The 57,671-nt window shown below is 48.1% G+C and carries 47 protein-coding genes (2 of these 47 running past the window's edge); 16 read left to right on the plus strand and 31 right to left on the minus strand.

Annotation, left to right across the window (positions count from 1 at the left end):
- Positions 1-467, minus strand: partial view of a hypothetical protein gene (locus BTJ40_RS11835; RefSeq protein ID WP_108733283.1) — the beginning only. The gene continues 727 nt to the left of window position 1, outside the view; 467 of the gene's 1,194 nt are visible here — the first part of the coding sequence; it begins with the start codon at positions 465-467; the stop codon falls past the left edge of the window.
- 365 nt (positions 468-832) lie between these two features.
- On the opposite strand from BTJ40_RS11835, the gene BTJ40_RS22315 reads away from it, so the two are divergent.
- Entirely contained in the window at positions 833-994 is a 162-nt protein-coding gene (locus BTJ40_RS22315; RefSeq protein WP_157954041.1) for a hypothetical protein, read from the plus strand.
- An 88-nt stretch (positions 995-1,082) separates the two neighbouring features.
- A protein-coding gene (locus BTJ40_RS11840; protein WP_108733284.1) for an IS3 family transposase occupies positions 1,083-2,221 on the plus strand; the annotation gives its coding sequence in 2 pieces (ribosomal slippage) (positions 1,083-1,332 and positions 1,332-2,221; 1,140 coding nt in all).
- Positions 2,222-2,344: 123 nt separating this feature from the next.
- On the opposite strand, the gene BTJ40_RS11845 is transcribed toward BTJ40_RS11840, so the two are convergent.
- The 3 genes from BTJ40_RS11845 to BTJ40_RS11855 all read right to left on the minus strand — a co-directional run bounded on the left by BTJ40_RS11845 (position 2,345) and on the right by BTJ40_RS11855 (position 8,323).
- Positions 2,345-3,097, minus strand: a complete 753-nt coding sequence (locus tag BTJ40_RS11845) for a class I SAM-dependent methyltransferase (RefSeq protein WP_108733285.1) — start codon at positions 3,095-3,097, stop codon at positions 2,345-2,347.
- An 847-nt stretch (positions 3,098-3,944) separates the two neighbouring features.
- The gene (locus tag BTJ40_RS11850; protein ID WP_108733286.1) at positions 3,945-7,127 is read right to left on the minus strand and encodes an efflux RND transporter permease subunit; all 3,183 of its coding nucleotides are present in this window, start codon (positions 7,125-7,127) and stop codon (positions 3,945-3,947) included.
- A gap of 11 nt (positions 7,128-7,138) precedes the next feature.
- Positions 7,139-8,323, minus strand: coding sequence for an efflux RND transporter periplasmic adaptor subunit (locus BTJ40_RS11855; protein ID WP_108733287.1), 1,185 nt, complete (start codon positions 8,321-8,323; stop codon positions 7,139-7,141).
- Between the two features lie 271 nt (positions 8,324-8,594).
- On the opposite strand from BTJ40_RS11855, the gene BTJ40_RS11860 reads away from it, so the two are divergent.
- Complete coding sequence (locus tag BTJ40_RS11860) at positions 8,595-9,257, plus strand: TetR family transcriptional regulator (protein WP_108733288.1); 663 nt, start codon at positions 8,595-8,597, stop codon at positions 9,255-9,257.
- Positions 9,258-9,459: 202 nt separating this feature from the next.
- Here the strand turns inward: BTJ40_RS11860 and BTJ40_RS11865 are convergent, their stop codons facing one another.
- The 12 genes from BTJ40_RS11865 to BTJ40_RS11920 form a co-directional block, all read right to left on the minus strand.
- Positions 9,460-10,551: a SagB/ThcOx family dehydrogenase gene (locus BTJ40_RS11865; protein ID WP_108733289.1), complete on the minus strand. Its 1,092-nt coding sequence runs from the start codon at positions 10,549-10,551 to the stop codon at positions 9,460-9,462.
- Between the two features lie 447 nt (positions 10,552-10,998).
- Positions 10,999-13,668 carry a TonB-dependent receptor gene (locus tag BTJ40_RS11870; RefSeq protein ID WP_157954042.1) on the minus strand — a complete coding sequence of 890 codons (2,670 nt, stop codon included), beginning with the start codon at positions 13,666-13,668 and terminating at the stop codon, positions 10,999-11,001.
- Positions 13,669-13,914: 246 nt separating this feature from the next.
- On the minus strand, positions 13,915-14,610 hold the full coding sequence (locus tag BTJ40_RS11875; RefSeq protein ID WP_108733291.1) for a gluconate 2-dehydrogenase subunit 3 family protein: 696 nt from the start codon (positions 14,608-14,610) through the stop codon (positions 13,915-13,917).
- 1 nt (position 14,611) lies between these two features.
- On the minus strand, positions 14,612-16,408 hold the full coding sequence (locus tag BTJ40_RS11880; protein WP_108733292.1) for a GMC family oxidoreductase: 1,797 nt from the start codon (positions 16,406-16,408) through the stop codon (positions 14,612-14,614).
- A 252-nt stretch (positions 16,409-16,660) separates the two neighbouring features.
- The gene (locus BTJ40_RS11885; protein ID WP_108733293.1) at positions 16,661-17,572 is read right to left on the minus strand and encodes a sugar phosphate isomerase/epimerase; all 912 of its coding nucleotides are present in this window, start codon (positions 17,570-17,572) and stop codon (positions 16,661-16,663) included.
- Positions 17,569-17,787 (minus strand): twin-arginine translocase TatA/TatE family subunit, encoded by a 219-nt coding sequence (locus BTJ40_RS11890; RefSeq protein ID WP_108733294.1) that lies wholly within the window; start codon positions 17,785-17,787, stop codon positions 17,569-17,571. Before BTJ40_RS11890 ends, BTJ40_RS11885 begins: the two co-directional genes overlap by 4 nt.
- A 3-nt stretch (positions 17,788-17,790) precedes the next feature.
- The gene (locus tag BTJ40_RS11895; protein WP_108733295.1) at positions 17,791-18,501 is read right to left on the minus strand and encodes a DUF1080 domain-containing protein; all 711 of its coding nucleotides are present in this window, start codon (positions 18,499-18,501) and stop codon (positions 17,791-17,793) included.
- 70 nt (positions 18,502-18,571) lie between these two features.
- Positions 18,572-19,579, minus strand: coding sequence for a LacI family DNA-binding transcriptional regulator (locus BTJ40_RS11900; protein ID WP_108733296.1), 1,008 nt, complete (start codon positions 19,577-19,579; stop codon positions 18,572-18,574).
- 56 nt (positions 19,580-19,635) lie between these two features.
- Entirely contained in the window at positions 19,636-20,958 is a 1,323-nt protein-coding gene (locus tag BTJ40_RS11905; protein ID WP_238151989.1) for a sugar MFS transporter, read from the minus strand.
- Positions 20,959-21,014: 56 nt separating this feature from the next.
- Complete coding sequence (locus BTJ40_RS11910) at positions 21,015-22,076, minus strand: sugar phosphate isomerase/epimerase (protein ID WP_108733297.1); 1,062 nt, start codon at positions 22,074-22,076, stop codon at positions 21,015-21,017.
- Positions 22,077-22,274: 198 nt separating this feature from the next.
- Positions 22,275-23,444, minus strand: coding sequence for a Gfo/Idh/MocA family protein (locus BTJ40_RS11915; RefSeq protein ID WP_238151990.1), 1,170 nt, complete (start codon positions 23,442-23,444; stop codon positions 22,275-22,277).
- 253 nt (positions 23,445-23,697) lie between these two features.
- Entirely contained in the window at positions 23,698-24,957 is a 1,260-nt protein-coding gene (locus BTJ40_RS11920) for an FAD-dependent oxidoreductase (protein ID WP_108733299.1), read from the minus strand.
- A 251-nt stretch (positions 24,958-25,208) separates the two neighbouring features.
- Here BTJ40_RS11920 and BTJ40_RS11925 point away from each other — a divergent pair, with 251 nt between their 5' ends.
- The 7 genes from BTJ40_RS11925 (at position 25,209) to arsJ (ending at position 33,384) form a co-directional block, all read left to right on the plus strand.
- Entirely contained in the window at positions 25,209-25,745 is a 537-nt protein-coding gene (locus BTJ40_RS11925) for a lipocalin family protein (RefSeq protein WP_157954043.1), read from the plus strand.
- A gap of 1,299 nt (positions 25,746-27,044) precedes the next feature.
- A complete protein-coding gene (locus BTJ40_RS11930) occupies positions 27,045-29,144 on the plus strand; it encodes a carboxy terminal-processing peptidase (RefSeq protein ID WP_108733301.1) in 2,100 nt (699 codons plus the stop codon).
- A 91-nt stretch (positions 29,145-29,235) separates the two neighbouring features.
- A complete protein-coding gene (xthA, locus tag BTJ40_RS11935; protein WP_108733302.1) occupies positions 29,236-30,051 on the plus strand; it encodes an exodeoxyribonuclease III in 816 nt (271 codons plus the stop codon).
- A 98-nt stretch (positions 30,052-30,149) separates the two neighbouring features.
- Positions 30,150-30,578, plus strand: coding sequence for an arsenate reductase ArsC (locus BTJ40_RS11940; protein ID WP_108733303.1), 429 nt, complete (start codon positions 30,150-30,152; stop codon positions 30,576-30,578).
- The gene (locus BTJ40_RS11945) at positions 30,575-30,919 is read left to right on the plus strand and encodes a metalloregulator ArsR/SmtB family transcription factor (protein WP_108733304.1); all 345 of its coding nucleotides are present in this window, start codon (positions 30,575-30,577) and stop codon (positions 30,917-30,919) included. Before BTJ40_RS11940 ends, BTJ40_RS11945 begins: the two co-directional genes overlap by 4 nt.
- An 85-nt stretch (positions 30,920-31,004) precedes the next feature.
- Positions 31,005-32,009, plus strand: coding sequence for an ArsJ-associated glyceraldehyde-3-phosphate dehydrogenase (locus BTJ40_RS11950; protein WP_108733305.1), 1,005 nt, complete (start codon positions 31,005-31,007; stop codon positions 32,007-32,009).
- Positions 32,010-32,136: 127 nt separating this feature from the next.
- Positions 32,137-33,384 (plus strand): organoarsenical effux MFS transporter ArsJ, encoded by a 1,248-nt coding sequence (gene arsJ / locus BTJ40_RS11955; protein ID WP_108733306.1) that lies wholly within the window; start codon positions 32,137-32,139, stop codon positions 33,382-33,384.
- A 274-nt stretch (positions 33,385-33,658) separates the two neighbouring features.
- Here arsJ and BTJ40_RS11960 read toward each other — a convergent pair whose 3' ends face one another.
- The 3 genes from BTJ40_RS11960 to BTJ40_RS11970 all read right to left on the minus strand — a co-directional run bounded on the left by BTJ40_RS11960 (position 33,659) and on the right by BTJ40_RS11970 (position 36,371).
- Positions 33,659-34,246, minus strand: coding sequence for a cytochrome b (locus BTJ40_RS11960; RefSeq protein ID WP_108733307.1), 588 nt, complete (start codon positions 34,244-34,246; stop codon positions 33,659-33,661).
- Positions 34,247-34,287: 41 nt separating this feature from the next.
- Positions 34,288-34,953 (minus strand): hypothetical protein, encoded by a 666-nt coding sequence (locus BTJ40_RS11965; RefSeq protein ID WP_108733308.1) that lies wholly within the window; start codon positions 34,951-34,953, stop codon positions 34,288-34,290.
- A gap of 395 nt (positions 34,954-35,348) precedes the next feature.
- The gene (locus BTJ40_RS11970; RefSeq protein WP_108733309.1) at positions 35,349-36,371 is read right to left on the minus strand and encodes an NADP-dependent oxidoreductase; all 1,023 of its coding nucleotides are present in this window, start codon (positions 36,369-36,371) and stop codon (positions 35,349-35,351) included.
- A 151-nt stretch (positions 36,372-36,522) separates the two neighbouring features.
- On the opposite strand from BTJ40_RS11970, the gene BTJ40_RS11975 reads away from it, so the two are divergent.
- Together BTJ40_RS11975 and BTJ40_RS11980 are read left to right on the plus strand one after the other, a co-directional pair.
- A complete protein-coding gene (locus BTJ40_RS11975) occupies positions 36,523-37,431 on the plus strand; it encodes a LysR family transcriptional regulator (protein ID WP_108733310.1) in 909 nt (302 codons plus the stop codon).
- 369 nt (positions 37,432-37,800) lie between these two features.
- Complete coding sequence (locus tag BTJ40_RS11980) at positions 37,801-38,442, plus strand: hypothetical protein (protein ID WP_108733311.1); 642 nt, start codon at positions 37,801-37,803, stop codon at positions 38,440-38,442.
- 299 nt (positions 38,443-38,741) lie between these two features.
- On the opposite strand, the gene BTJ40_RS11985 is transcribed toward BTJ40_RS11980, so the two are convergent.
- From BTJ40_RS11985 to BTJ40_RS12000, 4 genes are read right to left on the minus strand one after another with little or no spacing between them, the layout of a single operon-like run.
- Positions 38,742-39,170, minus strand: a complete 429-nt coding sequence (locus BTJ40_RS11985) for a hypothetical protein (RefSeq protein WP_108733312.1) — start codon at positions 39,168-39,170, stop codon at positions 38,742-38,744.
- 51 nt (positions 39,171-39,221) lie between these two features.
- On the minus strand, positions 39,222-40,511 hold the full coding sequence (locus BTJ40_RS11990) for a DSD1 family PLP-dependent enzyme (protein WP_108733313.1): 1,290 nt from the start codon (positions 40,509-40,511) through the stop codon (positions 39,222-39,224).
- A gap of 46 nt (positions 40,512-40,557) precedes the next feature.
- On the minus strand, positions 40,558-41,952 hold the full coding sequence (locus BTJ40_RS11995; protein ID WP_108733314.1) for a D-arabinono-1,4-lactone oxidase: 1,395 nt from the start codon (positions 41,950-41,952) through the stop codon (positions 40,558-40,560).
- A 4-nt stretch (positions 41,953-41,956) separates the two neighbouring features.
- Positions 41,957-42,343 carry a cytochrome c5 family protein gene (locus tag BTJ40_RS12000; RefSeq protein ID WP_108733315.1) on the minus strand — a complete coding sequence of 129 codons (387 nt, stop codon included), beginning with the start codon at positions 42,341-42,343 and terminating at the stop codon, positions 41,957-41,959.
- A gap of 669 nt (positions 42,344-43,012) precedes the next feature.
- Here BTJ40_RS12000 and BTJ40_RS12005 point away from each other — a divergent pair.
- The 3 genes from BTJ40_RS12005 to BTJ40_RS12015 all read left to right on the plus strand — a co-directional run bounded on the left by BTJ40_RS12005 (position 43,013) and on the right by BTJ40_RS12015 (position 46,111).
- Positions 43,013-44,107, plus strand: coding sequence for a sensor histidine kinase (locus BTJ40_RS12005; RefSeq protein ID WP_108733316.1), 1,095 nt, complete (start codon positions 43,013-43,015; stop codon positions 44,105-44,107).
- The gene (locus tag BTJ40_RS12010; protein WP_108733317.1) at positions 44,079-44,831 is read left to right on the plus strand and encodes a LytTR family DNA-binding domain-containing protein; all 753 of its coding nucleotides are present in this window, start codon (positions 44,079-44,081) and stop codon (positions 44,829-44,831) included. The genes BTJ40_RS12005 and BTJ40_RS12010 overlap by 29 nt, the downstream gene beginning before the upstream one ends.
- A 389-nt stretch (positions 44,832-45,220) precedes the next feature.
- A complete protein-coding gene (locus tag BTJ40_RS12015; protein ID WP_238151991.1) occupies positions 45,221-46,111 on the plus strand; it encodes an aldo/keto reductase family oxidoreductase in 891 nt (296 codons plus the stop codon).
- 124 nt (positions 46,112-46,235) lie between these two features.
- Here the strand turns inward: BTJ40_RS12015 and BTJ40_RS12020 are convergent, their stop codons facing one another.
- Positions 46,236-46,883: a hypothetical protein gene (locus tag BTJ40_RS12020; protein ID WP_108733319.1), complete on the minus strand. Its 648-nt coding sequence runs from the start codon at positions 46,881-46,883 to the stop codon at positions 46,236-46,238.
- 910 nt (positions 46,884-47,793) lie between these two features.
- Positions 47,794-48,618, minus strand: coding sequence for a S1/P1 nuclease (locus BTJ40_RS12025; RefSeq protein ID WP_108733320.1), 825 nt, complete (start codon positions 48,616-48,618; stop codon positions 47,794-47,796).
- Between the two features lie 233 nt (positions 48,619-48,851).
- Between BTJ40_RS12025 and BTJ40_RS12030 the strand changes: the two genes are divergently transcribed.
- Positions 48,852-51,989, plus strand: coding sequence for a TonB-dependent receptor (locus tag BTJ40_RS12030; RefSeq protein ID WP_108733321.1), 3,138 nt, complete (start codon positions 48,852-48,854; stop codon positions 51,987-51,989).
- A 231-nt stretch (positions 51,990-52,220) separates the two neighbouring features.
- Here the strand turns inward: BTJ40_RS12030 and BTJ40_RS12035 are convergent, their stop codons facing one another.
- From BTJ40_RS12035 to gspK, 6 genes are all read right to left on the minus strand, one after another.
- On the minus strand, positions 52,221-54,434 hold the full coding sequence (locus tag BTJ40_RS12035; RefSeq protein ID WP_108733322.1) for a response regulator: 2,214 nt from the start codon (positions 54,432-54,434) through the stop codon (positions 52,221-52,223).
- A 46-nt stretch (positions 54,435-54,480) separates the two neighbouring features.
- Positions 54,481-54,684: a DUF2788 domain-containing protein gene (locus BTJ40_RS12040; RefSeq protein WP_108733323.1), complete on the minus strand. Its 204-nt coding sequence runs from the start codon at positions 54,682-54,684 to the stop codon at positions 54,481-54,483.
- A gap of 109 nt (positions 54,685-54,793) precedes the next feature.
- On the minus strand, positions 54,794-55,066 hold the full coding sequence (locus tag BTJ40_RS12045; protein ID WP_108733324.1) for an acetyltransferase: 273 nt from the start codon (positions 55,064-55,066) through the stop codon (positions 54,794-54,796).
- A 148-nt stretch (positions 55,067-55,214) separates the two neighbouring features.
- Positions 55,215-55,703 carry a type II secretion system protein GspM gene (gene gspM, locus BTJ40_RS12050; protein ID WP_108733325.1) on the minus strand — a complete coding sequence of 163 codons (489 nt, stop codon included), beginning with the start codon at positions 55,701-55,703 and terminating at the stop codon, positions 55,215-55,217.
- A gap of 56 nt (positions 55,704-55,759) precedes the next feature.
- Positions 55,760-57,100 carry a type II secretion system protein GspL gene (gene gspL / locus BTJ40_RS12055; protein WP_108733326.1) on the minus strand — a complete coding sequence of 447 codons (1,341 nt, stop codon included), beginning with the start codon at positions 57,098-57,100 and terminating at the stop codon, positions 55,760-55,762.
- Positions 57,101-57,111: 11 nt separating this feature from the next.
- On the minus strand, positions 57,112-57,671 hold the 3' portion of the coding sequence (gene gspK, locus BTJ40_RS12060) for a type II secretion system minor pseudopilin GspK (protein ID WP_108733327.1). It continues 427 nt past the right edge of the window; the window shows 560 of its 987 coding nt (coding positions 428-987); its start codon lies off the right edge, out of view; it ends in the stop codon at positions 57,112-57,114.

Here is a 57,671-nt window from a genome sequence, read left to right on the forward strand (position 1 = left end):
TAATCTTCTGTTGCGAGCATCGCCAAGGGGTGACGATTGTAATCCGCCATCGTCACATTCACTTTCTGTGCCTCGCTTCCCTCAATACAAGCACCACCAAATGGACTCGTCAGCAACTCTATTGCCGCCTTTTGCCGCTGAACCAAGGTGGATGAAGGCTGATCATTTCCCGAAGGCTCCCTTAGATAGATATTCAATGACGTGTTCTTGGAATTACCATAACGAGAAAGCAGATAACTGATAGTCGCATGAGCCGTTTCACCCACCTCTCCTTTTCTCACCATCGTATTGGGTAAGAAGGAAGAGCCATATTTATTAATGTAATTTTCTAGAATCTTATCGACCTTCGCCGCCTTGGCTCTTTTTTTCATGACCGACTGAACGTCATCTTCCGGAACCGCTTTTGCCAGACCTAAGCGGTCAACGTACAGTTTGACAATCTTCTGCATATCATCTTGTATCGACATTTTGATTTCCTACTTTGCTTTAGGTCAGCCCACTTTACCGATTTGAGACTTGGAGAACCAAAATAATAATGGTTTAAAGACTCGTTCCTAACGATATTAGCAACCGGCCGCTTAAGGCCTATGACCGGATAATGCATTCCCTTGTACTGATGTTGCGATTTGCCAGTACCAGTTTTGCCAAGCATCGGGGGAGAGGCCTCTTGAAGATCTAAGACGGCTTTGCCTCAAGTTTGTGATCAGAAAAAGGAAAGGCAGCAAGCTCTGGAAAACAATGGAACCTAGATTGCCAACATAAGTTGTAGTAGTTCAGACTTGATCAGACAGTTACCGGTTTTAAGGAGGTGCACTGTCAGGTCAAATTCAGTTTGTACAAGCTCGTGGGACTTTTTGCCGAGCGCAAAGGCGAGCTGTCTGCGGTGATTGAATGGCTGCAACTGGCCGAGAAAAGCAACCCGAGAGCCGGGGTAAAAACCCGGCTCTTAGCCCTGCGCAAGCAGCTGGAAAAAGCCGGCGGCGCGGGCGATTAGGTCTCCAAGCCACGCGGCCGAGTGGTGTAGTGGTCTAATCCTTCCGGACACTTCGCTAAGATGGTAAAACTACCAAGCGAGGTGACGTATGACAACAAAAGGTACACGTCGGCATTTCAAGCCGGAATTTATGAAAGACGCCGTAGCGCTAGTCTCTGAGCAAGGGTATTCAATTCCTAAAGCAGCAGAGGCTGTAGGAACAACAGCCAATAACCTGCGACGCTGGATAAAGGAACTGAAGCAGGAAGAAGACGGTGTGAGGTTGGATGTAGGCGAGCGCGCAGAATTAGAGCGATTACGACGTGAAAATAAGCAGTTGCGGATGGAGAAAGAAATCCTAAAAAAGGCCAGCGCCTTCTTTGCGAAAGAAATGAAATAAAGTACAGCTTTATTGAAAAACAGCAAGGCAGCTTTCCTGTTAGGGTGCTCTGCCGGGTAATGCAGGTAAGTAAGACTAGTTATTACGACTGGTGTTGCCGTGGCAATAGCTCAATAGATGCTCAAACATGGCAATTATGCCATCGTTTGAAGACCCTATTTGCAGAATCTAGACAGAGTCTCGGAAGTCGTCGGCTAATGAAGCTGTTACGTAAAGAAGGCTTTGAAGTCGGGCGCTATCGAGTCCGCAAGCTCATGAAAAAGCTAGGCTTGGCAGTAAAGCGCAAGAAGCGATTTACACTGACGACAGACAGTAAACATCACCTGCCGGTCGCAGAGAACCTTCTTAATAGGGAGTTCTCATCGAGTGCTAAAAACCAAGTCTGGACGACTGATATTACATATATTTGGACTTCGCAGGGCTGGTTGTACTTGGCGGTAGTGATTGATCTCTATTCTCGCAGGATTGTTGGTTGGCATCTAGATCGAAAGATGGAAACGGCCCTGGTAACTCGTGCGTTGATGATGGCTGTCAATTTGCGTACGCCCCCAAAAGGTCTCCTGCATCACTCTGATCGTGGCAGTCAGTATGCCAGCCATACCTACCAAACGTTATTGAGTCAGCAGGGGATGGTGTGTTCAATGAGCCGTAAGGGAAATTGTTGGGACAACGCACCGACTGAACGTTTCTTCAGTAGCTTGAAGCGGGAGTGGTTAACGGGAAACCTCTATCCGACAAGGGAGGATGCGGTAGCAGATGTAAGGGCCTATATTGCTTATTACAACTCACGCAGAATACATACAACACTGGGAGACCTAACCCCAATCGAATTTGAGAAATGTGCTTAAAGAAGTGTCCGGTTGGAGTTGACCACAACAGAGACTCTCGGCAAACGTCATAAGGGGGCTGAAGCCCCCTTTTCGATCCATGAGAGTGAGTTATTATCAGATTACTTATTTAAAAATTATTTTCTATAGTTTCTTAAAATAAAGCGTGACTCCAAATGCACCACCATGATCTGTAAAATCCAGAAAGCAATTCGACACGGCCTCTCTCTGAATAAAAGAAAGTAGTCGGTTTAAATTGTAGTCATTCATCTGCATTCTGGGGGCACTAAAATGCTTACCTTTTAAGAGGTTCAGGATGTTTCCTGCCAAAGGTACATGATTACTTAAAAATGACGTCAGCCTGTTTAACTTTGAAGCTTTACCGTATGTGAAATGGGCAACGCAAACACCCCCCGACTCCAGCTTATCGAGCAAGAGACTAAAAACCTTCTCCCCTCTTTGAACAGGAATATGCTGAAAGACAATAAAAGAATGAATGAAGTTATATTTTCCCTGAACGATGGATAGGGTTTCATCAGCTTTTATGAACTCTATATTCTCTAGGGCGCGAGTGTGGCTATTGCTTCTAGCCTCATCAAGCATCGAATCTGAAATATCAACCCCCGTAACCGATTCAGCGATACCCGCTAGGGGAATTGCTATCCTTCCGACTCCACAGCCAAAATCAAGTGCTCTTTTTACTATAAAATCTTCATCTACATGTTGTCTCACTTGCGCAAGAGTACTTTGAATATGGTTGCGCCCCGTTTCAAAAAAATATTCTTTTACATCATCTGTTATATTCGACTTCCTAAACTTTTCCTCTGTAAGAACGCCGTAGTATGCATCATTTTTACCAAATTTTTCCCACTCTCTGTCAGAGTTAGTTACGAACATCTTTCTCCCCCTGTCACCACCAAGTCCACTCCAAGCCTGTTATCTATTAGGAATGGACAATTCCATTTAACCTTGAATCCGATAAGATTGTAACAAGAAATCAGGTAATGAATTACCACATAAGAGATTATTTATTGGTACTAATGTTCAGCTTTAATCTAAGTAAAGCTTAAAATTTTATTTTTTCTTTACATCAACCACAGACAACAACAATTAAAAATATATTAACCTATCAAATATATAAGGTACTAAATATATAGCCCTTTAAAAGATAAGCTTTATATCAAGATAATTCACATTATGCTGTCGCTAGAAATTTATATCACTCTCTAAACTTACAACAAGTGCTAAGCTACCCCTTAAATATTTTTTATTTCCCTTGTCGGAGAGTTGACAGAAAATAGTTATAGATATACCTTTTACTAATCGCAAAGTAATCCTGTCATAGAGAAAATGTTTCTTGCACACACTTCCCACCCTTCGAAAAGTAGATGCGATCTTTACGAATTGGACCACATATAGCCTTAATCATTAGATGATCAGCTTAATTACCCTCTAATTATTAACATTAATTAATGTGTAAGAAAAAACCCTGTTTTCCCCAACATATAATACTGATATAAATTCGAATAATTATTAATCGTGTCAGATACTTGCATAAATCTATGTAATTACACTTTATATCCTGACCGCTTTTATCGCACTAATTTATACGCTGCAATTTAAAATTGCGAGACGCCAGTCTATTTTTAGAAATATAGCGATGCCCCCTAGCGTTGCTGATTTCCCAAAAAGCCAGGCCCATGTACTTGGGCCTGGCTTTAATTATTCTACTTGAGAGGATCAGTTAAAGAACTTCTACCGCCTCTCCGTGCTCGCCTTTAGTCGAAAATGCCCCCTCTTTAGCTAGCTCCGCTTCTCGCCTATGCGTCTTCTTACCAAACAACCGCTGCACCACCACAAAGAACAGTGGGATAAAGAAGATTCCCAGTAAAGTCCCAACTATCATCCCGCCGAATACGCCAGTACCGATAGCGCGCTGGGCTCCGGAGCCGGCGCCGGTTGCAATGGCCAAAGGCAACACCCCCAAGCCAAAGGCGAGAGATGTCATCAGAATAGGGCGCAGCCTATCTCGTACGGCCCGCATTGTAGATTCCACCAGCTCCATACCATCTTCGAGATTTTGCTTGGCAAACTCCACAATCAGAATGGCATTTTTACTGGTTAAGCCCACTGTTGTCAGCATCGCCACCTGAAAGTAAATATCGCGCTCCATACCCCGTAAACTATTCGCCAGTACAGCACCGAGAATACCCAACGGCGCCATCAGTAGAACCGCCGTAGGCACTGTCCAGCTTTCATAGAGCGCGGCCAAGCATAAGAAAACGATTAGAAGAGACAGTGTATACAGCAAGGGGGTTTGAGCCCCTGCTGAGCGCTCTTGATATGAGAGACCACTCCACTCCATACCAATGCCGGCGGGTAGCTGAGCTACTATGCGCTCGACCTCTTCCATAGCCTCACCAGAGCTGACCCCAGGTGCGGCCTGCCCATTGACCTGCATGGAGGGAACGCCGTTATAGCGTTCCAAGCGGGGGGAACCGTACTCCCAGCCAAAACTGGCAAAGGAAGATAACGGCACCATATCACCCTTATCGTTGCGTACCGACCACAACTGGAAGTCCTCTGGGACCATCCTGTAGGGGGCATCAGCCTGCATATACACGCGCTTTACCCGGCCACGATCGATAAAATCATCGATATAGGAGCCTCCCCAGGCCGTACTTAACGCACTGTTGATATCATCGATAGACAGGCCAAGCGCAGCTGCTTTCGCATTATCAATTTTTACACGAAATTGCGGGGTGTCTTCCTGACCATTTGGACGGACGTTCACCAAAAGCTTGCTCTGCCCCGCCATTCCCAGAAACTGATTCCTGGCTCCGGTTAAAGCTTCGTGCCCCAAACTGCCGTTATCCTGGAGATAGAAGTTAAAGCCATCTGAGGAGCCCAGCTCCGGCAGCGGTGGCGGCGCAAAAGCGAAAGCCATTGCATCTTTAATTTGCATCAAGGCACCCATCGCACGCATGGCGACCGAACCCGCACTATGCGACTCTTCTTCTCTCTGGGACCAGTCTTCCAGATTCACAAAAGCAATACCGGTATTCTGTCCACTACCAGCAAAGCTGAACCCCTGTACAGCAAATACTGATTTTACGATGCCCTGCTCATTGTTCAGGAACTGGTCTTCTACTTTTCGGATAGATTCCATAGTGCGCTCCTGGGTTGCACCCACTGGCGCCTGTACCATAGAGAACAGAACACCCTGGTCCTCATCCGGCAGGAAAGAACTGGGTAAGCGAAGGAACAGGAAGGCCATTAATGCAGAGAGTGCGATAAATAACAGCATAAAGCGGCCGCTACGCTTCAGGATGCCCTGCACTCCGACCTGGTAGCGCTGGCTGCCCCGCTCAAAGTTGCGGTTGAACCAACCAAAAAAGCCCCTCTCCTCGTGGCTCTCCCCTTTAGAAACGGGCTTGAGCAAGGTCGCACAAAGTGCCGGTGTCAGGATAATCGCCACCAACACAGACAACGCCATTGCTGCGACAATTGTGGCGGAGAACTGACGGTAGATCACACCGGTGGCACCATCCATAAATGCCATAGGCACAAACACCGCCGACAACACCACGCCAATACCGATCAGTGCGGCAGTAATCTGATGCATTGACTTCTTAGTGGCTTCTTTCGGTGACAGCCCCTCATCCCGCATAACGCGTTCGACATTTTCCACCACCACAATAGCGTCATCCACGAGCAGACCGATAGCAAGCACCATGGCAAACATCGTAAGCATATTGACCGAGAAACCCAGTGTGGCGAGCACGGCAAATGTGCCCATCAGAACCACAGGTACGGCAATCGTAGGAATTAAAGTAGCGCGGAAGTTTTGAAGGAACAGGTACATCACCAGGAACACAAGGACAATCGCCTCGATCAATGTGGTGATAACCCCCTTTATCGAAACCTCGACAAACGGAGTCGTATCAAATGGCACTACCGATGTAAGGCCTCGGGGGAAGTACGCTTCCAACTCCTTCAGCTTGGCCTTCACCCCCTCTGCGGTTTCCAAAGCATTGGCTCCAGTCGCCAGGTTAATAGCGATGCCGGTTGCAGGTTGACGGTTATATCGGGAAATAAACTCGTAGTTCTCTGCACCCAGCTCAACGCGGGCAATGTCTCCAAGACGCAGGAGAGAGCCGTCATCATTAGCGCGGACGATAATATCCCTGAACTGCTCCGGAGTTTGCAGGCGCCCCTGGGAGGTAATCGACGCATTCAACTGCTGCCCCGGAATCGCCGGCGCAGCTCCCAGGCTACCCACCGTCACCTGGGCATTTTGAGCCCGTACTGTGTCAGCTACATCACCCGGTGTCAGACCGTAAGTGGTGAGCTTATTGGGATCGAGCCAAATCCGCATTGCGTACTTGGAACCAAACACCTGCACATTGCCAACGCCCGGTACCCTGCTGACAGGGTCAACAATGGCCGAGTTGATATAGTCGGCGATATCATTGCGGCTCATGCTGCCATCTTGAGAAACAAAGCCGGCAACCATCAGAAAGCCCCCCCGGGACTTACTGACATTTAGCCCCTGTACCTGGACCTCCTGGGGCAGCAGTGGCATCGCTAGCTGGACTTTATTCTGTACCTGAACCTGAGCAGTATCCGGATCAGTTCCATTCTCAAAAGTCAGAGAAATGGAAACACCACCGTTGGACTGGCTGGTGGCGGACATATAAAGGAGGCCATCGAGGCCCTTCATATTACGCTCAAGGATTTGGGTAACTGAATCCTCAACCACCTTGGCGGAAGCGCCCGGATAATTTGCCTCAACATTTACAGAAGGTGGCGCAATATTCGGGTAGCGCTCCACCGCCAGCTTACTGATAGACAGCACACCTGCCAGCATCGTGATAATTGCCAGCACCCATGCAAAGATGGGCCGATTGATAAAAAAGCTCGCCATAACTCCTACCCTCAGGAACCCTGCTCTGCAGGCGCTGCGCCAGCTTGTTGATCGCCTTCAGCCGCCGGTGGCTGTTCATCTTCGCGCTCACTGGCCTGTACCGGAGCCCCTGGGCGAATTTTTTGCAATCCGGCAACTACAACCCGATCGCCTGCCTCCAGTCCATCCTCAACCAACCAGCGGTTACCCACAGTGCGACTGACTCGCACAGAGCGCTGGGCGACCACATTCTCTTCATTAACTACCATGGCTGAAGTGTTACCTTTGGGGTCCCGTGCGATTCCTTGCTGGGGTACTAAAATGGCATCTTCGCGCACACCACTGCCAACAATCGCTCGCACATACATACCTGGTAAAAGCATGGTGTCCGGGTTGGGGACGACGACCCGCAACAGCACACTGCCAGTTGAAGGATCCACGCTGGCTTCGGCAAACTCCAACTTGCCCAGATGCTCAAATTCACTGCCATCTTCCAAAAGAATCGTCACCGGTAAGTGGGTGGCATCAGCCAAAGTACCTGCCTGAAGGGCTCGGCGAAGGCTTACGAGCTCCGCTGCCGACTGGGTAACCTCAACATAGATCGGATCGAGCTGCTGCACAGTAGCCAAAGTTCCGGCCTGATTGGCCGTCACTAAAGCACCTTGAGTAACTGCTGATTTGCCAATTCGGCCGGTAATTGGAGAGGTTACCTGGGCGTAGTCCAATTGGATGTCCGCCCGATTAAGTTCTGCTTGGGCTGCTGCTACGTCAGCTTGGGCCTCCTGCAGATCCGCTTCCGCTGCATCATTTTCCTGCTTGCTGACCGCGCCGTTCTCCACCAGGTTTGCAGTGCGCTCTGCTTTGAGGCGAGCGATGTTCATAGCCGCTTGGGCACCTTGAAGACTGGCTTTAGCACTATCAACGTCAGCACGGTAAAGAGCGTCATCTAGCTGGTAAAGTGGTTGATTTGCGCCAACCTGACCTCCCTCGCGGAACAATTGGCGCTTTATGATGCCATTTACTTGTGGGCGAACCTCGGCCACTTTAAACGGCTGAGTGCGTCCGGGCAGTTCCCGAGTCAGGGTGACAGATTCAGGATGCAACGTAACAACCGTCACCTGAGGTGCCATTCCTGGCGGAGCCAAGGCCTCATCGTTACACCCTGCCAGCAATACGGAAGCGACCAAAAGACTGGTGAGGGCTCGGGCTTTTAACATGATTACCTCTAAAAATGACTGCTCAGACAAATTGTTGGCAGTTATCGGAATTTTTAAGTGACAGGGAAATCTGATTACAGTAGCGTGGCATTTTATGGGTGCGCACGAAACGGGATCAACTGTTCATAATCGTGCAATTTTCAACTAACATGCACTTTCACCCAGTATATTCAAGGATTTGCACATAAACTCCCTTTGCCCGCTTGCGGTTAAACGCTGCAAAAATGAGTCAGAGTGAAACTAATAATTGATAGAAGAAGCTGCAGTTCCCATGACCAAACGCAGAAATGAGCAAATTTTAACCACTCGTGAGCGTATCTTAAACGCCGCGCTCAATGTGTTTCATGAATATGGAGTGTGTCGCCCTTCCCTTTCTGAAGTCGCAAAGCTGGCTGGCGTCAGTTACGGTGCTGTTACCGATCATTTCCACAGTAAAACCGGTTTGCTCAACGCGCTGACAGAGCGCATGGTGCTTCCTGGTGAACAACTCTGCAATAACGCCGGGGATCAGCTCAAAGCCAACCCTCTCGGCACACTACGGACACGCTGGGTGTGGCTATTCCAGGAAATTGCCTCTAACCCCGAATGGCAGCAGGTACTTGAGATTATCTTCCATCCCTGTGAAGAAAAGATTACCGAGAGCAATGAAACTCACCTGCGCATGAAACAGGGGCGCACTCGCGGGCTTGAGCGTATGAGCGGGCTGCTTATCCTGGCAGTAGCCGAACGCCAATTGCCCGCAGACCTGGACGTAGATCTGGCAAAGCAGATGCTACACGGAGGGCTCTTTGGCGTTATTGAGACCTGGCTTCTGTCTTCGAGAATCGAAGATATCGGTGAGCTAGGCGAGCGTTATATCGACTCCCTGATTGATATGATCCGCTTCTCCCCCACCATGCGCTTAAGCTCAAAGCTGGTCCACACACTGCACTAACGGACCTTATCCTTATCTATGTACGTGGGGCATACTGCTTTGTGGTGTTCGCCCCAAGATAAATGTCTTTTCTCCATCAGCGCTTTTTTCACGTTCATTGAAAAGACTGACACTCGTTTTCTTAGCCCTGAAATCGTTGACTAACGCGAAGTCAGAGCTCTCTTATCTGGCAACAACATTTGTCAATAGTTAATTAAGCCAGTTATGTTGGATCAGAAGGCAGGTACTTAACAGGGAAACAAGCATGCTCCCCTTCCCCAATAGCCATAAAGAAGACCATGGCACTGTCTTTATCCAACTTCAACAAGCTCTCAAACTCTTCATCATAAAAAGCGCCCGCTATAAATACGTCTTGTTGAAGAGAGTGTGCATAGAGAAATATATTCTCAGATAGATGGCCGGCTTCAAGGTATGCCATCCGATAGATACGGGAATGACGATACTTGGACCAGAACCGATTAAATTTGCAGACAAAGCAAATATTAACTGCGGCACCCTCGGCATAGGGCTGACCGACAAGCAAGCGGCGGATCTTATCATGGCTAACAGCATCGCCGACTTTGGTTAATCCATGATCAATTGGATTATAGAGGTAAATACCGGGATCAATCCCCTGTACCGAGTGCACTATCAGGTATATATCTGTAGCTTGTAAGGCGCCGCCAGCAGGGCTGCTGCGAAAATATCCAAAATAATTTATTTTGTCTGAGTGGGCCTTATAAAACTTTTCAACAAACGGAGAAGTACGAAATTTTACACAATGAAAGAGTATTTTTTCCAAAAGCTCACGTTTTAAAGTAGTTCCCGGTACAAATTTTCGTGAAGAAAACCGGGTCCCAAACACAGACTCCAACTGATTGGTGGTAGGAAAGCTATTTAGTGGGATATCCACTTCTGGATAATTGTACTTGCCTTTAGCCTTTTCCGGCACCTGTTTACAATAGTCAACATACTGTCCTACCCAAGATACCCTGGGATCTTCACTAGCCCCTTCTTTGCCCTCAGTTGAGGGCGGTAACGAAAGCTTGGTGCCATAATGGTAAAACCAGGATAGTACATCCCAACCCCATTGTTTCCGAGCTAAATCACCACTGATGAAGGCTCCATTACTTTGAAGGAAATCTGCTGCCTTAGTTTCTCCTGTCTGCACATCGGAATAAAATTTATCCAGAATATTTATGAGAGTTTCTTTATCCAAAGCCCACTGATCGTGATGAACAACATCCCACAAGATGACTTCATTTTCACTGAAATAGAGAAAGAAATTATCCAATAAATCAGAGCCTTTCATCATCACTTAACCGTCATATTAGTAGTGGTGGTAAGGAAACTAGAAAGGCAGAATCGCTAAATTCTTGATTTATCTGTATTAGCATTGAGTGAGACGTCCCTCATGTTCAAGGGCCATCTCACTTTTCGTAAAAACTACCTTCTGTTAACAGGTAGTGTAGACTGCGACAGCAACTCCCAGAGCATAGGGTGCTGTGTCTTCTATATATACCCTTTTCATGATATTTCCCTCCATTCAAAGTATTTTAAATTGCTCCCTCATTGGAGCTGCTTGCTATGCTCCCTCAACTGAGTACTAGTATAAAATACCCACAATTCCTAGAACGAATAGATATATTTGCATTAATGTAATGCTCAATACTGTCTAAACTGGGCACGCAAACCAGGTATAAAAAATTTGCAGAAAGGTGCGGACACGTCCCTGTGTCCGCGTGACTGGGCGGCAATGAGGTTAGAAGCTATAAGTCAGCCCCATATAAGCTCGTCGGCCTGAATATGAGGAGCCCCAAACCCTGTTTTCCTCACCCCAATATCTATCCACCTTCTCTTCGGTAAGGTTGATTATTGAGGCGGTCAACGTCAGGTTATCCATCAAACGATAAGATGCATTAACATCCAACTGATCGTATTCATCAGTGAAAGTGTTCATGCCATTGTGGAAACCGTCTGCATAGTCACTGCGATAATTGTAAGAAGCGCGAATGCTAAAGTCGGTATTTTCATAGTAGAGGGACAGGTTGTACTGGTCCTTCGAAGTGCCGGCAATCTCTGTTTTGATTTTGATACCTTCGGAGTCGATCTCCGCCAGCTCTGTGTCTGTGAAGGTATAGTTTGCATAGACTCCAAAGCCATTATCAAAGGCATACTGAACAAACAGCTCTATACCTTGCGCAGTAGCATCAGTGCCATTTACCGGCATAGACATAGACACGGTCCGGGTAATACCATCGATATCCCTTGTCACCATGGAACTGCCGTTGATTACAAACGAAGCAATATCCTTTCTGAACAAGGTCAGTCCTGCCGCAGAGGCATCATCGAAGTACCACTCCAGACCCAAATCAAACTGATCAGCTTTATAAGGCTCCAACTCAGAGTTGCCCGCATACCCTTGACTGACTGTTGAGCCAGGCAAAGGGGCGTGGATCACTTCAGAACCACCTAGGTTATCGTACTCTACTCTCGCCACGACTCTAGCCAGGGCTGCGCGCATAACCAGTTCATCGGAGATATCCCAAGCGATATTAGCACTAGGTAAAATATCAGTATTGCTGCTGTCACGAATATTGGGTTCGTCCTGCAAGACCCCATCAATATTGTCGTAGGTGCTCGCATACTGCTTGGTCTGGACTGCTCGAATGCCAAAGTTTCCGCGCAGAACTGCCGAAGCAAAATTCTGCTGTACATAAGCAGCCGTAATTTCCTCACCAACCCGGTAAACCTGATTTTTCTCGACGATTACCGTAGGGTCACCATAGGTTGCGTATAGAAACTCTTTTAACTTATCAAACTCCAGATAAGCGAAATTTGGCACATTCACACCGCCGATAATATTATCGAGAGGGCCGTTTGAAAGGATATCGATTGTGTCGGGCACACCATCGGGGTCAGTGTGGAATGAATCACTTGGCCACCAGGGGTAACAAGCTCCATCAACATCACCCCAGTTAATCGTTGGACAGGGAGGATTATCATCATCCCAGGATTGTTTGGTGATGCGGCGGTTTATCTCATGGTCCCGGTACTTAACCCCAACATCCAGGGAGGTAAGCCAGGCATAATCCATATCGATGGAAACGTCCAGCTGGTAGTAACTCTCCTCGTCCTCGCTGCTGGTCCAAAGGGATGAGAACCAGTCATATAAAGGATAAGTGTTGGGATCTCCCAGATCTGCACTGGTATCAATTTCAGCAGTACCACTGCTGAGATCCCAGCTCCAATCGGTTGCAGTGCCATAACGGGAATTGACTGATGCAAACAATTTCTCAGAGGGGCCGCCCTCTGCACTGGTATTACCGACTACCAACCGAGCACTATATCCATCTCCCTCGTAACTGATATTGAAATCCAGCGTATCCGAAACATATTCCGCTCGAGTGTAGTCACCAGCTACCTGTGGAGACTGTAACTCTGCCTGGCCCCGATCGAGCATACCAATGCCGAGAAGAGTATCACCATCTTCATCAAACTTGAGACTGCCCGGCGCTATTGCATCCCCGTAGTTCCACTCAGGAAATACGATACGATAATTCTCTGAGTTGCCGCCTAGCTCAAAGCGGAAATAATTGACACCAAATTCCAGCTGTTCTACCGGACGCCATTGGGCACTTAGCTGCATGCCATCCCGGGTCCGCTCCTCTTCCAAGACACTACCGACAACGGCTCGCGGCGCATAGAAATCCCGGTATTCATTACCGTCGATATCCACCATCGGCCCCCTGGCCTCTACGCCAGTCTGGGGGGACTCATCTCCCTGCCAACCCCAGTTTTCTACCGAGGTGCTAATTACCCGGTTCTGACGATCCTGCTTTGAGTATCCAAACAATACGCCAAAGGTTTCCTGATCATTTTTCCATGAGTAAAAACCGGTGTACTGAGGTTCGTACTCCCCAGTAACATCAGCATAAGTACTCTCAATGGATAACATGCCCTCCCCGGAATCCAGGTCCAGTGGCTTGCGGGTGTGTAAAATTACAGTACCACCTATCCCGCCTTCATCCAGTTTTGCTTCTGGACTTTTATACACATCCGCTCGGGAGATCATCGCTGAAGGTAGCAATGCGTAGGAAAATGATCGGGATGGATCATCGCCGGGAGTGGCTATATAGTTTCCATTTAGCTGGGTAAAAGTGAGCTCAGGCGCAGTTCCTCGGATACTTACTTCGGCTCCCTCGCCGCCGCTTCGAACGATGGATACTCCCGGAACCCTCTGCAAAGAGTCTGCAACATTCTTATCGGGGAATTTACCCATATCTTCAGCGGTGATTGAGTCTACTACCGCATTGGAAAAACGCTTTACATCGAGATTTTTCTCCATGCTCCGGCGAATACCCAATACCTCTACTTCCTCCAGCACCAGACTCTCTGTATCAGATTCACTGGTGCTCTGTGCATTTGCCATACCGACAACACTGTACAACACTAGAACACTAACAGACGTCCTCAATAGGTCTAGCTGGCGATTTGTATTTAAGGGTATCTCTCTCATTGCTCAAATTTCTCTTTTATTATTTTTTTCTAGCCTTCCGTTCACCCTAAAAGCCCGGCATATCATTCGCCGGGCCACCGGAATATGCCCTACTCTTATCGATCCAGTTCTGTCTCGATATTTTTATATGTGCGTATAGCGCTATAGCAAAAAGCGTCTTTAGCTATCCAATCCAAGTCGCTTGAGGACTTCAGGGGGTGCTCCAGGGAAACTCGCCATTGGTCGGTTACCCACATAACCGATATCCGCCATACCTTCCTCGGTGGTATAGAAAGCGGTGGACACGAGAACTCGAACTTTGGCAAAGAAACGAGCACCAGCTTGGAACTCTGGCTTCGCCGTGCGAGTCCACTTGATATCCTCACAGATGGCTACTTTTTGAGGTTCATTCAGATCGACAAAGGAACCTCCAAATCTGCGCTTGGACTCACCCTCCAGCCAAACAACCCCTCCCCGAATCGTGACAAGATCTGCTTTATTATTGGAATATGGGGCGCTGACATATTCGTTGATGTAGTGATGGGCCCCTACTGAAGAGGCACTCGGAGAAGTTTCATCCGCGGGAATAATGACGTCGCAAAGTGCTGCCAATACCGCTAACTCACCCTTTTCAAGCTGCATCTCCCAAGGCACAACGGGATTAAGGAGATCCGGATCTGTCGGCGTGCCCCTGGCCAGAGTCTGCTTCGGGGCATCCAGGTTCTTTACTACCGGTTCAGCCCCGGGCACCTCCTCTTTCACTACAACTTTTTGCGCTACTTTCTCAGAACAGCCAATGACTGGAACTGCAGCAGCGGTGGTAGCAATCAAACGCAGGGCGTTGCGCCGACCCAGATTGGTTTTTTCCTCGCTCATATCAGATATTCCTCTTCTTGAACTGGTCCACGATGTAGTCGCAGGTGCGCCAGGCCAGCGCCATAATGGTCAGGGTTGGATTCTTATCAGCATTGGAGACAAAGGGTGCGCCGTCAGTAAGGAAGAGATTCGGTACTTCCCAGGACTGGCAGTAAGGATTGAGCACGGAATCATTCGGATTTGAGCCCATGCGCGCGGTGCCGACTTCGTGAATAATCGCACCGCCGTTGATAATTGCCTTGGCACCGTCGGTTTGCACGGTAGAGGTGACCTTACCACCCATACCCTCAATGATTTCAGCAAAGGTTTTGTGCATGTGAGCGGCCTGGTTCAATTCCTGGTCACTCCATTTCCAATGGAACTTCAACACCGGGATGCCCCACTGATCTACCTGGTCCTTATCAATTTCACAGTAGCTGTCCTCGTTGGGAATCATTTCCCCGCGACCGTCAAACCACACAAAGGAGCCGTAGTAACGCCGGCAGGCTTCCTTCAAGTCTTTACCATAAGCACCATTGGTAAAATCACCCATACCGCCGAAGGCACCTGCGCCCGGCATACTGCGACCACCGCCGAATTCAATGTGGTAGCCACGGGCGAAATCCAGGTCACCACGCAATTGTTCCTTGTACAACCACCAGGGCATATACATGTGCATCGCCGATGCGCCGTCCTCATTGTGGGCAGGCATACTTTCCAAAGCGGGAATCTGCCCGCCGATACCAGCTCCCACTGTATCCATCAGGTATTTCCCTACGGCACCGCTGCCATTGGCGATACCATCAGGGAATAAAGTGCTTTTGGAATTAAGGAGAATGCGCGAAGTTTCAGCCGCACTGGCTGCAACAATCACAGCGCGGGCACTGGCAAATCTTTCCTGACGGGTATCTTTATCAATATAAATAACCCCGTTTGCCTTACCTTTTTTATCAACGGTAACTTCACGCACCATGGCATCAGTAATGATATCCAGATTGCCCGTCGCTAATGCCGGTGGCAGTAGTACAGTCGTGGACTGGAAATTCGCCTTAATTGAGCAACCGCGCCCACAGGGCGTGGCCCAAAAACAGGCTGCGCGAGATTTCATTGATTCCCGGGTGACGTCCTGGGCCAATTTATTGTCCGGGAATAATTTCTGCGGAATATTTTCGTGATCTAGACGCTCACTGAGAATAGCCAAGTGAGAGGGAATTACAGGGATCCCCAGCCTATCGCACGCTTTTTTGGCCAGAAGTTCATAGGCACGGGGCTTCGGGGGTGGCAGCAGCACTCCTTCGGAGGAGTCAGGAGTGTTTTCTAACCCCTCGTTAGTGCCATAGACACCAATGAGCATCTCGGTTTTATCGTAGTAGGGAGCGAGATCGTTGTAACTGATCGGCCAATCAAAACCGAGTCCGTCCCTTGAATAGGGTTTAAAATCATACTCACCCATTCGCAGGGAAATACGTCCCCAGTGGTTCGTGCGGCCACCCAGCATACGGGCACGCCACCAGTCAAAACGGCGGCCTCTTTCTCTGGACCCCTGAGTGTAGGGTTCGCCGGGTACCTGCCAACCTCCGTCAACCGTTGCATCATAGAAACCGAACGGCTTTTCCGGTGTGCTCCCCCCACGCAAAGGCGCATCTTTTGGGAGGTTAAACATTGGGGTTTCCTTAACCGGGTCATAGGATCTCCCCGCCTCCAGCAGTAGAACCTTTAGCCCTGCAGTGGCTAGTACATAGGCAGCCATACCGCCGCCAGCACCAGACCCAACAATCAGTGCGTCATACTCTTTCTTCTCGAAGTCATCATTCGGCATCGCCTCTCTCCTACTTCATCAATTATTTTTGTTTTACTCGTTTAATTTTAATTAACTTACAAGATAAATCTGTAACCGGTTACATTTTTTGTCAAAATTTTTTATTTATCCGTTACATCTAATCTCTAACTTATATTTTTTTAACCAAAGAGATTAATTTTTATAAACATTTTTAACGAACCCAGAAATCCCTAAATATTCTGATCAAAAAATGAGAGTAACCGGTTACATTTTTAACCAAATAATTATTGCTTACTCACTATATAGATCACCCTGTCGCGCCAAGCGCAGCAAAAGCTCTTTCGTTGCTTTGATCCCCCAGTCTTCATCGCCGGCGCCTTCATACTCAATCCCGATATACCCCTTGTAACCCGCCTTTTGAATTATCCGCAGCATCCGGGCAAAATCCGTATTGGTCTCATTTCCCCGCTTATCAAATGAAAAACTCTTTGCGCTGATTCCGCGGGCAAAGGGCATCAACTGCTCTACTCCCAAGTAGCGGTCGTAGTCACCAAAGTTTCCAAAGTCTGGCAAACTTCCACAGTTCGGCATATCCACTGACTGTAATAACTGGGATAACCAAAGTCCGTTTGAGGAATAGCCACCGTGGTTCTCCACCACAATATTGATGTCGAAATCCAAGGCAAACTCTGAGAGAGCCCGCAGCCCATCTCTACAAGCAGAACTAACCTCCCTGCTACTACCCTGTCCGCCAGCATTCACCCTGATAGAGTGGCAACCCAAATATTTGGCCGCTTCAACCCACTGGAAATGATTTTCTACCGCTAGTTGTCTTTCGCTAGCATTTGGGTTGCCAAGATCACCTTCTGCATCAACCATAATCAAAAGGCTTTTAACCCCGTGATCTATTGCACGCGCTTTCAACGCTGAAAGAAAATTCTGATCCCTGGCTTTATCGGCAAAAAACTGATTGACATACTCTACCGCGTCAATTGCAAATGCCTTTCTTGCCTTAATAGGGAAATCCAATACCTTGAGAGCGCCACTTCGCAATTGCCGATGCAGGGACCATTGGGCCAGGGAAATTTTCACAGGGCCACCCGGGGTATTGGTAATGATTCGCCCACTATTACCAAACAAGGGGGCGGTAAAAGCAGCTGCAGCCAAGCCGGCACCAACCTGTAGCAAAGTTCTACGCTTCATTCCCGCTCCCCAGCTTGGAGTAGATTGCCAGACAAGTTACCTGGGGAATCTTCTCTAGTGCCATCCTTATCGCTTTGATGCAATGAGCGGCGGAAACCACTAATCGCTCCTCCAAGGTCTTCTCCCAGACGGCGGATCTTGCCACTACCAAATAGTAGAACCGCTAACACAAGAACAATAAGTACCTGCCAAATACCCACGCCTGAAATACCCATGATTTACAGCTCCCGAATTCTGATATTGCGGTACCACACTTTGTCGCCGTGGTCTTGTAAAGCAATAAAGCCGCTCTCACTACGGGCAAAATCGGGGTAAGAGGAAAACTTACTGTTGGCAAGACGTGTATCCCAATCTTCAGACCAGAGTTCATAGCTGACAATCATGCTTCCATTCAGCCAATGTTCAACCCGACCATTCTCCACTCGAATACGCGTTTTATTGAATTCTCCTGCCGGCTTTACCTCATCTTCGCTGGGTGCATACAAGTCGAAGACTGATCCTGCGCTGTGGCTCAGTTTTTCCAGTTCGGGAAAAGCATTGTTATCCAGTACCTGGTATTCCATACCTGACATCCAGACTGGTGCATTGCCACCAGCTACCCGATAAATAATGCCGCTGTTGCCGCCTTCAGATATCTTCCATTCCAGTTCCAGCTCAAAATCAGAAAACTTCTCTGCAGTGACGATATCCCCCGCTCCACCAGCAGTGAGCACCAGGTTGCCATCAACGACCTGCCAGGCCTCTCCTACATGGGAGCCATTGGCACCGGTCCAACCCTGCAACGTTTTACCGTCGAATAAATGCCTCCAGTCCTTATCCGCTTGTATACCGGACTTTTCCGGCATCCGTTCACAACCCCCTAGTGTGACTAGTAGTGCTGCAGAGGCCAGTAAAGACGTGCAAAATTTTGTCCTAGTGAATTTTTTCATCGTTGTTATCTCCACATGAATTGGTGTTTATCTAATCAGTTTGCCGCGATGGTTTTACATCCACACTTTATTAATCCTGATAGCGGGCCGTACTTCCCCTTGCCACTAAATCAAAGGGCAAAATAGTTCGGCTCGCTTTTAACTGTTTTCCATCAATAATGCGGCGCAAGGTTTCCATCGCATATCTGCCCAGCTTCTCTGCGGGCTGGTCAATTGTTGTCAGGGGCGGGTCCGTAAATTGCGAAAACTCAATATTATCGAAGCCCGCCACCGACACATCCGCAGGCACCTGCAAACCCATTTCCTTCGCTTGATGAACAGCACCAATAGCCATTTCATCATTCATACAAAAAATGGCGGTAGGCGCACTGGCTAAAGAAAGCAGTTTTTTTGCACCCTCCGCACCAGACGGCATAGTGAATTCTCCATTTACAACCAGGTCAGAATTCAACTCGAGACCGTGCCGTTGCATCTCCTCCTCAAAACCGGCCAGGCGATCACGTACAATCGGACTGTTAAGCGGGCCGGTCACTATGCCGATCTGGCGGTGACCTAGCTCGATCAAATGGCGAGCCATGGCTTGCGCCGCGCCGGAATTATCCAGTTCAACAACCGGATAGCGGTCGTCTTCAGCAATGCGCTCACACGCATTTACCATTGGAATCGACGCTGCTAAAGCTGCATCTTTCTCTGCAAATGGATAGCGGCTATCCAGTTGAATAAGCCCATCTGCCTGATTCGTCAGCGCCATTCCCGCATAGAACTGCTCATGAGCTGGTTCGCCCTTGGTATCTCCCAGCAATACGGAGTAACCCTGGTCTTGAGCTGCCTTTTCTATCCCTCGGATAACTTTGGAAAAAAAAGGATTGGCAATATTTGGGACCAGAACCATCACCGCAAATGACTTACCGGAACTAAAGTTTCTCGCCAACATATTGGGCCGATAGCCGGCCTCTTCCACCGCCTTCAGCACCCGCTCCCTGGTCCGCGGAGAAACCATTTGCGGGTCTTTCAGGGCTCTGGACACGGTCGCGACGGAAACACCGGAGCGACGTGCAACTTCGCGAATGTTTGACATACTTTTCCGTTACTTTGTTGTTAGTAGTCGACTATTTTCGCACAAATGGAAAACGCCTACTGGTTGCTTACTGCAGTGACACCTTGCACTTTGCTCGCTGCCTGCCTGCGATCCCAAAACCAGATAAACGCAAAAATCGGCAGCAAGATAAGGGGAACCACGGCCAGTGACTGGAATGATTCGATAGAGGCAGTTGCCAACACAGCATCCAGTTCATCGCCCGTTAACTTTTCAAAGGCTTCCAAACCACCGGCAGCCTCAATCTTGGCGCTGTCGAAAATTTCTCCAAGCTTCGGCAGAACAAACTGAATAGACATTCCCCCAGCAAACCCCAGCAGCCCCAAAAACAGTGCGCCACCGCGTACAAAACGCTCGGATACCGTAGCGAGCATGGTGGGCCACATATAGCAAACACCGATGCCCCAAACTGTTGCCGCCAGGAATGCAGTTACCGGGGTTCTTGCCATTCCTAAGCAATAAAGGCCTACAGCTGCAAGTAAACTGCTAAGCCACAAGAGTCCAACGGAAGAGAGTTTTTTGGCAAGCCGTCCGGCAAAGTGGCGCATTACAAACATCAACATGCTGACATAAACCAGAATAAGAATGCCCTTCATACCGACTACTCGAGAGAGCGTCAGATCAACCCACTGCCCTGGAGCCAGCTCTGTTGCAGCTGTTAGCCACATACAGATCCATAGCACGATAAACATCGGCTGCCTGAAGACTTCATTAAACATCTCACCATAACTGATGCCAGAGGAAACCCGTTCAGTTACCGGGAATTCCGTTCTGGACACAAGCCACGCCATGACCACAGCCGGTAGGGCCAAAACAATCAGGTTCAACTGCCAGGGAAGTTCAAGCGCAGAAATGGCTAACCCAAGTAATCCCCCCACCACAATCCCGGCAGGCCACCAAGCATGTAGTACATTTAGGCGCTGAGTTTTATTTTCAGGATCAACCGCTGCAACCATTGGGTTGCTGGCAGCCTCCACGGCCCCCCAGCCCAAACCGGTAAGTAACAATCCCGCAAGAACCAGATTCTCAACGCCCTCCCCCGGGGTTACCAAGGATGCTGCAATAATAAGCAGGCTGCCCAATACATAGCCTATCGATGAGAGCATTAGCATCCGCTTGATACCGACCAAATCTACCAATGCACTGCCAAATAGCAGGGTTAGCGCAAACCCTGTAAAGGTAAATCCAAGCGCTTCTCCAAGCATTGCGGTGGAGTTGGCAAGATCAATATGATCATAAATATCCGACTGTAAGTTGCCGGCGATCGAAGCCCTCACAGCAAACCCAAGGCCAATCATAAAGATTGACAGATTTCCTACCAGGAAGACGTTCCTGTGCAAAGCCTTTGTCTGTGTACTCATCTATCCAGTCTCCGCATGATTTATTGTTATTCGTTGTTCACTGGGATTGGCAAAAACTAGTCCAGCCCTAAAATCCTACGATTTCGAGCGCGATCTGTTTCAGCACCGGCAAAATCATCAAAAGCTTTGTCAGCCACGGTTATCAGGTGCTCTCGAATAAATGGTGCACCCTCACTGGCCCCCTGCTGTTGATCCTTAATGCAACACTCCCACTCCAGTACCGCCCAGCGATCGTAACCGTACTGGGTCAGTCGGCTAAAAATCCCACGAAAATCTACCTGACCATCCCCCAGGGAGCGAAAGCGACCGGGCCGGTCAATCCAGGGGGCGTAACCGCCGTATACTCCAGCCCTTCCGCTCGGATGAAACTCCGCATCTTTCACATGGAAAGCCTTGATTCGCTCGTGATAGATATCGATAAAGGCCAGGTAATCCATTTGCTGTAAAAGCAAATGGCTCGGGTCATACAAGATATTGGCTCTAGGGTGATCTTCCACCTCGTAAAGAAACCGCTCGAAGGTCAAGCCATCATGCAGGTCTTCACCGGGGTGCAGCTCATAGCAGACATCGACCCCCGCGCTGTCAAACGCATCCAATATCGGGCGCCACAAAAGGGCCAGCTCGCGAAAACCTTCTTCAACCAACATCGCCGGGCGCTGGGGCCATGGATAAAAAGTGTGCCAGAGTAAAGCGCCGGAGAAAGTTGCATGGGATTTGAGCTTCAGGTTGGCACTAGCCCGAGCTGCAAGAACTAACTGATTGCTCGCCCACTCTGCACGGGCTTGCAAGTTTCCGCGTACTGCCTCTGGAGAAAAAATATCCAGCATTTCCTTATAGGCTGGGTGAGCTGCGACCAACTGCCCCTGCAAATGCGTAGACAATTCAGAAATCTGTACCCCAGCCTCCTCACAGATTCCCAGTACATCGTCACAGTAAGCTTGGCTTTTACTGGCCAGCTCAAGATCGAAAATCCGCTTGTCCCAAGTGGGAACCTGGATGCCTTTGTACCCCAGGTCTGATGCCCAACGAGCCATAGCTTCAAGCGAAGCTGGCTGTTCGCTCGATGGGAGAAACTGGGCGAGAAAAATTCCGGGCCCCTGAATTCTGGGTGCCTTCATTTATTGTTATCCTTTTTACTGCTGTACTGATTAATTCTGCAACCAACCCTTTCCAAGCGATTGGTTTGCACCTTTTGAGAAAACTCTTCAAAAGGTAACTCGCCGCAGGCCGACACCGACACCTCCCTGTGCCGTACTAGCTACCGGACGCCCACCCTGCCAGAGATACCTAAATTCTGTGAGGTTGGACCTGGCCGCTCACCTCCAATAAGGCGCCAGGGAAACCCATGAGGATTTTGCGCGACTGCTCTCCAGTGCACCGCGTACAAATGCCATTGCGCGAACACCTGCATCAATGTTCCCAACCGCAGGACTTTTCTTTGAAACTAACCCCTCCCGGCGGCCTCGGACTTGACCAGCAAAATCACGATAGATATTGGCGAAGGCCTCTATATAGCCCTCCGGATGTCCTTGAGGTGTCCGACAGAAAGACCTGACGTCTCCATCCAGATACTCACAATCCGCACCGGCTTTCCAAATCGCCACAGGCTGCCCCCTGCGCTTTACTTGCAATTGGTTTGGGGCTTCCTGCTCCCAAAACAGCGAACCGTCTTCACAGTAAACGCTGATATTCAGGTTGTTCCCCTCTCCTCCACAGACTTGACTGGCTGTGAGTGTTCCTCGGGCGCCCTGATCTAATTTGAATAGCGCTGCACCGTCATCATCCAGCGCTCTTTCATCAACTACCGCTTGCACGTCTGCGCAGACTTCAGAAATATGCTGGCCAGTAAAAAACTCCACTAGATGATGAGCATGGGTGCCTATATCCGCAAAGCAGCCACTTTCCCCCGAACGTGCAGGATCTGTTCGCCAACTCGCCTGCTTACTTCCCGTGGAATCACCGGCTAGTGCCAGCCACCCCTGTGGATAAGCAACGGTAACTCGTCGAATAGACCCCAACTCTCTCCTGCCCAGGATTGCTCTCGCCTGCATAACCAGAGGGTAAGCAGCATAGGTGTGGGTCAAACCATAAAGATGCCCGCTTTGCTCCACTTCCTTTTTAAGCTCAAGTGTTTCTTCCAAAGTGGAAGCGGCTGGCTTGTCAGAGAGGACATGGAATCCCGCCCGCAACGCAGCAATAGAAACTGGTAAATGGAGGTGGTTGGGAGTTACTACAGATACAAATTCAACTCGATCATCGGCACTGCGACGGGATTCCTCTTGGAACATCTGTTGATAGCTTTGGTAAATCCGGTCCGGATGAAGCCCCAGCTTTTCACCGGTATTACGACTGCGCTCGGAATCGCTACTAAAGCAGCCGGCGACTAGCTCTATCTCACCGTCGAGAGCTGCCGCCATCCGATGAATTGCACCAATAAAAGCACCCTCTCCACCGCCAACCATGCCCATTCTTATTTTCTTAACCAAACCCCATCCCCTCGGGCCACTCAAAGAACCAGCTGAATAAACAGCCTATTTATTTTTATTTCCGTGTTTTGTAAGCGGACGCGCTATTTCCAGATCACGGTTTTCGTAGCACTCTACCGTCTGAAACAGAATGTAACCGGTTACATTTCAATTTAAGATACAGAAAAAAAATGTCTTTGCAAGAGAAAAGCGTTGCTAATGGCGCCTTAGTGATCTCGTAGACGGATGGCTCGGCACAAAAATACTTAGCAAATCACCTGATTGGCAGACCCATTTTCTGGGCAAACTCAGCCCAAGAGTGCCACTCCAGCTCGTCACTTTGCCATTTATTACGAATAGTTTGATGATCAACTGACTGCGACAGCAAACTACCTATCGCTTCAGGTTGGGGATGCCGAGGCTTAGCTTTTGAGCGAACCCATTTCCCGGCCTCCTTTGCAGCCTCCACGGCGAGACCCCAGTGATTCGGCCAAACCGCCAAGAAATTGGCTATATCAAAGCTGTGGATGTGGTATGGGCGCGGGTAATTTAACTGCACAAGAGCATCCCCATCCGGCCCTGGAGCGTCAGTTTTCCAACCTGCGTAAACACCCCAATGGCAGCTGGCTGCCCACTCCTCAAACCCGGTCATACAATTTGCCAGTCTATCCAGGGTATCCCGGATTAACGCCCTCTCTATAGGCGGGGCCACCCTCATATCAACCACACCAGAGCGAAATCTGGGGTGCTCCGGGTTAAGGGTTAGGATCCAGAGACCCTCCCCCCCTTCCAGCTTGTGGTATGCCACAACAAGGTCCTTCAGAAATGCAGAAACCGGGGGGACATTGCCCCCCTTTGCCAGCAGCATATGCAGAGGTCGAACAACCTGGACATCTCGAACTATTTGAACGGGCACTCCAAGATTTTCGAGTATTGCCGCATTACCCGCACCACAGGCTGAAAGTACCAGCTGAGGTTTTACTCGGTGTGAACTACCACCGATTTCGGCGGTGACTTCTACAACCCGATCATCTTCTCTGACAATTCCCCGAATGGCGCCATTTACAACCCGCTCGCTGACAGGGGCACTAAAGCATCGATAGGCCGCTGCACCATCAAACATCAGATCGTCGGCAAACCGAAAGCACCGATGGGATGGCAAACTGGTTGTCATCAGTGGAGCTGGTACCGGTACTTCCTCCACAGAAATACCCGCTGCAACCCAGTTGGGCTCAACTGTATCCAGGAAGTCCTGGGGAAGTGCGGCATAGAAGTCTGTTATACGACTATTGACAGCATCGCTCTCCAACTGTGTGCGCCAAAACTGCGCGGCCTGCAGATAAGCTTTTGCCGCACTTGGGTGTGCTGCATTCCAACCAGAGGAGAAGTAACCGTGAAAATGTAACGACTCAGCGTCTTTCAATCCCTGATCTATTGCGAGTACTGAAAAATCTGTTGATAGCTCGCGCATTAGTGAAACCGCCTGAATTCCACCCCCCAGCACAAGAACGTCCACATCCACTGCTTTAGCCATAGCCTACCCCGGAATAAACCCTTAACTATCAACACTGAAGGAACCCCTGAATAATTCAGAGATTCCTTAAGCAAAGGCTAGCACCCTGACAAGTCATAAGATCCCAATCCATTTACGCATATGACACTTCATTGAAATTCACTTTAAACATCGAATTTGGTTAATCCGTTCCAGTTGGACACCCGTACAGAGATTGTCGCGTAGCTATTGAGCTATCGACTGACAAAACTGCGAACACAAGGAGCATGGAAATGAAAAGCTTGTTTAGAGGATTAGGATTTGTACTGTTTGCAATAAGCGCCCAGTACGTTATGGCAGATGATGAACTGGAGACAGTTCCCTATGTAGATGTCAATCAATACCTCGGCAAATGGTACGAGATTGCCCGACTACCGCAAATTTTCCAGCCGGCCTGTACCGCTGTAACAGCCGACTACGGCTTAAATGATGATGGATCTATCAGCGTTTTCAATTTTTGCCGAATCTTACATCCAAAGTATGGATTCCCCATTAGCATTCAGGGCACTGGAGTGCCGATTGATGAAACCAATAGCAAGCTCGCCATTACATTCTTTGAAGGGAAAGCTGCCGGTGACTATTGGATATTAGAGCTGGACTCCGCCTATCAATGGTCTCTGGTCGGCGATCCTGGCCACACCAGCCTCTACCTGCTGAGCCGCACTCCGCAGCTGGATGAAGCCACCGTGGATGCTCTTTTGGATCTGGCTGTGACAAAGCACGGTTACAACATTGACCACATCATCATGACACGCCAGCCGACTAACTAAAGAAGGCAGGCGGATGTCTCAACACAGACATCCGCCGCTTCACAAATTACTTTAACTTTAAATAAATTCTTAAATATCAGTTAGTTAATTGAATTAGTTAATGTATTTTATAGAGTTTGGATTTGAGGCCCATCCAGATTTTATGAGACCACCAGCTACCTGACGCCAACCCTAGAGCCGGCACTTAATCCGCTTGTATACTTCCAGAGGAGGTACCTGGGTAATTGAAAGTCGATACACCCCAGCCTTGGCAAGCAAGCCCTCTTTCTACCCTCTTGAGAATGACAAGTGACCACCCCCATTCAACCGAAGCGAGTTTAGGGAAAGGCCAATCAATCACAGGCTGAGAAGCCGGTTACGCTACAGCCTCTTCTTCAAAAACCCTTCTGTTGACTGCAAAGGCCCAATCCAAGTGGGCTCGACAATGTGGTATGTCTAGCTCGGCATAACCTTCAAGGTGTAGCCTAATACCACTTCCAGTACGGTCTGCTGTGTGTAACTGGCGGCCAGGAATCTGCTGGCCTGATCTTCAGATGGCTAACCTCGGCTTTCGTTGACAACAGCAGTAAAAATACGCAGAGCTTCGATGGCCCCGGCTTTAATAGCGGCAACCATTCAAGCAATGGTTTGCCATTGAAGTGATTTGGCGCTCTGTAGCGGAGAAATTGGCCTTATCGAAGATTCCGCCAGGCTTATCCAGCCTTCAAGGAACGCGGGAGCTTCAGCCATGATTGCAAGCAAGTTGGCTGCAAAGCCCATCTTGAGCAAATGCTTAGCGCCCGCAAAGGAGAGCTGAGCAACAGAAGGGGGATAATGCCATCAGATGAATCTTAAAAAGCGAATAACTTTCCCTTATATCTCCTCCAACTTTGAGTCAAAACCACATTTCTGCGGTCCCAAAAAATGTACACATGTCCATTTCTAAACACAGAGAAACCAGTCAATTAAGAGGACTGCATACAACACCATTTTTTGACCTTAACGCTCATTTAAGTCATCAAAGTGGTTCTGACCTTTAAGTCATCAAAGTTGTTTTTAACGCTTTTTAACAGTCAAAGTTACATAATTGCGATGATGACCATACATACTCATGCCTTCAAAACGAGAAAATATGCCTCAAAATCACACCTTTTAAGAAAGCTATTTTGCTAAATCCCAGGCTGGGGAAAAAGATCCATCTCTGATTAGAGGTATTTCATGCCCTTTGGAGCTTTCAGCCTTTATACTTGTCCTAAGCTATAGGTCGCCGAGCCATAAGGGCCGGACGCCTATGAAGTAGGACGTATAAAGAGACTCCCTATGCTTACCAATCGGATCGCCGCTTACTTTTCCGGCTTCTTGGTCATTGGCCTTCTTTCCACAAGCGTTCTGGCAGAGCCAGAGCGATTGGCCCCCGAAGAGGGTCAAGGTGGTACCGCACAAGAGATAGTCAGCAAACTTGAAATGCTGCACTACAACAAAATCAAAATCGGCGACGAAATGTCCGAGAATTTGTGGAACGAGTACATAGATGCACTCGACCCCACCAAGAGTTACTTCCTCGCCTCAGATATTGATGAATTCCGAGAGTGGCAAGCAAAGATGGATGACCAGCTTCGCGCCGGTGATGTCACTGCTGGGTTCAGCATCTACAACCGCTTCCGCCTGCGCATGGGGGATCGCTTGGACAACATTCTGTCCGAATTGGAAAAAGGCCTGCCCGCCTATGATTTTTCCCGGGAAGAAACCCTGGAGCTGGATCGAGAGGAAAGCCAGTGGCCCAACTCGATCAGCGCTGCCGATGAGCTTTGGCGCAAACGCTTAAAAAGCAGCATCCTGAATCTTCGACTAACCGGAAAATCCGATGAGGATATTCAGGATCTTCTGGTACGCCGTTACAAAGGCCAGAAGAAACGCCTTGAGCAGCAGAAGAGTGACGACGTATTTGAACTCTATATGAACTCGCTGACTCGTCTCTACGACCCGCACAGTAACTACCTGTCACCACGCTCATTGGAGAACTTTAATATGAGCATGTCCCTCTCCCTGGAGGGGATCGGTGCAGTGCTGCAAGCAGACGAGGAATACACCAAAGTTGCACGCCTGGTCCACGGAGGGCCTGCCGATCGCACTGGCAAGATTAAACCCAACGACAAAATCGTGGGTGTTGGCCAGGATAAAGAAGGTGAAATGGTCGATGTCGTAGGCTGGCGCCTGGACGATGTCGTGGACCTGATTCGCGGCAAGGCTGGCACTTACGTACGCCTGGAGACTATCCCCACCGGTGGTGACGGTACTCACAAGACTATCCTGATCAAGCGCAGCAAAGTGAAGCTGGAAGATCAGGCAGCCAAGAAGGCGGTGTTTGAATTCTCTGACGGCAGTAAGAATTACAAGATCGGTGTGATTAACCTGCCGACCTTCTATATTGACTTTGACGCCTATCGTCGCCGCGACCCCAACTATAAGAGCACCACGCGAGACGTTGCCCGTCTGCTGAGTGAGCTCAAAGAGGAGAAGGTTGACGGTATTATCCTGGATCTTCGCAACAATGGCGGTGGTTCACTGCAAGAAGCCACCATGCTCACAGACCTGTTTATTGATCAGGGCCCTGTTGTGCAGATCCGCCATGCCAATGAGCAGATTTCCCGCCACAACCGCTCGCGCTCCCGCGCCATGTATCGCGGGCCGCTGATGGTATTGATTAATCGCTTGTCGGCCTCTGCATCCGAGATCTTTGCCGGTGCAATTCAGGATTACAACCGAGGCTTGGTGGTAGGCAACCAATCGTTTGGTAAGGGCACTGTGCAAACTATGGCTCCCCTGAAGGAAGGCCAATTAAAAATTACCCAGTCCAAGTTCTACCGGGTTTCCGGAGACAGCACACAGCACGCGGGAGTAAAGCCGGACATCGATATGCCACAGCTGATTGATGCCGAAAATGTAGGTGAAAGTGCTTACGATACTGCCCTGCCCTGGGATCGTATCCACGCTGTGCCTCATGCAAAGTATTTCAACTTGAAGATGCTGATCCCGAACTTGATTACCAAGCACAACAAGCGCACGGAAACAGATCCAGATTTTGTTTTCCTGCGCGATCAGTTCAAATTCGACGCCGAGCGGGCTGACAAGAAGTATGTCTCTCTCAACGAATCAACTAGAGAGAATGAGCGCAAGTCCGTCAATCAGCGATTGCTGGATATGGAAAACCGCCGCCGCAAAGCTAAAGGCCTTGAGCCCTACGAGAACTTTGAGGCTTACGAAGAAAGCGAATCTGAAGAAGTGGCCAACATCGGTGGCCCTGTAGAGATCAAGTTGGAAAAAGATCCAATTTTGAATGAAGCGGGCTATATAATGGCGGACTTTATCGGCCTGGCCGATAAGGCCAGCAAGGCCCCGCCCCAGGTTGCCAACTTCTAAATACCGATAGGCACTGGGCGCGGCGTGCGCCCGGTCCGCGAACTAACTCTTAGGTCGGGCTAGCCCGACCTTTTTTATTTTGGGGGAAGAGATGAAGGTTGTTTCCTTTAACGTCAATAGTATTCGCACTCGCCTGCACCAGATGCAGGCCCTGGTAGACAACCATCAGCCCGATATCATCGGCCTACAGGAAACTAAAGTCACCGACGAAGATTTTCCAGTAGATGCGATAAAAGACCTGGGCTATGAGCTAATTTATTTTGGCCAAAAAACACACTACGGCGTCGCCCTGCTCTCACGCCTGCCTTTTATTGATCGCGAATACGGCTTCCCAACCGATGCCAGCGACGCCCAGCGCCGCATGGTTGCCGGAAAGTTTGATATCGGTGGTCCTGAGCCCCTCACGGTTATCAATGGCTATTTCCCGCAAGGTGAAAATCGCGAGCACCCGGTTAAATTCCCGGCAAAGCAAAAGTACTACGCCGACCTGGACACCTACCTGCAAACCACTTGTAAGCCGGAAGCACCTGTATTGGTGATCGGCGATATGAATATTTCACCCAGCGACCAGGATATCGGTATTGGTGAACCCAATCGCAAGCGCTGGCTGCGCGATGGTAAATGCAGCTTCCTTCCAGAAGAGCGCGAGTGGCTTCAAAAAATTGAAGGCTGGGGGCTCACCGACACCTTCCGCGCACAAAATCCAGAAACAGATGATGTATTCAGCTGGTTCGACTACCGCAGCCGTGGGTTCGACCGCGACCCCAGACGCGGCCTGCGTATCGACTTGATTCTCGCCACCAACCCTCTTCTAGAAAAATGTGTCGGGACCGGCGTGGATTACGATATTCGGGCCATGGAGCGCCCATCAGATCACGCCCCCGTATGGGCCGAGTTTAAACTTTAAGCACTCGCTATAGCCCACTGGTTCAGTGGGCTATTTTTAAGACTATGAATATATGGTTTTCCATATATAATTGTTAAAAAGCCAAATGGAGCCCTCCAATGAAAAGGCGTGTTCTGTTTGTATGTGCAGGAGATTCTGCCCGCTCACTGATGGCTGAAGCGCTATTGCGTCATTACGGGGGCAGCTCTTACGAAGCCTGTGGTGCTGGGACCAATGCTCAGGCACCAGATCCACGAGCCCTGCAAGCACTGGAGCACCTGGGAATTTCTACGGAGGGTCTCACTCCCAAAGTGATAGAAGATATGGCCGACCAATCTTTTGATTTGGTCATCACACTTTGCGACAAAAGCCGGCATGAGTATGTGCCCTCCCCAAAAGTCGACAAGGTAATTGCCTGGAACTTTAAGGAGCCGACAAAGCGACACTGCTTCTGCCCTTTTTACACCACGGCACGTGAGCTGAGCACTCGTATCAAATTACTGGTCTTGGCCCAGGCCGAGGCGGATTTACGAAAAAGAGCAGCATGAACCCAGTACAGTTTTACAAATGCCTGGCCGATGATACACGGCTACGCACACTACTCCTTATCGCACACGAGGAAGAGCTTTGCGTGTGCGAGTTAACGTCAGCACTTGGGTTGAGCCAGCCTAAAATTTCAAGGCATCTTGCCTTATTAAGAAGCTCCGACCTCCTCATGGATCGCCGCCAGGGGCAGTGGGTGTTTTATCGGATCAACCCGGACCTGAACGCATGGGCAAAATCTGTACTGTTCGACACCTTGCAGGCGAACCAGCACTTTATTACCGAAGACCTCAATAACCTGATTCAAATGGGAGACCGGCCTGAGCGCACAAGTCTGTGCTGCTGATACTGCTTGCCGATCAAAGATTCAAATTATCCAGATATATATGGTTTCTCATATATGCCTGACAGAAAACGGAGCAAAATTAACAATGACCATCAAAATTGGGATCAATGGATTTGGCCGTATTGGACGGCTGGTACTGCGCGCTGCCTGGGATTGGCCTGAAGTAGAATTTGTCCAGATTAATGACCCTGCCGGCGATGCCACCACACTTGCCCACCTGCTCAACTTTGACTCTGTACACGGGCGATGGCACAAGGAAGCGAAAGCCGCTGGCAACACGATTCAGGTTGATGGGAAAACGATAGTCTGCAGCCGCAACACCACCATCGCAGATACAGATTGGCGCAACTGTGACCTGGTTGTAGAAGCTTCCGGGAAAATGAAAACCACCGAGCTACTCCAGCCGTACCTGGATCAAGGGGTAAAGAAGGTGCTGGTCTCTGCACCAGTTAAAGAGGCTGGAGTACCGAACATTGTCCTTGGAGTGAATCAACATATTTACCAGCCGGACAAACACCAGATTATTACCGCCGCTTCCTGTACGACTAACTGCCTTGCTCCAGTAGTGAAAGTAATCCACGAAAATCTGGGGATCCGCCATGGTTCAATCACCACAATTCACGATATCACCAATACCCAGACCATCCTCGATGCACCCCATGCAGACTTGCGTAGAGCCCGCGCTTGTGGAGCCAGCCTGATTCCTACAACAACGGGTTCAGCTACAGCCATCGCCACCATTTTCCCAGAGCTGTCTGGTCGCCTGAACGGCCACGCCGTTCGTGTTCCCCTCGCAAACGCATCCATTACTGATTGCGTTTTCGAAGTGGAAACCGCCACTACCCCGGAAGCAGTAAACCAACTCTTTAAAGAAGCAGCAGAGGGTGAGCTGAAAGATATTCTCGGCTACGAGGAAAGGCCTCTCGTTTCTGTGGATTACAAAACCGACCCCAGATCGAGCATTATTGATGCCCTCTCCACCATGGTCGTTAACGGCACCCAGGTAAAAGTTTACGCCTGGTATGACAATGAATGGGGTTACGCCAACCGCACGGCGGAATTGGCTCGAATGATTGGCACCATGGGCTAAGCAGCTAAAGTACAACGGGGCCGGAAGGAAAGAACACGCTGCACCTAAGGGGTACTGTAAATACCTTCCCATGAGTTCGTATTTTTTCTTCCCGCTTTTAGTAAGTAGCAGTACACAGAACGAGATCATGCAGTTTCTTCACAACTTATCGTCGCCAATGCGCCAATACCTGCTGGTAACGGGCAATTACTGGGCATTTACTCTGACTGACGGCGCTCTGCGCATGCTGGTGCTGCTGCATTTTCACCAGCTAGGCTACAACCCTTTACAGATTGCCCTGCTTTTCCTTTTCTACGAATTCTTTGGCGTAGTCACTAATCTTGTCGGCGGCTGGCTCGGCGCCCGGATTGGACTCAACCGGACCATGAATTTGGGGCTAGCCTTACAGGTTGTTGCTCTTTCTATGCTGCTGGTACCTAGTCAGTATCTCTCGGTCCCCTTGGTAATGGCCGCCCAAGCCCTTTCCGGTATTGCCAAAGACCTGAATAAAATGAGCGCGAAGAGTTCAATTAAATTGCTGGTTCCCGATCAGGCCAGTGGCGCTTTGTATCGATGGATCGCCCTGCTTACGGGCTCGAAAAATGCTTTAAAGGGCTTGGGCTTTTTTCTTGGTGGTGCCCTACTCGCCGCACTTGGCTTTCAAGGCGCGATTGCCTCGATGGCCATCGCTCTTGGAATAGTTTGGTTAATAAGCCTGAAATATCTTAAGCAGGATTTAGGGAAAGCCAAGGCAAAGAGTCCTTTTAAGGATGTCTTTTCCAAGAGCCCCGCAGTCAACATATTGTCAGCCGCGCGCCTTCTTTTGTTTGCTTCCCGGGATGTCTGGTTTGTTATTGCCCTGCCCGTTTTCCTGGCCAGCCAATTTAATTGGGATCACTGGCAAGTAGGTGCCTTCCTGGCATCCTGGGTGATTGGTTACGGTATTGTGCAAACCCAGGCCCCGATGTTCACAACAACACGCTCTTCTCTACCGCCGGATGGCCGAGCCGCACTTTTCTGGGCAATTGCACTTGCTACCGTGCCAGTATTGATCGCGATCGCGCTATTTAAGGGGGTTGCCCCACAGATTGCAGTCCTGGGTGGACTGTTGATCTTTGCCGTAATTTTCGCCGTAAATTCGTCCCTGCACAGCTATTTGATTGTTGCATATGCGCGGGAAGATGGCGTCTCTATGGATGTCGGCTTCTACTATATGGCAAATGCTACCGGGCGCTTGCTGGGAACATTACTTTCAGGGTGGGTATTTCAAACCAAGGGTTTAGAGGCCTGTCTACTTATTTCCAGCGCCTTCATATTGTTGGCTGCACTGGTATCACTGGGCTTACCTAAACATAAATCCAGTAGTCAGGAAGTTGGCAGTCTAAGTCGAAGCTGATTCACTTGAAGCTAGCTTATCGCCTGCCAGTGACTGCTGGCAGATAAGTTGTGATGCCATTTCAGCTTGAGCGATTCGATAAAACTTGGACTCAGGCATACACCCCATTATCAATAGCACCAACGCAAAGACCAAATACCTCATATAACACCCACCTCAAGTCCAAGTGCACAGCTCCATAGGAACTGCAAAAACTCGAGGTTAAAATGTCTGGATTTGGCGCTCAATGCCTATTTGCCACCACTTTCTGCCAAAACCAGTGTAAGAGTTATAACTATCTAGTCACGGTCATCCTTAGCAAAGTCCGATCCTTTTTGATGTAGTGATGATAGAGGGCGGCCAGAGCGTGCCCCAGGATTAAGATCCACACCACCCACTCTCCCAGGACTTCCTTATGGATAAAATCGACCGGTTTCTCAAACTGTTCAAAAGTCATACCCATTCGATCCTGAACTATCGCAACAAAAGCTTGGGTACTTTCAAATTTAGGAATCTCGAAAAGAAAAAAATAGTCCGTATCCACACCTGTCCCGATGTATCCGGTCAGTGGGGCAATGATCATAACTAAATAGAGGAGAAGATGGCCGGTATGGGCTGCAAAGTGTTCAAAAGGAGTGGCTGGTTCAAGTGGTGGCGGCGGATTAGTCAGACGCCATATAATCCTAAGTATAACTAGCAGTCCAATAGTAATACCTATAGAAAGATGTAACTGCAAGGCAATCCAGTTCGCGGGGGTTTCCTCCTCAGTAAGCCACTGACGGTAGTAGACCGAAATATAAGAACCCAAAAACAATAAGGCCGTTAACCAATGTAGCCACTTGGCCACTGAACCGTAACTATCTGGACGATTTCGGAGAGTCATCCCGGTCACTTCCCCATAACGTAGCTTACCGATTATTGATACTACCCTAGATCCCTGTTTAAAAAATATCTGTGCAAGCCAAAAATGAAGCTGACAATACCAACCATCTGGACAATATGGTAAATACCGTTGTAATTAAACCTCCAAATAAAATCTAATGACAATGTACCCCCTACCTGAATAGCCATTGCGATAATACTGATCAATGCGCCAAATGCCATAAACCAACCACCCTGGAGTGGTCGTCCCCTTGCCACTGTAACCACAATATACCCAACAAAAGCCACGGCAGAGATTGAGAGCTGATAGATCGCAAAACCAAGAAATTTATTTTCCAAAAATAAAGAAACCACAAACACAGCAAAATAAAGTACTGATACCCATGGAATAATACGCTTAGAAAACTTCTCACTGCTCAAGTCGACGGCGACCGCAAGGACAAACGAAGAAATAAGCAATCCAAATAAGACAAGCACACCATGCCACAAATAATCAAGCATATATTCTGGTAATGAAATCCCGTGGTATATGGCTGCCAATAGTGAAACAACAAACATCAAGCAAAAAAAACAAATCCAGATATTTCTTTTCCAGGACGTGTTGTTGACTCGTATCAGCAGGTACATAACACCACATAAAGCTATCAAGGCTAACCCAAGATCAGTTGCCGCAGTTGTGAGCTCTATTTCGTCGTGTACAAATTTCATTCTTCCTGGGAGATTTCCTATCGCTAGTTACTGACCTAATCGCAAACAAATAAACTTCCACCCATATGGTTCAATAAATCAACTATAAAAAGATTTGTCCAGATAGCTGTTAAGTGGCAAATAAGTTAAGAAACTTAATATTTCAGCGATAGTGAGTGTTTTTTAGGAGGGGCTGATGAATCCTCTAAAGCTATTCAGAAGTAACTAATCATCTTAGATTATAATAATCCCATTAAGTGAATTCTTATGCCAATTTCTCACCATTAAACTTAACTATAAAATGGGCAGGTAATTACCTCGAACCACAGCTTAATATCGTTCAAGATACCATAGATCAGTGCCCCTCTAGTTTCCAAGGTAGCACTGATATCCAGATGATCGATTTAACTTACCTGCTATTGCTCTTCAGTCATTCCATCCATTGTAATAATCACTTTACCTTTTGCACGACCTGAAGCTAGATATGAAAATGCCTCTTTGCTCTGATCAAAAGAATAGGTCTTATCTATCACCGGAGATAGGATCCTTCTCTGGTAAAGCTCTCCAAGCTCTCTCAACTGCTCTCCATTGGCTTCCATAATAACCATTCTATAAAGGCCGGATTTTGCCTTGGCCGCTTTTATCAGCTTGCGAGACTTAAGCGCAAGTATCTTGCGGAGCAACCAGCCCAGCCCAAGTTCTTCAGCGGTTTGTGGGTCAAGAGCACCCTTGACAGAAACTACCCGTCCTCCGGTTTTCAGAACCTTAAACGCGTCCAAAGCATACTGCCCCCCCAGAGTATCGAACACTACATCCATATCAGATAGTAATTGCAGGTAGTCTTCCTTCTTATAATCAATAACAAGATCCGCACCGAGTGCTTTTACCCAGTCTACATTCGCACTGCTGGTCGTCGTCACCACATAAGCACCAATTGACTTTGCCAGCTGAATAGCCATAGAGCCAACACCACCTGAACCGGCGTGTATCAGTACTTTTTCACCGGGTTTCAAGTCTGCAATTTTGATCAGAGATTGAAAGGAAGTCAGTCCTACAAGCGGAATACCTGCAGATTCACTGTGCGAAAGATTTTCAGGCTTGGGGGCCAAGTGCGCAACATCAACAGTAAGATATTCCGCGATAGTGCCCACATGTTCCTCCCCTACCCGGGCAAAGACCATGTCCCCTGGACTGTATCCTTTAACATTTTTCCCCACAGCTACAATTTCACCGCTGACATCCCTACCGACGCCAACCGGAAATACTTCCCTTCGTACTGATTTGAGCTCTCCCCGCAACATCATGTTATCAACCGGATTCACACTTGCCGCATGCATACGAACCAATACCTCACTGGCCTTGGCGATGGGAATCTCGGCTGATTGGAACTCCAGGCTACTGTTAATATCCCCATAACGAGTCATTTTTAACGCTTTCATAAGGCATCCTTTTGATCGGCTCAATACAATATAAAAGCGATAATGCCCATACCGCGAACCCGAAAACAGACACCAAACGGTAGAATTCTTTTGTCTTTATGACAATAATCAGCTAATTTCTTTGAGATTTTGATATATTATCAAGGCGATTATGGACAAAATAAGAGCGTTACGTTATTTCAAGCGAGTGGTAGAACTGAGTAGTTTTACAGCGGTTGCCGAGGAGCTTCATGTTCCCGCCTCCTCAATATCCCGACGAGTGAAAGACCTGGAACACTCTTTAGGGGTCGAGCTTTTGCAGCGCAGTACTCGGCAGGTAAAGGTTACTGAACTCGGCAAGCTCTACTACTCCATGGTAAGCAAGGCTATTCGCCAACTCGAACAAGCCGATGAATTGGTCAGTCAGACATTTGAAGCGCCCAGCGGACTAATACGCATCAGCTGCCTCCCTACTTACGGAGAACAGCACCTAACCCCCTTACTGGAGCAATTTGCAGAGCAATACCCTAACATCGTATTCGACTTAAGTTATAACGATGACTTGTCGCAGCTGGGCAAAGACCCCATTGATATCGCGATTCGCGGAGGGATTGTGCCTGACGAGCATGTCATTGCCAAACGCCTATCGGATAATGAGTTCACCCTCGTGGCTACACCGCAGTTTATCGATAAGTTGGATTATGGCCTCCCCTTAAACAAGTCGGCGATCGAGTCAATTGCTACCTTGCAATACCGGGGGCCGCGTGGCGTTATTGAGTGGTACATACTCAACGACGAGCACTGGGAGCCCCTGAAGTTGACCCCAAAAGTTATCAGCAATAACGGCAAAGCATTAACAGCAGCCGCACTCAATCACCGCGGTATGTTCTGCGTACCTTCCTGGAGTATTTGTAACTATCTAGATACAGGGGAGCTTGTACAGGTACCTTGCGAGGGTAAAGTCTCAGTCAGCCCCGGTGGCGATCTGGGAGTATTTCTTCTTTATGAGCGCACTAAATACCAAATTCCCAAAATAAAGCTCTGCGTGGATTTCATCTACGAAAACTTGAATGGACGATAGAAGAAAACTAAAACCCCTCGCTTTACTATTTAAATCATATCGATCACTGATACTGGTTTGATCAAGATCGCCATTAGAGAATCACTTTTCTCTCGTTACTATTCGAAAAAATTTATATTCGATTGCAAACTTATATCCCGAGTCACCAACACACTGGACATATAACAACCTCACAGGAAAAATAAAAATTGATCTACTTCAAGCTACCCGTAGATTTTCTTGGAGACATAATGAGGGGTATGCTAAGTTGAAAGATAGAAATTATGCCAAAAGTATATTTATCTATGAATAACTAAAAGGGAGGGCTAGTACTAATAAGCCAAGCCAAACCACTTATATCAAAACAGCCGGCGACATAAGGATTGAGCCATGCCAAGTTATGATAACTTTATCAGCTTATTAGAAAAAGATTTTGAATTAGCCTTCAAAACCTATGAACTCGACTTTAATACAGAGGCCTTCGACAGCAAACCAGATGCCTACGAAATTGAGTTTGATTTTGAATTTGTAAAACCCAACAAAATCATGATGGTAAAAAGCGGAAATTCTGGCAAGAAAGCAACATATCTCACCTGGGCTCGACAAAAAGCTGTGCCTGTAACTCTAAATAGTAAAAGTCCCCCTTACTTCTTTACCTCCCACCTCAGCAATTGTCGAATGACCTTCAAGTTCCATGACGACCAGAGTAAAAGTGTAACGGTTATCCATGTTGCAGGTGATGTTTCCCAAGGCGGGACTATCAAGGGGAGCAAGCAAAGAGATGAGCTGGAGAAGATGGTAAAAACTCCCGATGTAACCGGAGAGAGGCGACTTTCAATAGGTGGCCCCAAAGGAGGTAGAAAAGGAGCAAACTTCAAGAAAAAGCAAGCAAAACTTGGTACCGCATACTACGATACCTGTGCACGGGTATTCGGGGTTCGAGATGATAGTGGTCAGTGGACCTTTTACACGCAAAATATTGGTCGAAAGGACGAGCTTTTAGGCTTTTTTGAAGTTCAGCAATTTAATTAATAATTTCGCCTACCCGAAAAAATACTACTGAAAGGTAGGCGCCCTCCAATCTCTAGCCTTCAATATCTTCACTAACATTTATAAAGCCGAAGACCAACCGAGCACAAAGTACCCATACAAAAATTATGATCCTAGTACAGCGCAATTTACGTTATTTTCTAGCCCTTTAAACAATCAAATATCAAGCTTCATGAGATTAGCCTTTCGAACTCAGATCGCACTCGACAGCACAACTTACTGCTGACCAGGATCGACCACAACAGGCTTTATAGTGGTCGATCGTCACTGAATATCTACAGTTATTGGAAGAGGAACCAAAGTGCAGCCACTAGATTCAGGGACATCATTATAAAGTCAGTGACAAAGATAAAGCGCATCACACCTTTAACCTGCCAGGGCCCTTCACCTTTACGGTTTCGTAGGGCTACAGGGAGATTGTAAATAAACTGTGTTCCGTGAGTGACGGCAAAGGCCAACAGCAGCGTGGCACGCTGCAAGTCCGTTGCAAATACAGAGGGACTAATCAGTAATAAAATATTAAGGAAGGCCAATGAGAAATTAAAACCGCCAAGAAACTTTCCCGACTCTGCCAGAATGTCAAATACAGGCGTATCTCTTTGTTCTCTAGGCACCAGCAATTTGGCAAATATATGGTTTCGTAAAGAGAAGACATTAAATCCCATCAAAAACCAAATTGTGTTTAACACCAAAACAACTTCATAGATCATCGATATCTCCAATACTAGTTATTTTGCCCACCACACCAGGTCGGAAAACTATCAGGTATTTCCCAATACCGGCCATAGATCCACAATCTCGCCTTTACTGTAAACCGCGATATCACCAAATTGCAGGAACACCGACTCACTCTGCGTGGGTCTTAGGAAGATCCAGTCATCTTCATTCAATAGCACCCTCTTGGAGCCATTCAGCATTTCCTGGTTGCTGGAGCGGCCATAGATGGGATTGATCGATAAACCTTTCGGTGATTCAGGCTCTGCTTTCCAGTAGCCGCCGGAGATAAAGAAGCTTTGTTCACGGTTTGGGTTTAACCAATTAAAGGGGCCGGTGAGCCCTTCAATACCGGGTATCTGTGTCTGCGACAACTTCTTCAGTACTGGACTCGCGATATAAGCGGCCGGTAAATGATCGGATAAGGTGGGAATATCAAAGCCCGCCGGCTTAACCAGACAGGAGCCTGCTGCAATCTCATTACAGGGCGCCCTGCCTGCACGAGATTTGTACAGTTGGTAGGTGGGGCTTCCGGCCGCATTCATTGTCGCCGCCTTAGGGAATGCCTCACCCAATTGAGCTTTAGCCTGCTCTACCCTGCTCTGGTAAATATCCAATCCCCGAGAGATTGCCTTTTCAGGCCCACCGAGAATGCCCGGCATTTTTGCGGCGTGGGCGTCGTACCCCATAAAGCCGGCAAACTCCAATTGGGGTTCCCGCTGGATAATACTAAGCATTGCGGAGAGCTCTTCCCCATTGGCAACCCCTCCTCGGTGTAGACCCACATCTATCTCAATATTGATACGCAGAGTGTGCCCGACGGAACGCGCCAGGCTGGCGTACTGATCGAGGCGGCGGGGACTGTCCACCAACCACTGTAATTGCTGCGTGGAGTCAAAATACTCCGCCCTTCTGCCGGAATAGAAGGCTTTAGCTGCAGCAATGGGGAGAGGCTTACCTAGCAAAATATCGCTGTCAGGATAAGATTTAACCAGTTGCTGCAGAAATGGCAACTGGAACACCATGATGCGATTGGTATTTGTCCGCTTAGTTATAACATCCAATAAGTTGAGCGAGGGTAAAGACTTGGCCACTATGCGGTAATCGTATTGACCATTGAGATGGCTGGTTAATATATCGGTATTTTTTCTAAGGTTTTCCAGGTCTATCACTAATGTGGGGCCGGAAAAACCAGCGTTATCCAGGGCCTTCGAAACACTGGAAAAGTAATCGCTGTGCCCGCCCTGCCCCTGTACTTTAGGGCGCAGTGCGGCGACACCGGCTACAGCTCCCAGCGCTACCCCACCCAGTATTAGTTTGCGGCGCTTGATATCCATTGTGCTTTCCTCCTAGAGGGTTCACTGTTGAGTGATTTTGGCCTACTCAGGTAAAAAGCATTTTCAGGTAGGGATTTAAGAATTTTCCATTGGGGTCCAGTTCGCGGCGAACTTCCAGGAAGTCCCGCCAATGAGAATAAAGATTTGCAAAGTCCTGGGCTTGCAGCTTGTTTAACTTGCCCCAGTGTGGACGGCCACCATATTTCCGCATAATCGGTTCAATAGCCTGAAACAGCGGCTGGTGATCCTCTTCAAAGTAGCGGTGTATTGCGATGGATACCGAATCTTGCTTGTAAAAAGGACTCAGCCAGATATTGTCACCTTTAACGAAACGCACTTCGATGGGGAAGAAGACATCCAGATTGTTGTCCTCAATCGTACGACGTATTTCCACAAAGGCCTTTAGGCCCTCCTCACGGGGCAAGTGGTATTCCATTTCATTGAAGCGCACGTTTCTCTCACTGGCATAATTCCGCCAGGAGGATTCAACCACCACTTCCCTTTCAATATCTTCCATCGCAGTTTGCAGTGCAAACTGGCGGAGCTTCGGCGACCAGCCCAGCCAATCACGCACGGATTTCAGCGTCATCACGGCTTCATTGGTATCTTCCCGCTCTGTAGAGAAGATTTCTTCAGTAGTTGGCTGGTGGGAATCCGCCATACACATCCCTGAGAACGGGATATAGTAAAACTCAAAATTGCGATTGGCTTCGGCCAGTGCCGGTGCCTGATCAAGAACCTCTTCAAGGGGCGCCACCCAGGACTCACGGCGCAGGCGATAGCTGGGCTGGTTCTGCATACGCACTTTGGTTACAATGCCCAGGCTACCGAGGGATACTTGCGCTGCCGCGAATACCTCCGGGTTTTGCTCATTATCGCACCAGAGCGTATCGCCACTTGCGGTCACTAGCTCCATACCCGTTGCATAGCTGGACATACACCCCAAGCCAGCACCAGTGCCATGAGTCGCGGTTGCCAGGCAGCCACCTAAAGTCTGCTCATCAATATCCGGTTGGTTAATCAACGCCTGACCGATCTGCTCAAGAGGCTGCCCGATATCTGCCACCCGGGTGCCTGCGTAGATCGTTGCCTGTATCTTGTCGGAATCGTGATCGGCGACACCGGCGATACGACCCAATGAGATAATCGTATCGTCTGTGGGTACCAGTGCGGTAAAGGAATGACCTGCGCCTACCGCCCTCACGGTACCTTGCGCTTCTGCAATCACCGTCTGTAATGCTGGAATGTCTTTGGGGGCCAGTCGATTGATAGGCATGCACTCTTGTGAGCCGGACCAATTCCGCCAGCGCACCCCAGTCCTTTTTGTCGAAGGGGCTGCAGTTTGCAATAAGGTGCGAGCAACCGACGAAATTGGCGCGGCGGCCAGTGATGCGGAGCCAATAGCGATGGAATTAATAAACTGACGACGACTAAATCCCATATCCCTACTCCGCTGTAGCCATAAAGACGATCAATTGTTCGAACTGCTCGGGAGAGCACTCAAAACAAAGACCCAGTGGCGGCATGCCCTGGAAGCCATTGATCGCATTTTCCACCAACACATCCATTCCCTTTTCCAGTCGGGGCTTCCAGTTGGCCAAATCCCCGGTAAGGGGCGCCGCGCTGGCGCCAGTGCTGTGGCAGCTGCGGCAAGTACGGGTATATATTTCAGCGATTTCCGGATCAGTGGGCGCTAGGGAGAGCGCTCTTTGAGTTAAAAATGCCCGACTTTTTTCAGTATCCTGCGGAGGTTCAGAGCATCCTTGAATGACATTTAGTACCAAAAGCAGAGACAAGAGTTTAAAGCTCCGGCGCATGGCTACCAATTCCATATGCGTACACCCACTACATTATTTTTGTTTATTTTCTTTGGCTTTTGCCAAAGTTCGGCTTGTGTACATATCGCTGATGCTATTGTTAATCATGCAGACCGCTAAAACAACTACCGAAACTGTTCGGTCTCAATAATTTTTATCGCAACTTATTTGCGTACCACTTATTGGCCCGGAGGTCTCAAACAGAGAATAGCTAGTAGCTCCCCCTATTTCATTAGCAAGTCCTGGAAATATTTTTTAACTTCATTGCTATAGAGAAGCCCAGATTTAAGGTACCCCGATATAAAAACACCTATATCTGCCAAAAATCTATATATAACTCTATATTGGGTATAGCCATGAGTACATCACAGCCCTTTACTACATTATTAAAATTAAGGTCATCCCTCTAAGTCAGTCAGCAACTGTTAAGTCCCGTTACCGCCTGAATCTTTACATATACGCAAGCAACCTTCTTAATGACGAAAATTGAATAGTGGCATCCAGGAAGGAGTGATTTAAATAAATGGTGTTGTATAAGAACTGACAAGCGAAGATATGTATGCCTAACGACGCATCAGTGGTGCAGATTTCAGACTAAACGGTGGTTTAGCGAACTATAAATTAGCCGAGGCGCTCGATATAATTCATTACTTACATTTCCAACAGGCTTAGCTGACATTTCAAATGACAAAGATTAAAAGGAAACCACCTTGGTCTGGAAACAGGAGGCTGATCCAGGTATGGATATTCTTAGTGGTTTGGCCATTACTAAACATTCTTATCATTTCCACTGTACTGTATTCTCTTAAACTTCTTACTACCTACACATTATTACTGGCCATAATAAAAATATGGGGTACATTTCTAACTGGCTACCTATTATTCAGTCTCATTGAAAAAATACTCAAGCTAAAACTAAAAATAACAATAGGACAGCATTATTGGTGGCTATTCAGGCTTACTGTAATTATCTTTATATTTATTGGAACTGCACCAATCGTAGAGATCACCCCTCAACCAAATGCACCGAAAATTAAATTTTTACCGATAATAATTATACTACTTGAGTCTTTTGTCTATTTGTCTGTGATGTATATCTTCAAACAACAGGAAGACTACTACCAGTCATACTTACATACACAAAAATCAGAATTACAAGTCCTAAAAATGCAATCTAACCCTCACTTTTTGTTTAACACGCTAAACCTAATAGCAACGGAGACATCCCGAAACCCACTGAAAGCAACAGAGCTTATTTACAATCTCTCCGATTTATTGCGGGAAACTGTAAGGCTAACCAAAAGACAATGGGTAACGATCGAAGAAGAATTACAACTAGTGGAGTTATACCTGATATTACAGCAGAAACGATTTGAGGATCGCTTTACATTTGACATAGACTGTTCACCCAGCTTGAACAAAAAACTGATCCCCTCTTTACTACTGCTTCCTGTAACAGAAAACGCCATCAAACACGGTCTAGCACCACAAGCTCAAAAAGGCCATGTAAGTATCAATGTAGAACTAAATAATGGCAATATGGAGATAGCAGTCCATGATACCGGAGCACCATTTGATGATAGCAATATTAAATTTGGCGAAGGGTTGCGCATCTTAGCCGAAACCCTACGGTTACTTTTTAACAGTGGCCATTCAATGAAACTGAGTTCAACCAGCGAGGGCGCAAGCTTAGAGATTTGCTTCCCAGAACACAACTCGTGTGTAGACATGGCAATAACAGAAGATAGAAATGAAACCAAAAACTGTCGTTATCATTGATGATGAAGCTGCCGCAAGACACAACTTAAAAGAAGTAATTAAAAATTTTGATGAGCTGAAAATCGTGGGAGAAGCAACAGATGGCAAGTCTGCAATAGAAACAATAATAGTGAAATGCCCCGATATTGTCTTCCTTGATATTGAAATGCCAGAAGTTACTGGTTTTGATGTTGCTATGAAAACCCAACATGTTAATTATCAGCTGGTTTTTTTGACCGCTTATGAACACTATGCATTACGCGCATTTAATACCAATGCTATTGACTACCTGGTGAAACCTGCCCGACCAGAAATAATTACTAAAAGCATTCACAAAATATTATGGCAGGAATTATACGCTATAGAAAAGAAAGTAAAATCAACCTGCAAGAATTGTTTAGTATTGAGCGATCACAAACAACAGAGAGTGATTGAGTATACACACATTAACTATATTGAGAGTATCGGACGCTATCGCCGTATACACCTAACTGAGACAGGCACTGAACTACACAAAACAGCTACTATTATTTCCGAAATAACACTGGACACATTATGCGAACAGCTACCAGGTGAAGTATTTTACCGATTGCATCGAAGTTATATCATCAATAGCAGCCGGATACTTGAACTAAAAATACAATCACGACGTCATTTTATTCGATTATCTAGCTCAGATACACTTATTCCTGTATCGCGAAGCTTTCTTAATACGCTAAAGAAACGTATTAAAGATAGAAGTTAATAATTTGTTCTGTATTTTAGTCCACCTACTGCAAAGACCTAGAGAGCCTCTGAATAATTCCGTAATATCTATGCGGGTCTTGAAAGCTTCAGATGTTAGGTGCAGCTCGCCACGAATATCCCTAATCCTTTGCAAGAGCTGCAACACAGCAGCTGTGTCCTTCAAGGTCCGCCCTGTGATTACGTATTTTAAGGCACCCCAAGAGTCGCGACGCCAACTTTATCGCTAACTGTAGCTGTATACGTAGTGATCAATGCGCTAATTACAGCATAATCAAAAGCTGAAAGTAAGCTATCCCGTACTCTACTTAAACCATTGAGAATCGATACGAACAAGAATACTCTAAGGCTTTTAAATATAGTGGGTATCTTGTGGTGGAGAGAGTGTTAGTGTCCCCCAATGGGCCGGTGTTATCACAGTTAATTCAAGGCTATTGGCGTATAGACAATTGGAATTTAACCCCGCAGGAGCGCTTAACGTTCCTAAAACAGCATCTAGACAAGGGAATTACCACTGTCGATCATGCGGATATTTATGGGGACTATTCCTGCGAACAACTGTTCGGAGAAGCACTGAAGCTGGATAAGTCAGTTCGCAACCAAATTGAGATTGTCACCAAATGCAACATCAAATTGCTCTCTGAAAAATATCCGGGGAGAACAGTTAAGCACTATGATTCCAGTGCAAAGCATATTCAGTTCTCAGTGGATAACTCTCTGTCCCGTCTCGGAGTAGAACATATTGATATCCTGCTTCTCCACCGGCCTGATGCTTTAATGGATGCAGATGAGGTTGCCAGTGTATTTACTGAACTTCAAAAAGCCGGCAAAGTAAAACACTTCGGTGTCTCCAATTTCACTCCCCAGCAATTTGATCTGCTGCAGTCCAGGCTAAATTCTCCATTGGTGACCAATCAGGTAGAGATTAATCCCTTGAATTTCAATGTGTCTGAAGATGGAACCCTGGATCAGTTACAGCAATATAGAGTTCGCCCTATGGCCTGGTCTTGCTTAGCAGGAGGGAGAATATTTAATGGATCAGATAGCCAGGCACAACGCTTACGTGTCACCTTGAAGGAAATCAAGGACGAAATCGGTGCAAACAATATTGACCAGGTTATCTATGCGTGGGTGCGCCGCTTTCCTTCCAAGCCTTTAGCGATCATGGGATCGGGTAAAATTGAGCGTATTGAATCTGCAATTGAAAGCCTGAATTTTAACCTGAATAGAGAGCAATGGTATAAAATTTGGACTGCTTCCAGGGGGCGTGAAGTTCCATAACGCCGATTTGCAGACTGAAGAAATTAGCAATTTTCCTGCTTTAGCAGTGGATTCTTTTATTACTCAATAACCAAGCGGTACGAACTTTGATCCAGTTGCACCGCCTGGTTATCTGACAGGGTTACTAACTCTGCTGCCCCATCTGGCTTGACCATTGCATCAAGCGACCTTGCGACATATTTTTATTTTTTTCATCCCCATTATTCATAAAGGATGCCAGTTCAGTTACCAAATTCCCTTTGCGCCACTCATAAAGGAAGCTTGCAAGCACATGGAAGGCAGCATCTGAACAGTTAGAGATAACTTGTAACTGACCATTATTATTACCCTCCAGGGAACTCAGTCTCTCCATCCACTTACCTGGGGCAAATGCGTAGTGGAATGTGATTCCGATATTGTCGAGATGACTTCCGTAACCCTGGGTACCCAGAAGCTCTTGTCGCAAGAAGTTCCTGAAACTTGTGTACTCTTGTTGAGAAACTTGCATCCCATAATATTGAGCTGTTGGATCAGCATTCATTCCTGTGTCATCGCGCCAGCGGCCATCTATTGGTCGCATATTATTGTGTCGTCCACCAACAGATCCTTTGAATGCATCCCAGGAGCTGTTAGGGTCCCAACCAACAATGGTATCAATAACACCATTGTTACCCGTTATTAGAGCAGTATGCCCATTCCATGTTCTGCCCAGGGAGCTTTCGACTCCACCATTACCCTGCCACTGCGCATAAAATCTTGAAAAGAAAGAGCTGTATGACCGCAAACTGGACACGAAACAAATGCCCGCAAAGTGTCCCTGACACGCCCTAGGATTAAAACCTCTTCCGCTCATGCCTACATCCTCCATAACGTCTGTGAATAAACTACGCCAGTATTAGTGTCTTGTTTTTAATAGCTTAAGAGCTCACACAATTTGCCTTGTAAACCGCTGAACCATGATTCTTATTTATCAGGGCTAAATGCAAAATGATTGATTCGCTACGCTACTCGGAATAATTTGATATCAAACTGGTACCATCGTGTCAATACAAGAGGTTTTCGATTCAAAGAGAGGAAAAGGTTTGGGGACTAAGGTGAATCGCGAAGCTTGATGAACTTAAAATCTGCTTGATAATAACAATAAAACCATTGCCTCAGTCAAAGTAACATTAAGATTGTGTATTACAGGCTCATAATGAAAATTATTAACCTATCTTGCGCCATGGATAAAAGCTGAAAACTTATTAAGAATTTTCACAGTAACGAGTATACGAACATGAATATACTCAAAAAAATTGGCATCCAAGGCCAACTCTTTCTGGATCAGACGCATTGGATATTCCATGGATTCTAAATCCAGCTATCGTGAGAAGCTTACTTGACGGCCCCACGACTGCTTTGAGATCCGTAATCCACCCTGGAAATTTCGGGGATCATAACTGGCTATTGTCCCAGACTCTTCATACCTGATGATATTGCTAAAGCGAAATAATGATTGCAAATTTCACAAGGATTTCAAAATAATCAACTTGAAAAGTATATTATTCAGGGCAATGAGCAGCTTTTAATAGAGCAATTGATGATACTGCAATCGATCTATCAATAAGCATAAAAAAAGCCAAGAAAATACTGGCTAATTTTGAAAGTACACTGCGGCCGGTTAGCCACAACCAGAAAATAGATTATGGCAAACCGTTAAAAGACTAATTGTTGGCGACATCGATTGCCGGGGTACCCAGAGCTGTATTTAATACAGCTGCTAAACGGACCCCACCCTGCTGCAAGCGTATTTCAACAGACTCTTGGCAACGCAAGAAGTACTTTTCCCCTAACTGTGTTTCGGTTGTATAAGCTAGGCTATGGGCCAGCTTATGCGATTCCTGCGCCCAAACCGCAACCGAAGTGGACTGCCAGAGCTGCCTTTCAGCCCCGCTGATCTTTTCTGTTTGTTCCTGGGCATAGTCCTGCCAGTCCGAAACAAGGCGGGAAACCAAATGAATATCCCAAAGTGCATGCAAATTTGTCTCAACTCCATAGAACTGGACTTGAACATCGTTCCCGCCTTTATCAGAAAACAAACCGGTATGTAGTGGTTGATGAAGATCGCCAACAAAGTGTGCGATAAACATAAGCGCTTCTGCACGCTCTATTTTTGTGCGAGACCGGTCTGCCAATACCTCCTGATAATTTTGAATTGCCTGCAAAATACAGCCGGCAGGTGGGCAATCACGCGCTTCTACATAAGTGTTCCAATTACGAGACAAATTTATATAGTGCAGCGGTGCAGCCCAATTGTAACTTTCATCAGCTCTAATTCGATCTGCCCAAGTTGTAGACTCAGCCAGATGTGGCTCTCCCGCCTCTTCCAGTAATAGCTCAATTTCATCAGCTACTTCGGGGTCGAGGTAATGCCATGCAATCTCCCCTACTACCCGGTGGCCATCATCCCCCCAGGCGTGTGCTTGCGTCATAGCTGTCAGTCCGAACAGTGCAACGAAGATACTCGTTACTATTATTCGTATGCTCATCAGGTAAGTCCGTCCGGGTAAATTTGCTGCCTACTTTAACGCCCATTTGTGACAAGTTCACGGCTGTAATAATTTATTTACATGCGCGCTACATAATCGCTTCAGCTCTTATCCAGTACTCAAAAAAATTACATAACCACCTTAACTGAAACTTGGAACCTAAGTTGCAAGAGCAAAACTCGACAATTACTTGGGCCACTTGAGTTGGCAATTCTTTAGACCAGGAAAAAGCTATGAAACCTTCTCTGTTCCCGCGCGTATTGTTATCCGCGGCGATTATCTCCGTAGCCAGTTTGGCGCAGGTATCCCATGCACAAGAAACCGCAGCAGGTATCCGCGGTTCTATTACAGGTAGCAATGGCCAAGCAGTTAGCGATGCCAAAGTAACAGTAATTCATACCCCATCCAATAGTCGCCGTGTAGTCGAAGTCAGCGATTCAGGTCAATTCAACCTTAGCGGCCTTCGTGTGGGTGGCCCCTACACGGTCACCATTGAATCTGACGAAGGCGAGCGTGTAATCGAGGATATCTATCTTTCCGTAGGTGATACCCTTCCCCTGAGCTTGACCCTCAGCTCCTCCAGCTTGGAGGAAGTAAGCGTTTTGGGTCAGGCTCTCAGCACATCCCGCCTGGCAGTAGGCCCTTCCTCTCACTTCAACAGCGATGACCTGGCAAGTGCCCCATCCGTAAACCGGGATATCAAAGACGTCCTGCGCCTAGACCCACGTGTATATGTTGACGAAGCCAACGTAGATGCCATCCAATGTGCCGGCGCTAACCCTCGCTTCAACAGCCTTACCGTTGACGGCGTTCGTATGAACGATAACTTCGGCCTGAATAGTAATGGCTACCCTACCGAACGCATGCCATTCTCCTATGATGCCATTGATCATGTAGCCGTAGAGCTGGCCCCTTTTGATGTCCAGTATGGCGGTTTCAGCGCTTGTAACATCAACGCAGTTACCAAATCCGGCACCAATGAGTGGCATGGTTCGTTTTTCTATGATTACACCGACGATGGATTCCGCGGCGATTCCCTCGAGGGTGACGATATCGATGTGGCTAGCTTTGAAGAAAAGCGTTACAACGCCACTTTGGGCGGGGCCATTATTGAAGACAAACTGTTCTTCTTTGCTGCCTATGAAAAACTAGAGGGCGTTGCCACTTTTGATCGCGGCCCAGCCGGTAGCAGCTCCGCAACTGAAGTCCAGGGTGTTTCTCAGGAACAACTTGATGAAATTATCCGTATCTCTAATGAAGTATATGGTTACAACCCAGGAGGACTGCCTACCAGCCTGCCGGAGGAAGACGAAAAACTTCTGGTTAAACTGGATTGGAACATCTCCGACGACCATCGCGCGGCATTTACCTACAACTATAACGATGGTTTCTCTATCGCTGAAGCCGATGGCGATGCCGATGAGCTCGAATTATCTAACCACTACTATGAACGCGGTGCAGAACTCAACTCTTACGTGGCTCAGTTGTTCTCAGACTGGAGCGACATCTTCTCCACTGAGATGAAAATTGGCTACTCGGAGTTGGACAATCGCCAAAACTCCCTGGGTGGAACTGATTTCGGTGAAGTACAAATCACCACTTATAATGACCACGATAACGATGGCAGTGATTCCCGTGCAACGGTTTACTTGGGAGCAGATGACTCACGTCATGCGAACAAGTTGAGCTATGAAAACCTTACTTTTAAGCTCGCAGGTAAACTGCTATTTGGTGAACACAATTTAACTGCAGGCTATGAGCACGAAAACTTCGATGTTTACAACCTGTTTATCCAGGAAGCTGCCGGCGAATACCGCTTTGATAGCATTGAAGATTTTGAAGCTGGCATCACCAACCGAGTCACTTATGAAAATGCGGCCGGCACCAACAATATCCTGGATGCCGCCGCTGAATTTAGTTACAGCATCGACACCCTATACGCTCAGGACGAATACACCTTTGCAAATCTCGACCTGACCGTTGTCGCCGGCCTGCGCTACGATCGCTATAGCAGCGATGATAAGCCAGTGGCAAATGCTGATATCTTTTCCACATATGGTTTCTCCAACCAGCACAACATGGATGGCCTGGATCTATTGCAGCCACGCCTCGGGCTCAGCTGGAATGTTGATGACAACCTAGAACTACACGGTGGTATCGGCCTCTATTCCGGTGGTAACCCCAATGTGTGGATCTCCAATAATTACTCCAACAATGGCGTACTTCAAATTGAAGCGCAGGATAGAAGCGGTACCTCACTATTCGATATGGATTGGACCAACAATGGCGATCCAATCTATGAAGTTCCTCAAGAACTCTACGACATGGTCGCCAATGGCGATGGCTCCGTAGGCGGGGTTAACTTGATGGACCCGGATTTTGAACTGCCATCCATTTGGAAATACGCAATTGGTGGTAGCTACGAGTTTGATTCAGGATACTTGGTTTCCGCAGACTATTTGTACAGCGATTATCAGGATGCCGCTATTATTCAAGACATTTCGCTTGAACAGGTTGGTACTACTGCCGACGGACGCCCAATTTATGACAGCACCAATGGTCGTAGCCAAGACTTTATGCTGACCAATGTGGATGGCGACTCAGGCTATTCCAGCGTTTTCTCTCTTGGTTTGAGCAAATCTTTCGACTTCGGACTGAGTGTTGCAGTTGGTTACGCCTTTACTGAAGCTGAAGATGTTAACCCAATGACGAGCTCAGTGGCCTACTCCAATTACACGACTATCGCTACTGCGGATGCACAGGACCCAGGTACTGCAACTTCCAACTATGTAGTTCCACATCGCTTCACCTTGAAGCTGGACTACACTCAGGAGTTCTTCGCGGGATACGAAACACGCTTCACCTTATTCGGCTCTGCCAACGAAGGTGTTCCCTATAGCTACACATTTGGCGACCAGATCTTTGGTGATGCCGGTTGGGGGCGTGGCTTGCTCTACGTGCCCACGGGTGCCGATGATGTCAATGTTGTATTTGCAGATGACTTCGATACTGATGCCTTCTTTGCCTGGGTCGACTCTGAAGACCTGGATAGCGGGACTATGGAACGCAATTCACTTAACAGTAATTGGTGGACAAAGTTCGATCTACGTATAGACCAACAACTACCAGGATGGCGTGCGGAAGACCGGGTAAACGCGTATTTTGTAATTGAAAACCTGGGCAATCTGCTAAATGACGAATGGGGTGTCATGTATGAAGGTGGATTCCCTCGCTACCAGTCTGCAGTAACTGCAACCATTGATGATCAGGGGCGCTATGTGTTCGAGGAGTTCCTAGACCCAGCAGGGCAAACCCGAGTGACCGATGCCTCCCTGTGGAGCGCACGAATGGGAATACGCTACGAATTCTGATCTTACCTTTCACAGCAAGGCCATAGTTTTACTGTGGCCTTTTTTGTTTCACTACTCCAAAAATCAGCTATTTCTACCAATTATTTCAGTAGTTACTGAGTGAATCAGTTTTCAAAGCTGGGACTCTGCTTACCATCAAAAGCCGCAAGGCGAAAAATATAAGCAATTGGAAATAAAAAAGCCGCATTTACTTGCGGCTTTTATACTGAATATCAAAGCAAGACAAATAAGCTAGGCACTACCCAACCAGCGAGCCAGGGTTTCCCGAAGGAGATCTTTACTGAGAGGCTTTGTCAGATAATCATCCATACCGGCAGCCAGGCATCGGCCTTCAAACTGCTCTTCAGTGGTACTGGTTACTGCAACAATTGGCAGACGGTCATCCGGACGATGCTCAGATTCCCAGCGACGCAGAATTTCGATAATCTGGGCGCTGTGGTCCGTATTTTGTTGGCAGTCCACCAACACAAGGTCGTAATGACCCTCCGACAGGCGAACCAGTGCATCATCCGCGTCTACAGCTATATCTACCTGATAACCTAAAGCCTGAAGCATTTCTTCGGTCACCCATTGGTGGGGACGAGACTCTTCGACCAATAGCAAAGAGTAATGGCGTGGCTGGTCGGCGCCTCCCGTAACTACCCTGCGACAACTTCTTTTTACCCCACCAAACAATAAAGCGACCAGGGCATCGTGCAGCTCTTTACGGGTTACAGGACGCCCCAAATACTGGGCTGATGGCAATAACTGCTGGAGGTGAGCGAACTCACTTTTCTGCCCAAAGCCACCGAGGCATACCAGGCGGCTTTCTTTGTCCCCCTCCCCTTGGGATTTTTCAAAGAAGGGGGTGATGCAATTAAAGAGAGTTGAGTCCCCCATTGCCGGCGCCATCATTACCAGCTGATCACGTTCAACCGCTTGGCGAAGTAGCTGTTGAACCTCACACTCACAACCTTCGCACCAGCGAATAGATTTTACATCCATCCCAAAAGAGCGCAGCACCTGCACAAGCCCGGAGATAAACAGTCCTTTTTGGTGGATCAATAGAACTTCAGTATCCTGTAACTTGCGGTCGGGGGTGAGATAAGTCCTCTGGTTTTGTTCGGTGGAATACTTGATTACGACCTGATACCGGTTGCCATCCGGTGTTGAATGCAACTGTAGATAGCCCCCCATGGCCTCTGCCAGGCCCTTGGCAATCGACAGGCCAAGGCCCGTAGTTACCTGGGTGGTATCCATACGGGAGAAGGCACCGAACAGTTCGCTCTCATCCGGCAATATCTCACCGCGTCCGTCATCCATCAGGGTGATCGAGAGTTGGCCTTCAACCGTGGTGATCGGGTTGTAAGATACCTCCCCCCACAATTCTCCTCTCTGGGCAATGCCTGTAGCAGAATCCACCAGGTTGCGTATCAGTTGGGCTGTCTTGCGGTTATCGCCTATCACCATCACCGGGAGATTGTCATCAATCTGGAAGTTGAACTCCAACTCCTGGCTATGGGCTGCTCTCGCTGCAAATTTGAACGATTTCTCGACTGTCTTGACCAGGTTAAAAGGTCCCTGGCGCAACCGGATATCTTTGCGTGCCACACGGGTGAACAGGCCTACATTATCAACCAGCTTAAGCTGCTGACTGCTGGCTGTCTTGGCCAGCTCCACCCACTCCCGCTGTCTGTCGCTTAATGGCTCTGCTTCCAGCAGTGCCAGGGCACCAAGGGAGTCAGACAACTGACTGCGAAATTCCTGACCGATATTGGCAATAAACTCATTGGTCAATTCAACTGCCGCTTCAGAGTGTTTGCGCGCAGCAGCCAAACTGCTGGCCCGCTGTTGCAACTCTTGCATCGCTGACAGGCGCTCCCAATAGTTCTCGGACTCACGCCGTCCCTGATGAGCTGTCAACCAGATAAAGGCGAGCGTAAGGGTCCCGTAGATAGTCCCTAGAATCATGCCTGAGAACAGGGCCATTAGCGCTGCGGGTAATAGAGAGGTTGCGGTGAACCAGGACAGGAATCGGTGATAGGGAGAGAATACGGTTGTAACGCTGGAGCAAAAGATTACGGAGTAGATCCACAGAAAGTGGGTCTCGGGAGCGAACCCCATCAAGTAGACAAAATAAAATAGGGTAATGCCCCACCAGGCTGAACCGATAATCGAGAACAAAAAGTAGCGATTGCGCCAGCGATTGGGTCCGGAACTATAGAGATGGTCAAAGCGAAAAACGTAGTAGCCCCTAATCAGGGTCAGCACTACCAGGCCGACGCCCATAGTCAACAACAGGCGTGGAGCCTCAAGACGCATATCACCGATAGAGGCGGCAATCAGAAACGCAAAAAGGGAGAGCACCATGCCTCGCCGGGTATACTTGGCGATACGCATATCCGTTGCTCGGCAAATACGTCTGTCTTTTTGAACCTTGAGTTCAGGGCGATCAAATATGGACATTGTGACCTTCCCTGGGAGACTGGGTATCCGATGCCATTGAAGCCCCCTAGCCTATTCCGAGTACTTCAACCATAACGGTTTTTATAAGAAATCCGAGCAACCCGAGGCCCAAGGCGAGGAACAAAATAAAGGTTCCAAATCTCCCGGCCTTGGAATCTTTTGCCAGATTCCAAACGATAAACACCATGAATAGAATGAGTGCACCGATTCCCAACCACAGGGAGTATTCTTCAAACTGCTCAAATGTCATGCGTACATTCGCTTAAAAAATTGGCGCGCATTGTACAGTGCTTAAAGGCAACTGGTAAGTCATTGGTAAAATCTAGTCGATCACCGCTTCATTTGGCGTAACTATAGATTCAAGCCCCTTGATAGTAATCCCCATCTTCTGAAGCGTGAGTGCCACAACGAAGCCTGCGGACTTCTTTATCCCGGTAGCGGCTATCATGCCAGCACCTCGGGAGCGGTTCACCAGACAGGAAGCATAAGTCAGTTTTATCGAAAACTTCGGGATCTTGAATTTCCTCTCCCCAAAGGTAGCGACCGACTACAGTCAGCTCGTAAGGATTGGAAAGTGTGACGATATCAGCCACTTCTACCAAATGCTTGGAGGATATGTCTTTAAAAAGCATAGTGGCACCTTTTTCCTCGTTACTAAACTAGTATAGGGCTAAAGATGACAATTCCGCCTAAAACCTCCTGGCCAAGGAATTTACGTAAGCGGTAGCTGGGGGAACTGGCCTGAATTCTATACTCAGGCCGTTCAGTGATGGGTGACTATTAGCCTTCAATCGTCAATCGGGCAGATACCATACCCTCGTCGGCAAGAGCATCGAGGTTGATTGTCCGAACCGCCATTTTTTCCTGCATCAAACGATTGAGCCAGGGTTGCAGATCTTGATAGCGGACTTCCTCTATCCACAGGCGAATACGATTATCACCCTCTGGTTCAAAGCGCTTGATTACAATCTGGTTTTGTTTGGCAGCACCAGTGACCCGCTGCAGCAGAGTTCCTGAAGCGCCGCTTGAACCGCCGCCAGCTGGCTTAATTCGCTCCAGTGTTGGGCGCTGGCTTTGCATCCAGTTTACCAGTTCTCGGGTTTCCTCAGCTCGCAAGCGGGACTCATCAAAAAAGCCTTTTGCTGGGGAGTACAAACCATAGACAATAAAAATAATCGCCCCGAATATACTCAACAGACCCAGAGCTCTCTGGTCATTGGGCGGAAGTGCCTGCCATTTCTGGCGCCACTGTTCGATCTGTTCTTTCATTATGTTGCTACCACCAATCTCTTCTTACGTTTGGCTGCTCAATTACACCGCTGGCTTTAACGTAAGCGGATACGACCTGAAACGCCCTTCTTCAATTCATTCGCACCTAACAGGTCCGCTTTAATACCGCCGCCAGATAGCTTGCTGACAAATGCATCCAGATCCGACAGGTTTTCTGCCTGAAGCTGCAATACCATTTCCCCACGCTGACCATCAAAACGCAGTGACTGCAATTTCAGTGCGCCGCCTTTGTGAGCGATCCAAATCTTGCTTAATTGCTGCATCTGGTTAGAAAAAGCACCGCCCTGATTTCCCGCACCCTTCAGGAAGCCCTCAAGCTGCCGGCGCATCTGTGCGGACGGCCGTGTATTGGGAAACAACTCGGTAAACATCGCCCGGGCTTCGTTTTCAGCTTGGTTACCTTGCCACTGATAAAAAGCTCCGGCCCCTACGAAGAACAACAACTGGACAACAAAGCAGGCTGCGGCAACCTTTGCCGGACGCATCCACCAAACCGCAGCACTCTTACTACTGGATAACTGATAATCCCCGGTTAACAGGTTTGTCAGGGATCCCGGCTTAAATCGTTCAATCAAAACTTCTTCCGCTGGGCGCTGGTTCAGCTGCAAGCCGTCACCAAACTGGGATTCCAGCTCCGCAACAACCAGCCCATCAGATTCGCCAGCACCTAGCAACACCACCTTCGTGCTATCGATCGGCTCGCCACTTTCGGCATCTCCGTCGGTTTCAGTATCGCCGCCATCATCCAGCAGTGAGCCCAGTAACGGCTGCAGGAAGTCGCGATTCACCGTCAGGCCCTGCCCGGCACCTTTCCAGATATGCGCCTGCCCGCCATCCAGCCACAGGCGAATATCACCGTCGATCAAACTCAGTAATTCATATTCGGGCACTACGGCAGCTAACGGCCATTGGAGGCGCTCCATCTGGGAGTGAAGCGCTTCTATTTTTTCTATATCAATAGCGTAAACACTGCAGAGGTCACCGGACCGGGGCCTGCAAGCAAAATGCAAATCCTCCACATCCTGGGCCAAGTGCTCTTCAACCATATAGCCAATGGCACTGGCCTGGCGGCGAGCGGCCTTGGGTATGGTTTCGAGGCCGCTCCATACCCAGTTACCTGGCACCATTAGCAGCGCCTTAGCTCCCTGGGGCAGATTGAGCTGAGGAACTTCGGGCTCCTCCTCTGGAACTACAAAATCCGGATTAAATGCCTGGGCAAATTCCTCATCCAGGGCAACCTGTTGCCAGATACCCTCTTGCCACTGATGCAAGCGCAGAGTCAGGTCAGCTGTTTCACTCAGCCGCAACAGAACCAAAGACGATTGTGGGGGCGCTGCAGGGGCTTCAATCTCGTTAATGCTTTTCTTTTTAAACATACAATTTCTAACTATTCGCTCTCTTCAGTGCTTTCGTAGTCGAGTAGCTCCTGCATCATTTGACCAGAAAAGGCCCGGCGCTGGCGCTGGCGTACCCGAACCGAGCCATCTGTGCTATCCCGAACAAGGGCGGATTCCCAATACTGCCGGTATTCGCCATCTTCCCCGAGTTGGACAGCAATACGCGCCAGAAAGTGCTGGCTTTGATAGGTAAAAGGTCCCGAGTTGGCGATTTCGTAGTCCGCATATTCACTCGAATCACTGATATAGCCACCAGACTCGCGGAGCTGTACCAGTTTGGAAACACTCGCAGAAGGTTCAACCGCCTCAATCAGCTCCTCGGAAGCCGTGTTGATATTTACCAGGGTTCCTGTTTCCGGGAGGGCGCAGAGAAAAGGCACTAGCTTCTGCCAATCCTCCATCTCCATATCCACTACCGATGACAACTCAGAGATATCACTAATCATTATGTCCGGAGTTCTATGGGCAAGTTCCCTACCGAGATAGCCGTCGTCCTCTGTCCCAGAGGTTCGCGGGGTATCGCCGTCGTCCACCCAGTCTGCAATTGACT

This window comes from Microbulbifer sp. A4B17, assembly GCF_003076275.1.
Lineage (GTDB): Bacteria > Pseudomonadota > Gammaproteobacteria > Pseudomonadales > Cellvibrionaceae > Microbulbifer.

Excerpts from the sequence above, each read along its gene's own strand:
- BTJ40_RS12045 (WP_108733324.1), bottom strand. The coding sequence starts at position 55,066 with ATGCTTTTTAAAGACATATCCTCCAAGCATTTGGTAGAAGTGGCTGAT.
- BTJ40_RS11975 (WP_108733310.1), top strand. The coding sequence starts at position 36,523 with ATGGACAAAATAAGAGCGTTACGTTATTTCAAGCGAGTGGTAGAACTG.
- BTJ40_RS11945 (WP_108733304.1), top strand. The coding sequence starts at position 30,575 with ATGAACCCAGTACAGTTTTACAAATGCCTGGCCGATGATACACGGCTA.
- BTJ40_RS11880 (WP_108733292.1), bottom strand. The coding sequence starts at position 16,408 with ATGCCGAATGATGACTTCGAGAAGAAAGAGTATGACGCACTGATTGTT.
- BTJ40_RS12030 (WP_108733321.1), top strand. The coding sequence starts at position 48,852 with ATGAAACCTTCTCTGTTCCCGCGCGTATTGTTATCCGCGGCGATTATC.
- BTJ40_RS11895 (WP_108733295.1), bottom strand. The coding sequence starts at position 18,501 with ATGAAAAAATTCACTAGGACAAAATTTTGCACGTCTTTACTGGCCTCT.
- BTJ40_RS12040 (WP_108733323.1), bottom strand. The coding sequence starts at position 54,684 with ATGACATTTGAGCAGTTTGAAGAATACTCCCTGTGGTTGGGAATCGGT.
- BTJ40_RS11940 (WP_108733303.1), top strand. The coding sequence starts at position 30,150 with ATGAAAAGGCGTGTTCTGTTTGTATGTGCAGGAGATTCTGCCCGCTCA.
- gspL (WP_108733326.1), bottom strand. The coding sequence starts at position 57,100 with ATGTTTAAAAAGAAAAGCATTAACGAGATTGAAGCCCCTGCAGCGCCC.
- BTJ40_RS11990 (WP_108733313.1), bottom strand. The coding sequence starts at position 40,511 with ATGGATATCAAGCGCCGCAAACTAATACTGGGTGGGGTAGCGCTGGGA.
- BTJ40_RS11965 (WP_108733308.1), bottom strand. The coding sequence starts at position 34,953 with ATGAAATTTGTACACGACGAAATAGAGCTCACAACTGCGGCAACTGAT.
- BTJ40_RS11850 (WP_108733286.1), bottom strand. The coding sequence starts at position 7,127 with ATGGCGAGCTTTTTTATCAATCGGCCCATCTTTGCATGGGTGCTGGCA.
- BTJ40_RS11970 (WP_108733309.1), bottom strand. The coding sequence starts at position 36,371 with ATGAAAGCGTTAAAAATGACTCGTTATGGGGATATTAACAGTAGCCTG.
- BTJ40_RS11865 (WP_108733289.1), bottom strand. The coding sequence starts at position 10,551 with ATGATGAAAGGCTCTGATTTATTGGATAATTTCTTTCTCTATTTCAGT.
- BTJ40_RS11860 (WP_108733288.1), top strand. The coding sequence starts at position 8,595 with ATGACCAAACGCAGAAATGAGCAAATTTTAACCACTCGTGAGCGTATC.
- BTJ40_RS11910 (WP_108733297.1), bottom strand. The coding sequence starts at position 22,076 with ATGAAGGCACCCAGAATTCAGGGGCCCGGAATTTTTCTCGCCCAGTTT.
- BTJ40_RS11985 (WP_108733312.1), bottom strand. The coding sequence starts at position 39,170 with ATGATCTATGAAGTTGTTTTGGTGTTAAACACAATTTGGTTTTTGATG.
- BTJ40_RS11930 (WP_108733301.1), top strand. The coding sequence starts at position 27,045 with ATGCTTACCAATCGGATCGCCGCTTACTTTTCCGGCTTCTTGGTCATT.
- BTJ40_RS11855 (WP_108733287.1), bottom strand. The coding sequence starts at position 8,323 with ATGTTAAAAGCCCGAGCCCTCACCAGTCTTTTGGTCGCTTCCGTATTG.
- BTJ40_RS11870 (WP_157954042.1), bottom strand. The coding sequence starts at position 13,668 with ATGGCAAATGCACAGAGCACCAGTGAATCTGATACAGAGAGTCTGGTG.
- BTJ40_RS12000 (WP_108733315.1), bottom strand. The coding sequence starts at position 42,343 with ATGGAATTGGTAGCCATGCGCCGGAGCTTTAAACTCTTGTCTCTGCTT.
- BTJ40_RS11960 (WP_108733307.1), bottom strand. The coding sequence starts at position 34,246 with ATGACTCTCCGAAATCGTCCAGATAGTTACGGTTCAGTGGCCAAGTGG.
- BTJ40_RS12035 (WP_108733322.1), bottom strand. The coding sequence starts at position 54,434 with ATGTCCATATTTGATCGCCCTGAACTCAAGGTTCAAAAAGACAGACGT.
- BTJ40_RS11920 (WP_108733299.1), bottom strand. The coding sequence starts at position 24,957 with ATGGCTAAAGCAGTGGATGTGGACGTTCTTGTGCTGGGGGGTGGAATT.
- BTJ40_RS12025 (WP_108733320.1), bottom strand. The coding sequence starts at position 48,618 with ATGAGCATACGAATAATAGTAACGAGTATCTTCGTTGCACTGTTCGGA.
- BTJ40_RS11905 (WP_238151989.1), bottom strand. The coding sequence starts at position 20,958 with ATGAGTACACAGACAAAGGCTTTGCACAGGAACGTCTTCCTGGTAGGA.
- BTJ40_RS11925 (WP_157954043.1), top strand. The coding sequence starts at position 25,209 with ATGAAAAGCTTGTTTAGAGGATTAGGATTTGTACTGTTTGCAATAAGC.
- BTJ40_RS11900 (WP_108733296.1), bottom strand. The coding sequence starts at position 19,579 with ATGTCAAACATTCGCGAAGTTGCACGTCGCTCCGGTGTTTCCGTCGCG.
- BTJ40_RS12005 (WP_108733316.1), top strand. The coding sequence starts at position 43,013 with ATGACAAAGATTAAAAGGAAACCACCTTGGTCTGGAAACAGGAGGCTG.
- BTJ40_RS11890 (WP_108733294.1), bottom strand. The coding sequence starts at position 17,787 with ATGGGTATTTCAGGCGTGGGTATTTGGCAGGTACTTATTGTTCTTGTG.
- xthA (WP_108733302.1), top strand. The coding sequence starts at position 29,236 with ATGAAGGTTGTTTCCTTTAACGTCAATAGTATTCGCACTCGCCTGCAC.
- BTJ40_RS11950 (WP_108733305.1), top strand. The coding sequence starts at position 31,005 with ATGACCATCAAAATTGGGATCAATGGATTTGGCCGTATTGGACGGCTG.
- gspM (WP_108733325.1), bottom strand. The coding sequence starts at position 55,703 with ATGAAAGAACAGATCGAACAGTGGCGCCAGAAATGGCAGGCACTTCCG.
- BTJ40_RS11845 (WP_108733285.1), bottom strand. The coding sequence starts at position 3,097 with ATGTTCGTAACTAACTCTGACAGAGAGTGGGAAAAATTTGGTAAAAAT.
- BTJ40_RS11995 (WP_108733314.1), bottom strand. The coding sequence starts at position 41,952 with ATGGGATTTAGTCGTCGTCAGTTTATTAATTCCATCGCTATTGGCTCC.
- BTJ40_RS11875 (WP_108733291.1), bottom strand. The coding sequence starts at position 14,610 with ATGAGCGAGGAAAAAACCAATCTGGGTCGGCGCAACGCCCTGCGTTTG.
- arsJ (WP_108733306.1), top strand. The coding sequence starts at position 32,137 with ATGCAGTTTCTTCACAACTTATCGTCGCCAATGCGCCAATACCTGCTG.
- BTJ40_RS11885 (WP_108733293.1), bottom strand. The coding sequence starts at position 17,572 with ATGAAGCGTAGAACTTTGCTACAGGTTGGTGCCGGCTTGGCTGCAGCT.
- BTJ40_RS11980 (WP_108733311.1), top strand. The coding sequence starts at position 37,801 with ATGCCAAGTTATGATAACTTTATCAGCTTATTAGAAAAAGATTTTGAA.
- BTJ40_RS12010 (WP_108733317.1), top strand. The coding sequence starts at position 44,079 with ATGAAACCAAAAACTGTCGTTATCATTGATGATGAAGCTGCCGCAAGA.